Source organism: Rhizobium sp. NPDC090275 (assembly GCF_044772225.1).
GTDB lineage: Bacteria > Pseudomonadota > Alphaproteobacteria > Rhizobiales > Rhizobiaceae > Rhizobium.
On sequence record NZ_JBIVYL010000002.1, the window covers coordinates 54,674 to 110,781 of the forward strand.

Here is a 56,108-nt window from a genome sequence, read left to right on the forward strand (position 1 = left end):
TCGCGCCGAGGGCGGCGGCGGTAACGACGGCCGAGATCGCCGCCATGTTGCCCCAACCGAGGCCGACAAGAAGAATGGGAAGTGCGGAAGCCGCGTAGAGAACAGCACTGAACGACGACGGCTGCCGGCCAGCGCCCAGCACCAGAAGTGCGGCGACGAACCCGGCGAGGGCTCCAACGCCCAGCATTTTTGCATTCAGTGGTTTCACGGTCGCTGTCCTGCTTCATCAAGCAGTTAGAGGGCGTTTCCTGAATCGGTTTCAGAATGCCTCAACATGGGTTTTAAGGGTTCCGATCCGCGCCCATCGCGAAAGGGAGAAGGGAAGGCATTGCTGCCTTCCCTCGATTTGGTCTCGTCAGCTGATTAAGCGACGACGTACGGCAGCAGGCCGAGGAAACGAGCGCGCTTGATCGCCTGAGCGAGTTCGCGCTGCTTCTTCTGCGAAACAGCCGTGATACGGGAAGGAACGATCTTGCCGCGCTCGGAAATGTAGCGCTGCAGGAGACGAACGTCCTTGTAGTCGATCTTCGGAGCGTTTGCGCCGGAGAACGGGCAAGTCTTGCGACGACGGTGGAACGGACGACGTACCGGTGCGGAGGAAGATTCAGACATTCTCAGTTCTCCTTATGCACGGTCTTCGCGCGGGGCGCGATCAGGACGCGGGCCACGCTGGAAGTCGCCATCACGACGCGGCGGACGATCGCCGAATTCGCGACGCGGGCCACGGTCGGCGCCATCACGCGGGCCGCGGTCGTCGCGGTCGCGCTTCTGCATCATGGCAGACGGGCCTTCTTCGTGAGCTTCAACAGCGATGGTCATGTAGCGAAGGACGTCTTCGCTGATGCGCATCTGGCGTTCCATTTCCTGCACGGCAGCAGCCGGGGCGTCGATGTCGACGAGAACGTAGTGAGCCTTGCGGTTCTTCTTGATGCGGTAGGTCAGGGACTTGAGGCCCCAGTTTTCTACGCGCCCGACCTTGCCGCCGTTAGCTTCGAGTACGCCCTTGTACTGTTCTACGAGGGCTTCTACCTGCTGAGCGGAAATATCCTGTCGGGCAAGGAATACATGTTCATAAAGAGCCATGACAGCTTTGCCTTTCTTGCGTTTATTCAACCCGATATTCGGCGGCTAAGCCTCAACGACTGCTCCTGATTGGGTAGACCCAGGCAAGAAAAGCGTTCCGAGACGGTCGAGAGCGGAGACACGGGAGGCTGGAACGCTTCCGTTCCGAACGATTTCCCGTGGGAAACCGGCCCTCCGTTCAGCCACCAGCCAGAAGACCGGGTTTTGCGAACAGGGCGGCTTATACGGATTTTTCAGGAGAACGCAAGGGGCGGGGGCGAAGTGGTGGGGCAAGGCTCGATTTTGGTGTGTCTATGTTGTCGTTTCCATCCATGGGTGTATAACGTATTGCGTGTATATAATTTACAATACAACCAAATGCAACCGCGATACGTTAAACGGAGGAAGTTATGGCGACTGTTCAGACTATTCTTTCGAATGCGATAGCATGGCAGACTTGGATCGCTGACCCTGAGGTCATGGCGTTGCTGTCCGACTTACAGGCAAACATCTTGAAAGGTCACGGCCGCGATCACACCGCGAATGTGTTCGTGAGTTTCGACGGAATGAAGGCGTCGGACATCGCCGCTTTGTTGAAAGGCTTGTCTTTCGCGGTGACCTCGGCCCTCGACCAGCTGTGTGCGGCGGCTGCGTTCAAATCGGCAGGTGTCAGTGGAGGGCGTGTCGTCTGCGTTTTCCTTTCGGCGGCCGCATACGCCAAGCTGGGAGCGAAGGCCGCACCCGCGGACGTGGCTTTCAACGAGGGTATGCGGGCACGCGGCAACCTCGACCCGATCACCTTCCCAAGCCTTAAGGGTGCGACCTTTCCCGGGTTGAACGACGAACCGCCCTCGGCCTGGGAGGCTGGCGGAGCATGGACGCCGGGTCACCCGGTCCCCGACGCGATGATTCTGATCGCCGACGATGACGCCGAACTCGTTGCATCCGCGACGTCGTCTCTCAAGACGAAGCTGCGCGATGCCGGCGCTCACCTGTTGGGCGTCGATATCGGTCTGGCGCAGCGGCGCCGGCAGACCAGAGGCGGATCGATCAAGGGCGAGGGGATCGAACATTTCGGCTATGTCGACGGCCGCAGCCAGCCGCTCTTCCTGGCGGAGGACATCGATGAGAACAGGAAAACAGAAGAACCAAAGGCGAAGAAAGCTGGTGATCCATGGCCGCTCTGGGACGAATCCTTCCTGCCGTCGCAGTTCATCGTGCCGGATCCTGCCGCCCGCACGAAGTTCGCCTGCGGCAGCTACTTCGTCTACCGCAAGCTCGAGCAGAACGTCGAAGCTTTCAAGCGTCGTGAAAGGCAACTCGCGGGCTGGCTTGGCGAGGATGAAGAAGGAGAGGAGCGCGCCGGCGCGTTGGTCGTCGGTCGCTTCGAGGACGGAACGCCTGTTGTACTGCACGGTCAGCCTGTAAGCGGCGAGCCGACCAACAATTTCAACTATACGGGCGATACGACAGGAGAGCTTTCTCCATTTCGCGGCCATATCCGCAAAACCAATCCTCGGACAGCGGGCGATGATTTCGAGCGGCGAAGGATCATGGCGCGGCGCGGCATCACCTTCGGTGAGCGTGCCGAACGCCCAGAAGGAGCGGACTTCGAAGAGGATGACCGTCCGTCGGGCGGCGTGGGTCTGATCTTCATGGCCTACATGAATGACATCAACGAACAATTCGAGTTCACTCAGGCCGCGTGGGCGGGAAACGCGGATTTTCCTGGTCCTTTCACAGGGATCGACCCGGTGATCGGCCAGCAGGCAAACCGGCCCGGCACTGCCGACGTATCATGGATCGACGGGCATGTGGCGATAGGCACGAAAAATCCGGCGCTGAAGGCGGATTTCGATTTCAAAACGGCAGTCCGACTGATCGGCGGCGAATACTTCTTCGCGCCATCCATCAGCTTCCTGCAGCAGCCTTTGCCATAACGAAAAGAGCGCGGCACCATCAGGCGCCGCGCTCATGAAGAGTAAGGAGCGCTCTCGGCTCAAATCGGCATCGGGTACTCGCGATGCACCTTGTCGATCTCGGCGAGGACGTCGCTCGATAGCTTGATGCCGGCCGCGTCTATATCGGTCGTCAGCTGTGCCATCGTCGTCGCGCCGATGATCGCCGAGGTCATGAAGCGGCGTGTCAGGCAGAATGCGATGGCCATGGCGGATGGGTCGAGCCCGTGGCGCTTGGCGATCTCGACGTAAGCCTTTGTCGGCGCTTCCTGCAGCGGCTGCAGGCGTCCGCCGATGTCGCCGTTGATCGAGCCGCGCGAGCCCTCAGGCTTGGCGCCACCGATGTACTTGCCGCTGAGGATGCCGCCGGCGAGTGGCGAGTAGGCGAGCAGGCCCACATCTTCATGGTGCGACATTTCCGCCATGTCGAGATCGTAGTGGCGATAGAGCAGGTTATACTCATTCTGGATGCTGACGACGCGCGGCAGGCCAAGCTGCTCGGCGATCGTAAGATACTTCTGCGTACCCCAGGTCGTCTCGTTGGAGAGGCCGATCGTCCGGATCTTGCCTTCCTTCACCAGTTCGCCCGCCGTCTCCAGGATATCGGTGATGTTGGCGACGGCCTTGGCGCGGTCCTGCTTGAAGGGGTCGTAGTGCCAATTCTGGCGGAAGTGGAAATGGCCGCGAACCGGCCAGTGGATCTGGTAAAGATCGATGTAGTCAGTCTTCAGCCGCTTCAGGCTGGCCTCGATCGCCAGTCGCATATTCTTGGCGTCGGCGCCTTCGCCGCCACGGATATAGGAACGGCCGGGGCCGGCGACCTTGGTGGCGAGAACGATGTCCTGACGTTTGCCGGTCTTCTCAAGCCAGGTGCCGATATAGTCTTCGGTCAGGCCCTGTGTCTCGGGGCCGACGGGCGTGGTCGGATAAAGCTCGGCGGTGTCGAAGAAGTTGACGCCCCGCTCGAGGGCATAGTCCATCTGTGCGTGCGCTTCCGCCTCGGTATTCTGCGTGCCCCAGGTCATGGTGCCAAGGCAGATTTCGGACACCGAAATATCGGTGCGGCCAAGTTTCTTATGCTTCATTGGGGAGCCTTAATCGTGATCTTAAAAGAAAGAGGTCTTGGAAGGACGGCGCGAATTTAGGCCGGAATTGAGCAAGCGCAAGAGCAAAAGTGCGGCTTTGTTGCAGTCGCGAAAGCCTTGGAACGCAGGCCTCCGGCACTTGACTCTCAGGGAAAGAATGTCAATTGGAGGCGAAATGACCGCGGGTCCATATAAAAAGGACATAGGATGACCATCGCTTTCACGTTCCCTGGCCAGGGCAGTCAGGCCGTCGGCATGGGCAAGGATCTTGCCGAGAATTTCGCCGAAGCGCGCGCCGTTTTTGAAGAGGTCGATGACGCTCTCGGCGAGAAGCTGTCCGAGACCATGTTCAACGGTCCGGAAGAGACGCTGACGCTGACCGCCAATGCGCAGCCGGCGCTGATGGCCGTGTCGATGGCCGTCATCCGCGTGCTCGAAGCCAAGGGCGTCGATCTCAAGGCCAAGGTCTCCTACGTCGCCGGCCACTCGCTCGGTGAATACTCCGCTCTTTGTGCCGCCGGCACGTTCTCGATCGCTGATACCGCGCGCCTCCTGCGCATTCGCGGCAATGCGATGCAGGCGGCCGTTCCCGTTGGCGTCGGCGCCATGGCCGCCATCATCGGCCTCGAACATGCCGATGTGATCGCGGTCTGCGAGGAAGCCTCGGCACTCGGCGCCTGCCAGATCGCCAATGACAACGGCGGCGGACAGATCGTGATCTCGGGTGAGAAGGCGCCGGTCGAAAAGGCTGCTGCCATCGCCACCGAAAAGGGCGCCAAGCGCGCCATCCTGCTGCCGGTCTCCGCACCCTTCCATTCCGCGCTGATGGCGCCGGCCGCTGATGCAATGCGCGAAGCGCTGGCAGGTGTCGCGAAGTCGAACCCGGTCGTGCCCGTCATCGCCAACGTGCGCGCCGCGCCCGTTACCGACGCCGAAGAAATTGCCAAGCTGCTGGTCGAACAGGTCACCGGCCAGGTTCGCTGGCGCGAAACGGTCGAGTGGTTCGCGGCAAACGGCGTGACCACGCTTTACGAACTCGGCGCCGGCAAGGTCCTGACCGGCCTCGCGCGCCGCATCGACAAGAACGTGACCGGCGTCTCGGTCAACACACCGGCTGATATCGACGCGGCCGTTGCCGCTCTTCTGGCCTGATTGATTTAACGATTACAAGGAATTCTTCCATGCTCGATCTCTCTGGCCGCAAGGCTCTGGTAACCGGTGCCTCTGGCGGCATCGGCGAAGAAATCGCCCGCATCCTGCACAAGCAGGGTGCCATCGTCGGCCTGCACGGCACCCGCGTCGAAAAGCTCGAGGCGCTTGCCAATGAACTCGGCGACCGCGTCAAGATCTTCCCGGCGAACCTTGCCGATCGCGACGAAGTCAAGGCGCTCGGCGTCAAGGCCGAAGCCGAACTCGACGGCGTCGACATTCTCGTCAACAACGCCGGCATCACCAAGGACGGCCTTTTCGTGCGCATGTCGGACGAGGACTGGGACAACGTCATCGAAGTCAACCTGACCTCGATGTTCCGCCTGACCCGCGAACTCACGCATCCGATGATGCGCCGCCGCTACGGCCGCATCATCAACATCACCTCGATCGTCGGCGTCACCGGCAACCCCGGCCAGGCCAACTACTGCGCCTCGAAGGCCGGCATGATCGGCTTCACCAAGTCGCTGGCGCAGGAGATCGCGACCCGCAACGTGACGGTCAACTGCGTGGCTCCGGGCTTCATCGAAAGCGCGATGACCGGCAAGCTGAACGACAAGCAGAAGGACGCGATCATGGGCGCGATCCCGATGAAGCGCATGGGCACCGGCGCCGAAGTGGCGTCTGCTGTTGCTTACCTGGCTTCGTCGGAAGCGGCCTACATGACGGGCCAGACTTTGCATGTGAATGGCGGCATGGCCATGATCTGAAACGGAAAACTGGCTTTCGGGCCGTTTTTCCCCGCAATAGCCTGTTCACCAACGCTATGGGGTTGATTTTCTGGCTTTGCGGCAGACATAAACCGTGTTAATCGGGCCATGACTGTGAACAGTCTCCCGAGAAAGAAGACGGACCGGCGGGCTTTCCAAGCAAGCCTGGGACATCTCTGGTAGCCGGGTACAACGAGTTTGCCGAAGGTGGCTTTAGGGCGCCGCAGGCTGAAACAGGGTAGGGTGCCATAAAGGCTCTCTGATCAGGATTATAAGGTCGAGGAAACCGACATGAGCGATATCGCAGAACGCGTAAAGAAAATTGTTATTGATCATCTTGGCGTCGACGCCGACAAGGTTGTCGAAGGCGCAAGCTTCATCGACGATCTGGGCGCTGACTCGCTCGACACCGTCGAACTGGTCATGGCGTTCGAAGAAGAATTCGGCGTTGAAATTCCTGACGACGCTGCGGACTCGATCCTGACGGTCGGCGACGCCGTTAAGTTTATCGAAAAGGCCCAGGCTTAATCCTGAGCACTTTAGAAAGGGCGGACCCGGAGTCCGCCCTTTTTATTTCTGGCATACACAAAAGGCGGGGGAATGCAGTCGATGAGACGGGTGGTTATTACGGGCACTGGCATGGTGTCTCCCTTGGGATGCGGCACGGAAGTGACCTGGGCTCGCCTGCTGGCGGGTGAAAACGGCGCACGCCTCGTAACCGAGTTCGAAGTCGATGACCTTCCGGCCAAGATCGCATGCCGTATCCCTGTCGGCGATGGCACCGGCGGCACCTTCAATCAGGATGATTGGATGGAGCCCAAGGAGCAGCGCAAGGTCGATCCCTTCATCATCTATGGCATGGCCGCGGCCGACATGGCGCTCAACGATGCCAATTGGCATCCCGAGAGCGACGAAGACCAGATTGCCACCGGCGTCCTCATCGGCTCCGGCATTGGCGGCATCGAAGGCATCGTCGAGGCAGGCTACACGCTGCGCGACAAGGGCCCGCGCCGCATTTCTCCTTTCTTCATTCCAGGCCGTCTGATCAACCTCGTATCCGGCCAGGTCTCGATCCGTCACAAGCTGCGCGGACCGAACCACTCCGTCGTCACCGCCTGCTCGACCGGCGCGCACGCCATTGGCGATGCTGCCCGTCTGATCGCTTTCGGCGATGCCGATGTCATGGTCGCCGGCGGCACCGAATCGCCGGTCAGCCGCATCTCGCTCGCTGGCTTCGCGGCCTGCAAGGCGCTGTCCACGCAGCACAACGACGATCCCACCAAGGCCTCGCGCCCCTATGACAAGGACCGTGACGGCTTCGTCATGGGCGAGGGCGCCGGCATCGTCGTTCTCGAAGAGCTCGAACATGCCCTGGCACGCGGCGCACGCATCTACGCCGAAGTCGTCGGCTACGGCCTGTCGGGCGACGCCTACCACATCACCGCTCCGTCGGAAGACGGCGAGGGCGCTGGCCGCTGCATGGCGATGGCGCTGAAGCGCGCTGGCCTGACGCCTGCCGATATCGACTACATCAACGCGCACGGCACATCGACCATGGCCGACACGATCGAGCTCGGCGCTGTCGAGCGCTTGGTCGGCGATGCCGCGTCGAAGATCTCCATGTCCTCGACCAAGTCCGCCACCGGCCACCTCCTGGGCGCTGCCGGTGCCATCGAGGCGATCTTCGCGACGCTGTCGATCCGCGACAATGTCGTGCCGCCGACGCTCAATCTCGACAACCCTGAGCGCGAGACGAAGATCGATCTTGTCCCGCACAAGGCGCGTCAACGGGAAGTGAACGTGGCGCTGTCGAATTCCTTCGGATTCGGCGGTACAAACGCATCGCTGGTGCTGCGCCGCTACGTCGCCTGAGACTGACCCACGACGTCCGCAACGGGCAGGGCAGTCCAATCCGATGGCTGCCCACCCGCATTTCGCCGCATTGCTTCGCAAGAAGCAGCTTTTGGGGCCAAATTTAGAGGATTGCCGGTGAGCGATACGAACCAGAGCAACGACACGACCGGCCAGCAGGGCCAGCAGTCGCAGAGTGGCCCGATCATTCCGAAATCGCCAACCGAAGCGCTGCGCCCGGAGCGCGTGCCGGAGCCGCCGAAGCGCTCCAAGAAGGCCAGAAGCCAGGTCGTCATATTCCTGAACTTCCTGATGACGCTGGTCGTGCTCGGCTGCGCCGCAGCGGTCGTCGTCTTCTACTATGCGATTTCCACCTACCAGAGCCCCGGTCCGCTGGAGGCCAACACCAATTTCATCGTGCGCAACGGCGCAGGGATCACCGAGATCGCGTTCAATCTCGAGCGCAACAACATCATCTCCGATGGCCGCGTCTTCCGCTATCTCACCGCCACCCATCTGAACGATGGCGAAAGCCTCAAGGCCGGTGAATACGAGATCAAGGCGCACGCCTCGATGAACGAGATCATGGAACTGCTGAAATCCGGCAAGTCCATCCTCTATTCGATCTCCTTCCCCGAGGGCCTCAGCGTCCGCCAGATGTTGAACCGCATGAACGAGGATCAGGTGCTTGAGGGCGACCTCCCGACGGTCCTGCCGGCCGAGGGCAGCCTGCGCCCGGATACCTACAAGTTCTCGCGCGGCACCAAGCGCGCCGAGATCATCGAGCAGATGGCCGCTGCCCAGCAGAAGCTCGTGGATCAGATCTGGGACAAGCGCGATCCCTCGCTGCCCTTCAAGTCGAAGGACGAGATGATCGTTCTCGCCTCCATCGTGGAAAAGGAAACCGGCGTTCCAGACGAGCGGGCCCATGTGGCCTCGGTCTTCCTGAATCGCCTAGGCAAGGGCATGCGCCTGCAGTCGGACCCGACGATCATCTATGGATTGTTCGGCGGTGACGGCAAGCCGGCCGACCGGCCGATCTACCAGTCGGACCTCAAGAAAGAGACGCCCTTCAACACATATGTGATCAAGGGCCTACCGCCGACGCCGATCGCCAATCCCGGCCGTGATGCACTTGAGGCCGTTGCCAATCCGTGGAAGACGCAGGACCTCTACTTCGTGGCTGATGGCACGGGTGGCCACGTCTTCGCCGCCACGCTTGAGGACCACAACGCCAATGTCCGGCGCTGGCGCAAGCTGGAAGCCGACAAGGGCGCCGATCCGAATATCGCGGTCGATGGGCAGCCCGATGCGGCAACGCCCGCCGATACGCCGGCAGCGCCCGCTCCGGCTCCGAAGAAAAAGAGAAACTGACAGTATCGGAGGCTTCCATGGCTTTGCAGTCCATGACGGGTTTTGCGCGGCGCGAAGGCACGACCGATCGCTGGCGCTGGGCCTGGGAACTGCGCTCGGTAAACGGCAAGGGTCTGGATATCCGCCTGCGCCTGCCGCCGGGCCTCGAGCGGCTGGAAAACGACGTCAAGCGCCTTGCGGGCGAGCAGTTTAGCCGCGGCAACATGCAGGTGTCGCTATCCGTCTCGTCGCCCGAAAGCCGCGTCGAGACCGTCCTCAACCAGGAAGCGCTTGCCGCCGTTCTGTCGCTGCGCGATCAGCTGGCAGGGATCATCGATCCGGCGCCGCTGAAGCTCGATACGCTTCTCGGCATCCGTGGCATCGTCGATTTCCGCGAGACCGAGGATAGCCCGGAAGCGATCGCCGCGCGCGATGCCGAGATCATGAATGGCCTATCGCTGGCGCTGACCGATCTCAGGCATATGCGCGAACAGGAGGGGGCGGCGCTGTCCCGCGTGCTCCTCGATCAGGTGGCGATCATCGAGCGCCTGACTGGTGTCGTGGAAAGCGACCCGTCGCGTTCGCCACGCGAGATCGCGGCGCGGCTCGCGGCTCAGGTCGCGATGCTGATGGATGCATCCGGCAAGTTCGATCAGGACAGGCTCCATGCCGAGGCGGCGATCCTGGCGACCAAGGCGGATCTGCGCGAAGAGATCGACCGCCTGAAGGCGCATGTCGCCGCCGCGCGCGACCTGCTCGCCAAGGGCGGCCCTATCGGCCGCAAGCTCGATTTCCTTGCACAGGAATTTAACCGGGAATCGAATACAATATGCTCGAAGTCCAATGCGGCTGCCGTGACAGCGGCCGGTATTGAGTTGAAAGTGGTCATCGACCAGTTCCGCGAGCAAGTTCAGAATTTGGAGTGAACCATGAGCCCGACCCCGTCGAGCCCCCCAACATCAAGCAGCCCGACCGTGATCCCCCGTCGCGGGCTGATGCTTGTCCTGTCCTCGCCCTCGGGCGCCGGCAAGTCGACCATCGCGCGCAATCTCCTGGAGCGCGATCGCAGTCTTGAAATCTCGGTCAGCGTCACGACGCGCCAGCGTCGCCCGAGCGAGATTGCCGGTACGCACTATCATTTCATCTCCATCCCCCAGTTCGAGCGTATGCGCGACAGCGGCGAGCTGCTCGAATGGGCGGAAGTGCATGGCAATTTCTACGGCACGCCGCGCGAGCCGGTGGAGGCCGCTATGGCCGATGGCCGCGACATGCTGTTCGATATCGATTGGCAGGGCGCGTTGCAGCTGCAGGAAAAGATGAAGGCCGATATCGTTTCGATCTTCGTGCTGCCGCCGACCATGACCGAGCTCCAGTCGCGCCTGCACCGCCGTGCGGAGGACTCCGAAGAGGTCATCGCGACGCGCTTGGCCAATTCCCGCGCCGAGATCGCCCACTGGCGTGAATATGACTATGTCATCGTCAACGACGACCTGAACACCGCCTTTGAGGCCGTTCAGTCGATCGTGCGCGCCGAACGCCTGCGCCGCGACCGCCGCCACGGCATGTTCGACTTCGTGACCGGCCTGATCGAAGAGACGCCGGTGCTCTGATCCATCCGCCGGCGCCTTCGCGCCGGCGTCATTCCTTGAAATGATCAGCCGTAGCGACCGGTGATGTAGTCTTCGGTCCGCTTGTTCTTCGGCGCTTCGAATATCTGCGATGTCGGGCCATGCTCGACAAGTTCGCCCAGATACATGAAGGCGGTATTGTCCGAGATACGGCCCGCCTGCTGCATGTTGTGGGTCACGATCACGATCGTGAAGTTCGCCTTCAACTGCGCGATCAATTCCTCGACCTTGGCTGTCGAGATCGGATCGAGCGCCGATGTCGGCTCGTCGAGCAGCAGAACCTCTGGCCTGAGCGCCACGCCGCGCGCGATGCACAGTCGCTGCTGCTGACCGCCGGAGAGGCCGAGACCGCTCTGCTTCAGCTTGTCCTTGACCTCGTCCCAAAGGGCAGCCTGCCGGAGCGCTTCCTCGACACGCCCGTCCATCTCCGCCTTCGACAGCCGCTCATGATGGCGGATGCCATAGGCGACGTTGTCGTAGATCGACATGGGGAAGGGGACCGGCTTCTGGAACACCATGCCGACGCGGGCGCGCAGCTCGTTCATCGGATAGCGGGGGTCGAGAATGTTGTCGCCATCGAGCTTCACGGTACCTGTCGCCCGCATGCCGGGATAGAGCGCGTAGATGCGGTTGAGGATACGCAGCAGCGTGGACTTGCCGCAGCCGGACGGGCCGATCAGGGCCGAGACCTGTCGCTCCGGAAAGCTGATGCTGACATCCCGGATCGCCTGCGTCTTCCCGTAGAAGAAGTTGACGTTTTCGAGCGTGATCTTGTCGGTCTTCATGGTATTCGCGGTCCTGCCGGTATCGAGTGTGCTGGAAGATTGCAGCATTATTTCCCCCGTCTGCTCAGGATGATTCGTGATCCGACACTGAGCAGCAGCACGATGGCGGTCATGACGAAGGCGCCGGCCCAGGCGAGCGTATGCCACTCGTCATAGGGGCTCATCGCGTACTGGAAGATGACGACGGGAATGTTGGCCATCGGCCCGGACATGTCCGTGCTCCAGTACTGGTTGTTGAGGGCGGTGAAGAGAAGCGGCGCCGTCTCGCCGGAGATACGGGCGACAGCAAGCAGCACGCCGGTCAGGATACCCGCCGACGCTGCGCGATAGAGCACATGCACCGTCACCTTCCAGCGAGGGATGCCGAGCGAAAGTGCGGCCTCGCGCATGACGTCTGGCACCAGCCGCAGCATCTCGTCGGTGGTGCGTACCACGACGGGAAGGAAGATGAAGCCAAGCGCGATACCACCGGCATAGCCCGAAAAGCGCCCGGTCTGACGAACCACCAGCTCATAGATGAACAAGCCGATGATGATCGACGGTGCGCTGAGCAGGATGTCGTTCACGAAACGAACGAGATCGCCGATCTTCTTGCCGCGGCTGTATTCCGAAAGATAAGTGCCGGCAAGGATGCCGATCGGCGTGCCGAGAACAACAGCCATCAGGACGATCAGAAGGCTGCCCATGAAGGCATTCGCCAGACCACCGTCTTCGCCGGGTGGCGGCGTCATTTCAGTGAGCAGTCGAGGGCTGAGCGCCTCGATGCCGTTGATCAACGTCGTCCACAGAATCCAGACGAGGAAAATGAGGCCGATGACTGTCGCGACCGTTGCGAGCGAGAGCGCGATGGCGCTTTTGATCTGCCGGTAGCGGTAGAGGGAGTTGGATGTCGTCATCATTATTCTCCCTTCTGCCTGGCGATCCTGAGCAGCATCAGCTTGGCTGCTGCAAGGACGATGAAGGTGACCACGAAGAGGATGAAGCCCAGGCCGATCAGCGACGACAGATAGAGATCCGTATCGGCTTCGGTGAACTCGTTGGCGATGGCCGCGGCGATCGAGTTGCCGGGCTCCATCAGCGAGATCGCGATATTGTGCGTATTCCCGAGCACGAAGGTGACGGCCATGGTCTCGCCGAGCGCGCGGCCAAGGCCGAGGAAGATGCCGCCGACGACGGCGGTGCGCGTATGCGGGATGACGATATCGCGCACGACCTCCCATTTGGTCGAGCCGAGCGCGTAGGCCGATTCCTTCAGCTGTGCCGGGACGACGAGGAATACATCGCGCATGACCGAAGCAATGTAGGGGATGATCATGATGGCGAGCACGATGCCCGATGTCAGCATGCCGATCCCCATGGGTGCGCCCGAAAACAGCGCGCCAATAACCGGCAGCGGACCGAGCCAGTCGATCAGCGCTGGCTGGATATAATCGGACATGAAGGGGGCGAAGGTGAAGAGGCCCCACATGCCGTAGATGATGCTCGGAATGCCGGCAAGCAGCTCGATGGCGCCGCCGATCGGTCCGCGCGCCCAGCGTGGTGCCACTTCGGTGACGAACACCGCGATGCCAAGGCTGACGGGAACGCCGATGATCATCGCGAGCGCCGAGGTGACCAGCGTGCCGTAGATCGGCACGAGGCCGGCGAATTTCTGGGCGACGGGATCCCATTCGGTGCCGTAGAGGAATTCCAGGCCGAAGGTGCGGAAGGCAAGCAGGCCGCCCCAACCCATGGAAAAGGTCGCGGCCAGAAGCGCTATCAGGACGAACATGCCGCAGCAGAGCACGATCGCGGAAAATACCATGTCGCCGGTCGCGCCATGGCGACGCTTCACGCCGACACTCTCGGCGCGCTGCGATGCCAAAACTTGGCTCATTGTCTGTTCTCTAATCTTTGAGGGGCAATCAAAGTTAAGCCGGCCGGAAAGCAGAGCTCTCCGGCCGTTTCGACATTGTGGGGATCAACCCTTAAACTGGGCGGTCCAGTAGGCTTCGATCTGCTTCACGAGGCTATCGGGAAGCGGAACGTAGTCGAGCGAGGAAGCCTGCTTCTGGCCGTTCTCGAGCGCCCACTTGAAGAACTCGAAGGCAGCCTTGGAGCGAGCTTCGTCCTTGGCCTGCTTGTACATGATCGCCCAGGTCGTAGCCGTGACCGGCCAGGCCTTGTCGCCAGGAGCGTTGGTCATGATGAGGTTGAAGTCCTGAGCCTTGTCCCACTCGGCGCTGGCTGCGGCAGCAGCGAAGCTCTCGGCGTTCGGCTTCGGATACTTGCCGGCAGCGTTTTCGATGAGGACGTAGGGCAGCTTGTTCTGCAGCGCATAGGCGTACTCGACGTAACCGATCGAGTCCTTCACGCGCGTAACGTAGGCTGCAACGCCTTCGTTGCCCTTGCCACCGATGCCGACAGGCCAGTTGACGGCGGTGCCTTCACCAACCTTGGACTTCCAGTCGGCATTGACCTTCGAGAAGTAGTTGGTCCAGTTGAAGCTGGTGCCGGAACCGTCCGAGCGGTGAACGACGGCGATCTGCGAATCCGGCAGCTTGACGCCCGGGTTCAGGTCGGCGATGGCCTTGTCGTTCCACTTGTTGACGTTGCCGAGGTAGATGTCAGCCAGAACCTTGCCGGTGAGCTTCAGTTCACCCGACTTGATGCCCTTGACGTTGATGACCGGAACGATGCCGCCAACAACCAGCGGAAACTGGCCAAAGCCGCCATCCGTCAGTTCCTTGGATTCGAGCGGCTTGTCGGAGGCGCCGAAATCGACCGTTGCGGCCTTGATCTGAGCGATACCGCCGCCCGAACCGATCGACTGATAGTTCAGCTTGTCGCCGGTCTTCTTGTTGTAGTCAGCCGACCACTTGGAGAGAACCGGGTAAACGAAGGTGGAGCCGGCGCCGGTGATATCGGCGGCGGAGGCGGAGGCGGCCATGACAGCCGCAAGGCCGATGCCGAAACAGGTCGTCAAAAATCTGTTGGTACGCATAAGGGTTCGCTTTCCTGAAAGCTGAAAAGATGACGGCGAGATCAATAGGGGGCTACTTGTTTGCTTGCGCAACGAGTCTCGCCGGGAACGGGCTATTCCCCAGAGATAACAGTTTCATGACAGTCGGTGAGGCAAACCGCATTCACACGATGTTAAAGCGCATCGTCGAGAAAAAGTTGGTTTTCGGGCGCGGAAATACTTCGTTCTCCCAAGTCAAGACGACTGGAATTGTAGTGTTTTAACAGCATAGAAGGCTGCCGCCTCCGCGCAAGCTAGCGTTGATTTTGATGAGGCGTGGAGGGATTAGAGGCTGTTCGCCAGACGGCAAAATTCTTCAACCGAAAGCGTCTCGGCACGTCTCTGCGGATCGATCCCTGCTTTTTCGAGCAGCTTCTCGCCGCCGATCGGCTTCAGGCTTTGGCGCAGCATCTTGCGGCGCTGCCCGAATGCCGCCTGGGTCACTTTTTCGAGATTGGCGACGGAACACGGGATCGGGTTCTCGTTCGGCGTCAGATGCACCACCGTGGACGTTACCTTCGGCGGAGGGGTGAAGGCCTGCGGAGGGATGTCGAACGCCATGTGCGCGTTCGTACGCCAGCCACAGAGCACGCCGAGACGCCCATAGTGGTCATCTTCCTCGTCGGCGACGATACGCAAGCCCACTTCCTTCTGGAACATCAGCGTCAACGACTGCCAGAACGGCGGCCATTGCTTTGGCAACAGCCAGTTCACCAGGAGTTGGGTTCCAACATTATAGGGAAGGTTGGCGATGATCTTCACCGGCCCCTCGGGCGCCAGCGCCTCGAAATCGGTGGTTAGAGCATCGCCTTCGATAACCTCAAGCCGACCAGGATAATGCGCCGATACTTCGGCAAGCGCCGGCAGGCAACGTGGATCGCGCTCGACGGCGATGACCTTCTTGGCGCCGAGCGCGAGGATCGCTCGCGTCAAGCCGCCCGGGCCGGGCCCGACCTCGAACACTGTCGCATCTTCGAGAGGGCCTGCGTTGCGCGCCACCTTCTGCGTGAGGTTGAGGTCGAGGATAAAGTTCTGCCCAAGCGCCTTGCGCGCATCCAGGCCATGCCGCCTGATAACGTCGCTCAGCGGCGGCAATCCGTCGAGTGCGGCCATCAGGAATTGCTCTTGGAAACGCGACCGAGGTGTCCGGCGAGCTTCAGGGCGGCAACCAGGCTGCTCTCGCGCGCAAGACCCTTGCCGGCGATGCCGAAGGCCGTGCCGTGGTCGGGGGAGGTGCGGATGAAGGGCAGGCCAAGTGTCACGTTGACGGCGTCATCGAAGCCGAGCGCCTTGGTCGGGATCAAAGCCTGGTCGTGATACATGCAGACCGCCACGTCGTAGCGCGCACGCGCCTCGTCGTGGAACATGGTGTCGGCGGGCAGGGGGCCGATCGCGTCGATGCCCTCGGCGCGAAGGAACTGGATCGCTGGATGGATGACGTTGGCGTCCTCCTTGCCGATGGCGCCATCTTCGCCGGCATGCGGATTGAGACCCGCAACGGCAAGACGTGGATTGGCGATGCCGAAGCGCTGGACGAGATCGGCATGCGCGATCCGGCAGGTCTCGACGATCAGCTCCGCCGTCAGCGCCTGCGGCACATCCTTGATCGGGATGTGGATCGTGACAGGGATCGCCCGAAGCTTCGGCCCGGCAAGCATCATGACGGGTGTCACGGGCGTGCCGGTCGCGCGTTTCGCAAGCTCGGCCAGAAACTCGGTATGACCAGGAAAGCGGAAACCGCTCTCGTAGAGAACGGACTTGGCGATCGGGTTGGTGACGACGCCAAGCGCTTCGCCGCTGATCGTCAGCGATACAGCCTGCTCGATCGCGGCAATCGTCCCTCGGGCCGTCGCGACGTGGGCTTCGCCGGCGATGACTTCGATCCCCGCGGGGATCGGCAGAACGGGGATTGCGTCGGCGAAAACGTCGATTGCGCCGGCGCAATCGGTCTCGCGGATCGCGACGGTCAGATCCAGCATCCGTGCACGCGTGGCAAGGACATCAGGATCGCCGATGAAGATGAATGGCGGCAGGCCAAGCTCGCGGCGGCGCAGCCAGGCCATCAATGTGACGTCAGGGCCGATCCCGGCGGGATCGCCCTGGCTGAGAGCAAGCGGGCGCGAAAAGGCGAGCGTCATTGGCATCAGCGGCGAATGATCTGCGCCTTGTTGCGCAGCTCTTCGAGATACTTCGTGGAATTGGCGTTTTCCGGCGGCGCGTTCTTGTCCTTGGCCTTGTTGAGATCTTCTTCACGGAAGACCATCTCGGCTGCCTGGTCGTCGGAAACCTGACGCTGGCTGCAGATAGCCAGATACTCGACGCCCTTCTCGGTGACGCGCGTTGCCGTGGTGTTGCCTTTGGCCTGTTCGACAAGCGGCTTCCACTCCGGTGGCAGTTCCGGCGCCAGCATGCGGCCGAGATCACGAACGGAGACGTCGCGCATCGTGGCGGCGAAAACCTTGGCCTGTTCGCAGCCCGGATATTTCGAGCGCGAGGCTTCCGCTTCGCTCTTGCGCTTGCCGACGATGCCCTTCTTGCTGGCGGGCACGACGAAGATCATCTGCTGCAGAATGTACTCGGTGGTCTCCGGCTTCTGCTTGTTGTTTTCCATCATGCGGGCAACGAGGTCGGCATTCGACATCTTGTTGCTGTTGCCATAACGGGCGTTCACCAGGCGCGGCCAGCTCATCTGCACGGCGATGAAGGCTTTGAAGTGATCGACGCCGACGCCGGCCTGGCTCAGAATCTGCGTCATCTGCGCGGTGGTCAGCTTGTTGCCGGTGGCAAAGCGCGCGAAGGAGGCATCCACATCGTCCTTGGAGACCGACATGCGAACGCGGGCAATTTCCTGCTGCTTCAGAGTCTGCTCGATAAGCTGGTCCTCAGCGGCCTTCGCGTCCGCCTTCTGGTGCTGGAGGCGCAGGAAGGCTTGGCGCTTGGCTACGTCACCGCTGGTGAGGGCCGTACCGTTGACGACCACCCGGACTTCGCTCGCCGCATAAGCCATGTTGGCCTTTGGCAGCGCCAAGCCCGCGACAGTGGCGAATGCCAAGCCTGCGATCATCGTTCTTACGGTGTTCTTCGCGCCAATCATCTGTCGACCCTTCCCATTGACGCCGCGCTTTCGCGTCGCGGCGCGCCTACCTTACCGAGATAACGTCAGCGTTGCTGCCTTCGAGACGCAGCAGCATATGCCGCATATATCCAATGGCCACAATGTCCTGCATAGCGTTACGGCGAAAGAAAGGCTCCTTTCTTTCGCCGTGCTACAAAATCGATCAGTTGTTGTAGATGTTACCGTATCCGAGCTCGCTGGCGTCACCGACATTGATGTCGCCGAGAGTGCGGAATGTCAGCCTCGCGCCGATCGTCCAATCGCTTGCCGACTGGTCGCTGGTATCGCGCTTGTCGGAGTAGGCGATCGTGAAGATCGTGCACTCGTCTTCGTAGGTGAGGCCGATGGTCTGACGCGTGAACGTGTTGTTGTTCAGATCGTAGGCGATACCGCCGAAGATCGACCAGTAATCCTTGAACTTGACCCGAGCGCGCGTCTGGAGTTCGTCGTTATCCGTGTCGTAGCCATATTCAGGCTGCGCGGAGACGTGCGTGTAGAGAAGCTGGCTCTGGAACGCGTCAGTCTCGAAGCCGGCCGTAAGATCACCGCGCCGAAGCTCGAAGCTCTTCTCGTCGAGGCGATACGAAGCGGCGAAGGCAAAGCCCTGCGGCGTCTCGATGCCACCAAGGCCGACATAGTCGGAGCGCGTGGTTTCGAGACCGGAATCGGCGCCGACATTGACGAGATCGTCAGTGGCGAACGAATTCTGGCCGCCCAACTGGAAGGACTGACCGAAGATGCCGTGCAGCTTGTAGCCGTTGTCGAACGTGCCGGTGTACTGGAAACCGATGTTGGCACGCGTGCCGCCTTCGATACGGTCGTAACCGGAGAACTTATCGCGTTCGAACAGATTGGTCGCGTCGAAGACGAGGCTCTGCGCGTCTTCGTTCGGAAGTCTGCCAGCCAGCGATTCGTTCGGGCGTGCATAGATCTGCATGATCGGCTCGAACACATGCGTGCTGTTGTCCGTCGTGGCCAGGATCGGATAACGCATTTCCAGGCCGGCCGTCACCATGCCGCGCGTCGCGGCATCGCTGGTGTCATAGTTGCCGTCGTAACCGACCGGGTCGTCCATGTTGAGCGAGAGCGCGTCGCCACGGGCGGAAAGCAGTGGCGTGATCAGAACACCGGCAGGCGTCACGAAGGTGCGCTTCCAGGTCAGTTCGCCGGTCAGACGAGACGTCTGGCCTTCAAGGCCACGGTAACGATCGAAGCCGGCGACGTCGTAGAAGTCGTCATGCCCACGCGAGATATTGGTAAAGTTCACGTCGGCCGAGACTTCACCGCCGGCGAGCGGCTGCGGCGCCACGTAGTGATAGTCCATCACCGGATAGACGATCGCCTGCTGCTTCTCGGCCGTGTTCGAAGGATCGGCATCCTGCACGTCGAAGTAGAAGGAGCGCAGATCGAAATAGTTCCGCTTACCGAGACCAGTCAGGTAGATCTGGTTGGTCTGCGTCGAATTATCGTAGCCTTTGAGCTTGTAGGTGCGCGAGAAGTTGTTGTCGCTCTGCACCATCACATCCCAGCCGAAACTCCAGCGCGGATTGATTTTGAAGGCACCGGTCGAGGCGATCATGCCGCGCGCATCGTTCTGCGCGTCGCTGGTCCCTTCAGTGAACGTGCTGGAATTCATCTGGCTGATACCAGCCACGCGCAAAGTGTGCGTGCCGTTCTCGAAGCGCTGACGGAATTCAGCATCGGCCAGGAAGCCCTGCGTCGTGTAGCCCGTACCCGTCACCGTCGCGTCCATGCTGGGCGAGATAACGTAGTAGTAGGGAACAGACAGGCCGAAGCCGAGATTCTGCGCGCTGACGAAGCTCGGGAACAGGAAGCCCGACTTACGCTTGACGGTATTGTCGGGAACGACGAGCCATGGAACATAGGCGATCGGGTGGCCGAGCAGCTCCATGCGGGCGTGCTCTAGGCGAATCGTGTGCTTCTCGCCGTTCTGGATGACGCGTTCGGCCTTCACCTGCCAGAATGGCGGTTTCTCGGGCTTCTCGGCGCAAGGCAGACAGGCCGTGTAGACGCCCTTGTTCAGAATCATCTCGGTGCCGCCGACCCGCTCGCCGGTTTCAGCGACGATACGCGTATTATCGGGTGTCTCGATTCGAAGCGAATTGATGAAACCGTTGGCGAAGTCATCGGTGACGTCGAGCTTGTCGGAGTACATGCGCGTGCCGTCGGGGCTGACGAGCTCGACATTGCCGAGCGCCATCATCCGGCCGGTCTTCTGATTGTACTCGACTCGCTGCGAGACCATCTTGTAGCCGGCGTAATTGATCTGCACGCCGCCCACGGCCGAAACGACCTCGGCGTCTTTATTATAGACGAGCTCATTGGCCGAAAGAAGCATCTTGGCTTCCTTCGAAACATTGGGCTTCATAGTTTGCAAAGCGTCTTGAGCGATGGCAACGGGAATGTTGCCGTTATAGCTGCACAGGGCTACGCCTGCGAACAGGGCAACCAACTGCTTACGAACACTTTTGCGGTTGCCTGCCGCCACTAGCCATCCTCCTGATGAAGCAGAATTGTTGCACCCAAAGCCAAGGCGACGATGACCGGAATCCACGTCGCCACGAAAGGCGGGACAACCCCACTGCTTCCGAATGCTTTCACAAGCACGGTGACCACATAAAGCACGAAGCCTGCCAGGATGCCACCCAGAATCACGGACCTCGATTGGTTGAACCGGCTAAATTTTAGGGACACTGTTGCAGCAATGAGAGTCATCGCGATGAGCAACAGTGGTTGAGACAACAAAGAGTGGAATTGAGTCTCGAGAGCCTTGGTCGGAATCCCGAAGGATTTCGCGATATCGATTCGATGCGAAAGATCGAAAAATGCAATGGTTTCAGGGGCGGTAAGCCTCTGTTCGACGAAGTCCCGTTTCAAATTGGTACGGACTTGTACCTCATCCTTACGCTGAGCGATTTCCCCCGGGCGACGCTCGATAACGTTCTTAAGAAGCCAGTAACCATCTTCCAATTTTGCGGACGCCGCGTCCTGTCTGAGGATGATGTGATTGCTCGAATCGAAGTGCACAAGCACCGCGTCGACGAGCAGCGTTCCGCCCTCCAGAACGCTCCGCGCGCCGATGATTGCGTCGTCCTGGTTGCTGATCTGGCGGATCCACGGAACCTGAGGTCCACCCTTCGAGGCGCCATTGTCGCCGCGCCAGTTGCTCTCGACCGTCGCGGCCTGCCGCTGCCCCCAGGCAGCCAGAGGGTTGAGGATCGTCATAACCCCGATACCGAGCAGAAACGCGCCGGCGATGAAGGGCGACATGAACTGCCAGACCGAAATACCGGCGGCGCGCGTCACGACCAGTTCGTATTTGCGATTGAGGCCGATCAGCACGGTCATGCCGACGAACAGCGCGATGAAGGGAACCGTCTGCTGCAGGATGAGCGGCAAGCGCACGGCCGTCATCAGCAATCCGCCGGTCACCGTATAGCCCGGCAAGCCGGACATGCGGCTCGCGGTTTCGCTGAAGTCGACGAGATAGACGATGCCGATGACACCGAGGAAGAACCACATCGCCGTCGTTGCATAACGGCGGAAGAAATAGCGGCCGAGCGTACCGAAAATCATGCGTCACCTCCGGCCGAGCGGGGGAAGCGCTGCTGCAGCTTGCGCCAGCCGACGGCAATCCAGTTGCCGATGAAGCCAAGCAGCGAGATTCGTTTGTGCGAAACCAGCGAAACAATCGCCAACGCGCTGATTCCGAGCGGCAGCGCATAGAGGATGCCGATGAAGATTGGTTTCGATTCGATCTGGTTGGCAGCGTAGAACGTCGCCCATCGAACCGCGAAGGCGAGCACCAGCGCCGACACCATTGGGTGCAGCCGCGCCTCGCGATGCGAGCGTGCATCACCGGCAATCGCAAGCGAAACTAATGAGAGGACAAGCGGCAGCAGCCAATCGGTCAGGCGCCTGTGAAGCTCTGCAGTGTAGCTGCCGGGTTTGGCAATGTAGTCCTTGTCCGTCGGATCGGGGTTGAGTAGGAACGGCAGTTCGCGGTCGGACGCGCGCAGCGTCGACTGGCCGCGGTTCTGCGTAAGATCGGAGAGATCGAACGAATAGGAATCGAAGCGGATGATGGAGACGTCGCCGGTCGTGGTTTTCCGGTGCACCTCGCCATCATGCATGATCAGCGACGTGCCCTTTTCGTCCACAGCGCCTTCGCGAGCATAGTAGATCAGCTGAAAGGCCGGGTCGCGCTCGTCGACGACGAACAGGCCCTTGAGCACGCGTCCGGCCAAGCGCTCGGAGATTTGCACATAGAGGCCGGTATCGATCTGGCGGAAGTTTTTCTCTTCAATCACGGTTGAGAGCAGATCGGCGTAAGCCGCTGCAATCATTTGCCTTGCGCCGGTCTTCGCCTTCGGCTCGACGACGTTGTCGACAAGAAAGGAGAAGGCGCTGATGACGGCCGCGAGAATGATGATCGGGCGCCAGATGATGCTGCGGCGCGCGCCGGCGGCATCGATAACGGCAAGCTCCGAATCGTTGTTCATCGTTGTCAGCGTCTGGGTTACGCCGATGACGAGCGCGAAGGGCAGAACGACGGGGATGATCGAGGGCAGGATAAGCGTTGCGAGCTTGGCGAAGGAGCCGACCGACTGGCCGCTATCCGTCACGAGATTGATGCGCTGCAGCACCTGCGTCGTCCAGATGATCGCGAGCACGGGCAATAGGGCGACGAGAAACATCTGGCCCACGCGCCGCAATATGTATGTTTCAAGCAGTTTCATGCACGCCCTTGAACGCTCTTCGCGAATTCTTGCCGCCACGCAGCGAAAACCATCTACGCTTTTTGGTTTGCTTTTGCGACAAGCTACCGTCGAAAATTCATTCAATTTTCAGTTTTTTTTCCCGCTGTGGCGAATCGGTCAGCGCCAGGATGCCGGCAAAAACAACGAAGGATGACAGCCATCCAAGAATGACGTCGGACAGATAGTGTGCTCCGAAGGCCAGGCGCAATGCTGGCGCCAGTAACGAAATCGTGGCCAGCGGCAGCAAGAGTGCGCGTCGCGACGCGCGCGGCATGATGAAGAGAAGACAGAGCAGCCAGCCGGCACCGGCTGCTTCGCCTGAAACGAACGAACAGTTAGACAGACACTTGCCCGCCGTCGATCCGGCCGGAACGAAGTCGAGCGCGCCGCCGAAATCGGTTGTGGAAAAGGGGCGAGGGCGCCCCCAATGGTCCTTCAGGATGAAGTTGACGAGAACGATCGGGCCGAGGATCAGCGAACCGAGGGCGATCTTCAGCCTGCGTGCGCGCTCGGCGTCGAAGGTGGCGCCGAACTGGCTGTAGCAATCGATGAACTTCCAAAGCAGTATAAAGGCGGCGATGTAGGGAAGGCGCAGGAAAAGCGTGCGAAGCATCTGCAGTGTGAATTCCTGGCGATAAGCAAAGTGTCCGCAAACCTCGCGAAGCGACTTGCCTGCGGTGCAGGCCTCTTTGGTGAAGAAATGCGCGGACACCTCCTGATCGATCTGTGGAAACAGATAGAAAATGGCGAGCAACACTAACCAGGTGATGAGAAGAAGCTTGAAGATATCGGCGGCGCTCAAGCCCGCCTCGCGTATGGCAATCGGCCTGAAAGCCTTCAGTATGGAGTTCAAGACCGATCCTCACGCTGGCAATTTGCCCGGACCAATAGTCGTCGCGCATGACATTTTGTTGACGCAACTCCCGCGCTCGTTGCCGCGATGGGCGCGACAAAGACTTGTCTTCAGTGGTGAAAACCTGAATGATCGGGCAAGAGGATTTAAAACGATCCCACTGGAGAAGACATGTCAGCCAAATTCGATATCTCGTTTGAAAAATCTGCCGAAATTGCCGGTGGATACGCCATTCTGTTGCAGGCCAAGGGGCAGGATCTCGCCGCCGGTGCAAGTGTCGCCGACCCATCGGGCGTGGTGGCCAAGGCCGCCAAGATCGCCGGCTTCTCGGCCAAGCTCGCCGGCGCGCTCGATATCGTGGCACCCGAGGGATCGAAGGCCGAGCGCATCTTCGTCATCGGTCTCGGCAAGTCGGATGCCCTGGTTTCGTTCGATTGGCTGAAGGCGGGCGGTGCTGCCGCCTCGAAGATCAAGAACACGACGGATGTGACGATCTTTGTGGACGCGCCTGGCGTGGAGGTCACCGCAACCCAGGCCGCCGATTTCGCGCTCGGCATGATGTTGCGCGCCTATGGCTTCGATACCTACAAGACGAAGAAGTCGGACGACGACAGCAACGGCAAGGACGGCAGCGCGTCGGTCAAGGTGCGCATAGTCACGGCAAACGCCGCTGATGCTGCGAAGGCCTTCGAGGTCTCGCAGGCGGTTGCCGATGGCGTCAATCTGGCGCGCGATCTCGTCAACGAGCCGGCCAACGTGCTGGGCCCGGTCGAATTCGCCGCCAAGGCCAAGGAACTCGAAAAGCTTGGCGTCGAGGTCGAGATTCTGACGGAAAAGGAAATGAGCAAGCTCGGCATGGGCGCGCTTCTCGGCGTCGCTCAGGGGTCCGTACGCCCGCCGCGCCTGGCTGTCATGCAGTGGAAGGGCGGCAAGAACGGCGATGCGCCGCTCGCCTTCATCGGCAAGGGCGTCGTCTTCGATACGGGTGGTATCTCCATCAAGCCGGCCGGCGGCATGGAAGACATGAAGGGCGACATGGGCGGTGCCGCTGCCGTCACCGGCCTCATGCATGTGCTGGCCGCCCGCAAGGCCAAGGCGAACGTCGTCGGCATCATCGGCCTGGTCGAGAACATGCCCGATGGCAACGCGCAGCGTCCCGGCGATATCGTCACCTCCATGTCCGGCCAGACGATCGAGGTCATCAACACCGATGCCGAAGGCCGCCTCGTTCTCTGTGACGCCGTCTGGTATTGCAACGACCGCTTCAAGCCCAAGTTCATGATCGATCTCGCGACGCTCACCGGCGCGATTCTCGTGGCCCTGGGCAACATCCAGGCCGGCCTGTTTTCCAACGACGACAAGCTGTCGGAGCAGTTGATCGCGGCCGGAACCGAGACCCACGAGCGCCTTTGGCGCATGCCGCTGGGCAAGGAATACGACAAGATGATCGATAGCAAGTTCGCCGACATGAAGAACACCGGCGGTCGCCACGCCGGTTCGATCACGGCTGCCCACTTCATCGGCCGCTTCGTTGGCGACACGCCCTGGGCACATCTCGATATCGCCGGCACGGCCATGGGTTCGCCGCTCGACGAGATCAACCAGTCCTGGGGTTCCGGCTACGGCGTGCGGCTGCTCGATCAGCTGGTACGCGCCAACTACGAATCATGACCGAGGTCCTGTTCTACCATCTGACCGAATCCAAGCTGGAAGACGCGCTTCCGCCGTTGCTCGACAAAAGCGTCGAGCGCGGCTGGCGCGTCGCGGTTCAGATGAAGGAAGCGACTCACAGAGATGCGCTCGATGCGCATCTCTGGACCTTTCGCGAAGACAGCTTCCTGCCGCACGGCACGGATGAGGGCGAACTCGCCGGCAATCAGCCGGTTCTCCTGACTGTCGCCGACGACAACATCAACGGCGCGACAGTCCGCTTCATCGTCGCCGGCGCCGAGCCGCCGCCGCTCGATCCCTATGAGCGGGTCGTCTTCATGTTCGATGGCTATGACCAGGAGCAGCTTGAAGGCGCACGCGCGCAGTGGAAGAAGCTGAAAGGTGAGGGACACAGCCTCACATATTGGCAGCAGACGCCCGAGGGCCGCTGGGAAAAGAAGGCCTAGCCCCGACAGATCTAGCCGGGGCAGACGCTGGCGGGATCAGGCGATCCCTGCATCCTTGACCACCTGCTCGACGAAATCGTGCTTCGCGCGGGTATACTCCGCCCGGCTTGACGCATGCGTGCCGGCGAGGTCGATTTTCAGCTGCTCATAGGCGCGGGCGAGGTCGGGATTGGCGCGCAGCGCATCGCGAAACGCCAGCATGCGGTTCCAGTTCTCGCCGCGATATTCCACGACATGCACCAGATGCGTCCGCGTCTCGCCCTTGATGCCGCGTCCGAAGATGTGATCGTCGGGCACGAGATCGGTGCCGGCGTAGTCGTAGCCGATGCTTTCCATCGCGCCGACGCAGGCTGGGCCGTCGGCGAAGTAGCGAATGCCGACCATGATATCGATGATCGGCTTGGCTTTGATTGATGGGATTGAGGTGCTGCCGACATGCTGGATGTCGATGACGGTGTCGCCGAGCGCCTGGCGGATCGCCTCCGCCTCTTCTTCATAGGCCTCATGCCATAAGGCATTTGCGTCGGAGAGCGATACCGTCAGGTTTTTCAAGCCTAGACCGAAAGCTTCATCGTCGCGCATGCCGAACCTCTGAGATACCCAAGTTGACCTTACTGTATCACGAGGTTCGGCAATTTCGAATCAATCGTGGAAGGCTTCGACGAACTTGCGGCGGCCGAGCATGAAGGCGTCGGCGACGTGGCGCAGCGGCGCGAGGTCGACGTCGGACTTGCCAGCCTTGACGATTTCCGCGAAGCGGCGATAGAGCGAAGGATATTCCTCTTCCGGAGCCTCGAACTTGAGCTCGCCGTTGATCGACAGCTTCGAGCCGCCTTCCGCCAGAACCATCTTGCCTGCTGCCGTCTCGGCGAAGATATCCCAGCTCTGCTTGCCTGTCTGGCGCCAGTCGAATTCGACATGCGCGGGGACGTTGTCGGCGTTCTTGAAGTGCAGATCGGCTGCGATCGGCGCGTCGCGGTTCTCGGGGAATTCCAGCGTCGCGCTCGTCAGGAAGATCGCCTTCGGCAGGATGTGCGTGACGATCGACAGAGCGTTGATGCCGGGATCGAATACGCCAAGGCCGCCGGCCTGCCAGATCCAGTCCTGATTCGGATGCCACTGGCGCACATCTTCCTTCCAGACGACGTGAACGCTTTCGATGGTCGTGGACGCGAGGAAGGACTTGGTAGCCTCTACCGCCGCCGCATAGCGCGAATGCCAGCTGGCAAACAGCGATACGCCCTTGGAAGCTGCGAGCGCCTCCAGATCGGCCACTTCGCTCAGCGTCGCGCCGGGAGGCTTTTCAAGGAACACGTGCTTGCCGGCAGAGAGAGCCTTGTGCGCGGCCTCGTAGCGATACTGCGGCGGCATGCACAGCGACACCGCGTCGATCTCGGGCACGGCGTCGAGCATCGCGTCGATCGTCGTAAAGCTCTGGATACCATCGACTGTGCCGTGACGGCTCGCCGTGGCGATCAGGTTGAAATCCGGGTTCTTGGCGATGGAGGGAAGGTGCTGGTCGCGGACGATCTTGCCGACGCCGACGATGGCGAGGTTGATGGGTGACATGCTGTTGGCTCGCTTCGGTGTTTCGCTCAAAAGTATGATTATTGGGCGCCTGTTTTAACAGAAAGACGCCGGCGGGCAAGCGCCGGCGTCTGCTGCGAACCTCGAATTCCGCAGTCGGATTAAAGCGACGCCATAACGGTCGGGGCAACCGGCTTCTTGAACTTCAGCGTCACCACCTTGTAGCCTTCGGCCTCCAGCTTGGAGAGCAGGGTGGGAAGCATGGTTGCCGTGCGATTGTGGATGTCGTGCATCAGGATGATGCCGCGTCCGCGCTTGTGGAGAAGGTCGAGCGTCCGCTTGGTGACGGCAGCGGGCGTCGTGTTGAAATAGTCCTTGCTGTCGACATCCACGTCCATGACGACCATATCCCGCATGGCGATCGCGGCGCGTAGCTTGTGGCTGTCGGCGAGATAGGGGAAGCGGAAGAAGTTGACGTCGACGCCCGTGGCCTTGGTCACGGCCGCTTCGCCGCGCATGACTTCCGCCATAGCCATGTCGAAGGTGAGGGCCGCCAGATTGTCGTGCTTGTAGGTGTGGCTGCCGATCGCATTACCGTCCATCGCGACCTTGCGGGCGAGTTCGGGATGCAGCGCCGCCATTTCGCCGACCATCATGAAGGCGCCCTTGACGCCGAACTCGTCGAGCGTCGCCAGCACGCGGTCGGTGCGGCCCGGGATCGGACCGTCGTCGAAGCTGAGAATGACTTCCTTGTCCTGCAGCCGGATATCGTGGATCGATGAGACGGTCATGACGCGGCCGGCGAGGTGGTGCTGCTTGCCGAAACCACGTGCGCGCGGCTGATCGGTCGAATCGCCGCCGCTGGTGTCCTGCTTGCCTTCAGGCGCCACGATCGACGAGGTCTTGATCGTCTTGTCGGGCGCGGGCTGCTTTGTTGTCTGGCAACCGGCGAGGGCGGCGGCGCACAGAAGAAGACCGGAGTAAAAAGCGAAGCGATGCATGAAGAGTGTCTCAACAAATCAGTAATGAATGTTGAGACAACCTTGATGATTATGGTTAACGATCGGTTTCTTTCGACCGTTCGCGCGCTAACAAATGTTAATTTCGAAGCGCTAGAGCAATGACTGTGGCTATCCCGCCATAGCCTCTTCGTATTCGGACGAAAGCTCCAGCCATTGCTCTTCGGCCGCAGCCAGCTTGGCGGCCGCTTCGCCGCGCTGCTTGGCCTTCTCGGCGGCCTTGGCTGGCGCCTTCTCGTAGAGCACGGGATCCGCAAGTTCCGCATCAAGGCCCTGAATCAGTTTCTCCAGCTTCCCCGTCAAGGATTCGATTTCGTTGATCTTTTTCTTGAGAGGGGCGAGCGAGGCGCGCCGGTCGGCGTTCAGCTTGCGCTGGTCCGCCTTGGTCGCCGTCTCCTCAGTCACTTGCGGCTTTTCGTCTTTTTTTTTGCCGGAGGCGACGATCAGGTCGCGATACTCGTCCATGTCGCCTTCGAAGGTGGTGACCGTGCCATTGTTGACCAGCCACAGCCGGTCGACGGTCGCCTCGATCAGATAGCGATCGTGCGAAATCAGGATCACCGCGCCGTCATAGTCGTTCAGCGCCTCAATCAGCGCCCGGCGGCTGTCGATGTCGAGATGGTTGGTCGGTTCGTCGAGAATGAGCAGGTTCGGCGCATGGAAGGCGGCAAGACCCATCAGCAGACGCGCCTTTTCTCCACCGGACAGATCCTTGGCGGCCGTCGACATCTTTTCCGTCGCAAGACCCATCTGCGCGACGCGGGCCCGCACCTTGGCCTCCGGCGCTTCCGGCATCAGCCGGCGCACATGCTCGACCGGCGATTGGTCGGGGATGAGGTCGTCAAGCTGGTGCTGGGCGAAGAAGCCGATCTTCAGGCTCGGCGCCAGCTTCACTTCGCCACTTTCGGCCGCAAGTCTTCCGGAGATGAACTTCGCGAAGGTGGACTTGCCGTTGCCGTTCGAGCCGAGAAGCGCGATGCGGTCGTCATTGTCGATGCGAAGGTTGAGCCCCTTGAGGATTGGCTTGCCCGGCTCGTAGCCGACAGCGCCGCCCGAGATGGCGACGATCGGGGAGGCGGGCTGCTTCTCCGGTTCGGGGAAGGTGATCGGCTGCACGTGATCCTCGATGACCGAGGCCACCGTGCCCATGCGCTCCAGCGCTTTGACGCGGCTCTGCGCCTGCCGGGCCTTGGAGGCCTTCGCCTTGAAGCGATCGATGAAGCTCTGCAGATGCTTGCGCGCCGCGTCGTTCTTCGCCTTCGCCTTGGTCTGCAACTCGTCGGCTTCGGCCTTCTGTCGCTCGAACTGATCGTAGCCGCCGCGATAGAAGGTCAGCTTCTTCTGGTCGAGATGCACGATCGAGTTGACGGCATTGTTCAGGAGGTCGCGATCGTGGCTGATGATCAGCACCGTGTGCGGATAGCGGCGAACGTAATCCTCAAGCCAGAGCGTGCCTTCGAGGTCGAGATAGTTGGTTGGCTCGTCGAGCAGCAGCAGATCAGGCTCGGTAAAGAGCACCGAAGCCAGCGCCACGCGCATGCGCCAACCGCCGGAGAAGGACGATGCCGGCCGCGCCTGCGCTTCCTGGCTGAAGCCGAGGCCGGACAGGATGCTGGCGGCGCGCGCCTCGGCCGAATGCGCGTCGATATCGACAAGGCGCATCTGGATCTCGGCGATGCGGTGCGGATCGCTGGCCGTCTCCGCCTCCGCCATTAACGCGGCACGTTCCTTGTCGGCGGAGAGCACGATTTCGATCAGCGAGTCTTCCGTGCCCGGCGCCTCCTGGGCGACCTGGCCGATACGGGCATTCTTGGGGATGGTGATCGAGCCCGTCTCAGCCCCGAGATCGCCGGTGATGATGCGAAAGAGGGTGGACTTGCCGGCGCCGTTGCGGCCAACGAGACCAGCCTTCGTGCCCGCGGGCAGCGAGACGCTGGCATGGTCGAGGAGCAGGCGGCCGGCAATGCGGGCGGAGATATCGCTAATCGTGATCATGCCCGGCGTTTTGGCCGAAAGCCGCGATCAGCGCAAGAGCTTGAAGTGGCCTCTCAGCGCCCGAAGGCCTGCACAGGAAGGCGTCTGTTCGATTGCGCGGCATGCAGCGCGATGCGGGCATTGGCCTGCAGCTGCGAGGCCGTCGCGGCGTCCGCGCTCAGGGCAACGCCGAGCGACACCGTCAACTTGGCGTTCTGTCCGGCGTCCGAGGTCGCGAAGACCACGTTTTCTTCCACGGAATTGCGCAGACGCTCGGCGATAGCCATCGCCTCCTGCATGCCGACATTGGCGAACAGGAAGGTAAACTCGTCGCCATCCGTGCGGGCCACGAAGTCGTGCTTCTTGATCGACTTGCGGAACAGGTCGGCGAGCTTCTTCAGAAGACGGCTGCCGGTCTGCGTGCCGTAGCGGCTGTTCAGCGCCTTGAAGTCGTCGATATCCATCATGATCAGCGCGCTGCCGGCCGAGCCTTCCTCGCGCTCGTAGAGGTCGAGCACGGTCTTGTTGAGCGCGGTGCGGTTGGGAAGGCCGGTGAGGCGGTCGGTCGATGATGCGGTTTGAGCAGCGGCGACGCCGCGCTCGAGCGCTTCCATGCGATCGACATCGTGGCGCAGCTTGGTCTCGAGATCGGTCTCGGCAGTCAGGAGACCGGCGAGCGAGGTCGACAGGAACTCCATCTCGCTCATGAAGGAAGAGAGGCTCTGGTCCGGGCTGCCGGTGATCGATTTCAGCGCAGTTTCCGCCGCGCGCATAAAACTCTGCTTCTGCCTAACGCCTGAGGTCAGGCGCTCTACGGCATCGCGCATCATCTTGCTCATCTCGGCCTGCGAGGTCTCTCCGACCAGTCCGCAATGGCTGACAAGGCGATATTTGAGGCCGAGTTCATCGAGCGATGGCTGGCGCGGTGCAGCGCCGAGCGAGGCGATGTCCTGGGCAAGGGCGGCGTTCTGGCCGACGATAGCCTCATGAAACAGCTCGTAATTGCGCGGCAGGCCGGAAACGCCAAGCCGCGTCATATGCTGGCTGATGCGTTGAATATCCGTGACCGGTGCCGGACGGGATGTCTCGCGTTGCGCCTGCGGGCTCGATGCTGCACTTGCCATGTTGCACTCCTCGCTCGTCGGCCCTGTCCGGCCTTGTTCTTTCCCCTATGCACCGGACTATTTAAAATGGGCTGAATTTGCACCTTTGCCGAGTAAAACCATTTCCGGGATTTCGCCAACGCGGTTAATGCCGTGTTGAGATCATGCGCTCAACCAGCGTTTGCCGTCGCTGTGCAGGAAGTAGCTGAGATCGAGCGACAGGCTGGGCTTGCCGAGCGAGGTCAGCGTCATGTGGCACTGGCCGCGATGATGCGTCTGGTGGTTGAACAGATGCGACAGCGCCGGCCACAGCGGCTGGGTGATCGCGCCCGGGCGAGTAACCGGCGTGTAGGTGAACGTACCCGCGAGCGCCTCGGCATCAAGCGTATCGACCCAATCGGCGATCCTTTTATCCTCCCGCTCACGCGCGGCACGCAGGCCAGCGAGGTCGTCATAGAGGATACTGTCGAGTGTCGTCGGCGCGTCGCCCGATCCGGTGAAGCGCTTCATCCAGATCCGATCGGCCGACAGGATGTGGTTCAGCGTTGCGTTGAGCGAGCCAAAGAAGGCGCCGCGGTTTTCCCGGTATTCGGCATCCGTCAGCTCCGAGGCCGCCGCATAGACCAGTTCGTTGGCCCAGCGATTGTAATCCGCAAACATCGCGTATTGTTTCTGCATTCTGCCCTCCATCTCTTGATCCGTTCTATCCTATGGGGCTTTGCCAGCAATGGTGCTGATGGCTTCATGAAATTCCGTCATCGCCTCGCACCAAACTGTCCCGCTCTGTGACGGACGCGTGAAATTCGCGCAGCCCCCTTGTTTTCAGCCTATCGGACGGGTAAACACCGCCCACTTTTCCCCGATGAATGAGGATTATTACAATGGCGATTGAACGCACCTTCTCGATGATCAAGCCGGACGCAACGAAGCGCAACCTGACCGGCGCCATCACCAAGGTATTCGAAGACAACGGCCTGCGCATCATCGCCTCTAAGCGCGTATGGATGTCCAAGCGCGAAGCTGAAGGCTTCTACGCCGTTCACAAGGAACGCCCCTTCTTCGGCGAGCTGGTTGAAGGCATGACCTCCGGTCCGACCATCGTTCAGGTCCTGGAAGGCGAGAACGCCATCCTGAAGAACCGCGAAATCATGGGCGCCACCAACCCTGCCAACGCTGACGAAGGCACGATCCGCAAGCAGTTCGCGCTGTCGATCGGCGAAAACTCGGTTCACGGTTCGGACGCTCCTGAGACCGCTGTTCAGGAAATCGCCTACTGGTTCGCAGAAACCGAAATCGTCGGCTGAATCAAGAGCTCAGCCCCAGGGCTGAACCTTTTGAAATGACTCCGAAAGCCCGGCCACCGCGCCGGGCTTTTTCACGTCTTGGGGCAGGTGTCGGCGCTATCGTAATCGACGGTCCCATCCGCTTTGAAGACTTCAGGGTTCCTGGTGTAGAGCGGCCCCACCACGAGCGGCTTGCCGGGCATGATCGACTGATCGACATCCGATGTGACCGTCGTCTTCAGGCTCTGCAGTTCTTTTCCGCCGGCATCGACCAACCGGATGCTGACGGTGTAGGGCTGGTCCTTCTTCACGCAATGGATAGGCGGGCTTTGCAGGCTGATCTTCTCCCACGCCGGGAAGATCTTCTCGTTGATCACGAGCGGCGCACCGCCTGCGGGGTTCTCGAACTCGGCGATCGCCACAGCCCCCTCAGGCAGCGGCGCCTTCTTGTTGAGCGTCACCAGATAGGTCGCAATCGCGACGCGGTAGTTGAACACGAAGATATGCCCGCTGACCTGCACCAGCGTATCGCTCTCGCGCTGGCAGCCGGCAAGCACCAGCATCGCCGACATCACGGCCGCTCCGAACACTCTCATGACCCGTTCTCCTCTTTCCGGCGCCGATAGTGCTTGATCGCCTTGGCGCGATTGCCGCAGACCGCCATGTCGCACCATGTCCGGCTCCTGTTCTTGCTGCGATCGAGAAAGAGCCAGCCGCAATTGCCGCAGATCTTCATCCGCTCCGGCTCAGGCGAGGCGATCAGCTTCAGCACCGAATGTGCCGTGGCGCGATCGATGCCGGCGGCACCCGAGCTACCACGCAGCACGACCGCTGCCGCATCCAACAGCTCCGCCAACAATTGGTCACTTCCGCCGAACAGCACGCGGTCACGGAAATAGCAATCGGTCGCCTCGCGCAAGGCGATGAACGCAGGCCTGCCATCCGGTGGAACCGGCGCAACGTCCCCGAAGATCGCCCGTTCGGCGCAGAAATTGGCAGCCGCCTGCGGGAAGGCATGCAGTTGCGCATCGATGGCAAAGCGATCGATGCGGCGCGCCTCGTCGTGCCGCAGCACGACGCTGTTGGCGACGTCGAATGCGAGTGCGCCGCCAGAGAAGCGGTGAGGGGTCCACGAGAAAGTCATCGGGAAAATATAACTGGTAAAAGCAATTTTGCCAGTTATGATTTCGGCGAAATAGGATGTGTCGATGGCCTATCTCTTGCAGCAACTGGCGAATGCGGTGCCGCTGGCGGCTCTCTATGCTGCGCTTGCCTTCGGCTATGCGGTCGCTTTCGGCGTCACCAAGCGCCCCGACATCACCTATGGCGCGCTCTTCGCCTTCTCCGGCCAGATCCTGCTGCTCTTCACCGATTTCGGCTACAACAAGCTATGGCTGGTCTTGCCCGCGGCACTCGCGCTCGGCGCGGCGGCCTCGCTGGTTTATGCGATGGGGGCAGGTGTGTGGATCGGCCGCTCGGTCATGCTGCCGCTGGTGCGCCAGTCCTCGAACACGGTGATCGTCGCCGCGCTCGGCGTCACCATCGTCCTGATGGAGACGGCGCGCCTGGCATCCGACACCCGCAGCCTGTGGCTATCGCCGTTTCTCAATGGCCATGTCGTCTTCTGGCAGAGCGACGGCTTCGAGGTGGTGTTGACCGAGATGCAGCTGATCAACACGGCGCTGATGTGCAGCTTCGTGGCGATCGGCGCCGTGATCCTGAAGCGAACATCCTGGGGCCGCGCCTGGCGCGCGGTCACGGATGATCCGAAAGCCGCTGAACTCTGCGGCGTCAGCGCCGTAAGCGTCTTCCTCACGGCCTACGCCGCCGCCGTCCTGATGGCGACGCTATGCGGCATCCTCTCCACCGCCTACTACGGCACGATGGATTTTGGCGCCGGGCTGATGTTCGGGCTGAAGGTCCTGATGGTGGCCGCTGTCGGCGGCTATTCGGATCCGCTGAAATCGGCGGGCGGCGCAGCCGGTCTAGGTCTGGTCGAGACGCTGTGGACCGCCTACGGTCCGTTCCTCTGGCGCGACTTCGTGGTCTTTTCGCTGCTTGTGCTTTTGCTGGTGCTCAGCCGGCGTGAACGGGTAATCCCGTGATCACTTCCATTTGTCGCGCGCGGCATCGTCGTGGCCCTTGGCCTCGACCCATTCCCGCGCAACGCCGTCCTTGCCGTGCTCCTTCTTCCAGAAGGGCGCCGACGTCTTCAGGAAATCCATCACGAAGTTCGCGCCATCGAAGGCGGCCTGGCGGTGCGGCGCGGCCGCGATGACGAGCACGATGTTCTCGCCCGCAGCGATCTTTCCGTAGCGATGAATGGTGGTCAGGCCGTTGAGCTTGAAGCGCTCGATCGCCATCTCGGCGATCCGCGCCATCTCCGCCTCGGCCATGCCAGGATAGTGCTCGAGTTCAAGCGCATCAAGCGTCCCGCCTTCGTCGCGGCACAAGCCGGAAAAGGTGACCACGGCGCCGATACCCGGCTTTCCCTTGCTCAACAGATCGACTTCGGCCTGCAGGTCGAAATCCTCGCGCTGGACGCGGATGGTGGGAGTAGGGGTCATAAGAAGGTGCCTTGCTTCGCGGACAGGGTGTGCCGCGTAGGCCCCCCTCTGCCCTGCCGGGCATCTCCCCCACAGGTGGGGAGATCACAAGCTGCTTGCTCCTCCCGTCGCTCGATCCGTCCGTTTCGCAGCAACGTTCGTTGTGTGCGCGAGCGGGCGTGCCCAGCCGATCTCCCCACTTGTGGGGGAGATGCCCGGCAGGGCAGAGGGGGGCTGACTGGCACGGCAGTCATGAATTTACCCGCCCGTCATCGGGGGGAAGATGCCGATCTCCCGCGCATCGCCGATCGGCTCGTCGTGCTCGACATGTTCCTGATCGAGCGCGACGCGGATCACGTCGGGAAACTGCAAGGCGGTCTCGTATTCCTCGCCAAGCGTCTTCAGGTGATCGAGAAGATCGGTGACGGTGACGACGGAAGCGGGGAGCGCGATGTCTTCCTCGGCCTTGCCGATCCGCTCGCGCACCCAGGCGAAATAGATGAGCTTTGTCATTCGTCGTTTTCCACGATGTGCTTGATTCCGGCGCGGAAGTAATCGTAGCCGGTATAGATCGTCAGGATGGCGGCGAGCCAGAGCAGCCCGATGCCGGTCATCGTGGTGTAGGGGAAGATCTCGTCGCCGGCGGGACCCGCGAGCAGGAAGGCGATCGCCACCAGCTGCACCGTGGTCTTCCACTTGGCAATCCGCGTTACCGGAACGCTGACCTTCAGCGCCGCGAGATATTCGCGCAGGCCCGAGACCAAGATCTCGCGGCAAAGGATGGTGATGGCAGCCCAGATCGACCAGCCGGCGATTGTCTGGTCCGCGGCCACAAGCAGAAGGATCGAGGCGACCAGCAGCTTGTCGGCGATCGGGTCGAGCATGCGGCCGATGTTCGACGTCTGGTTCCAGATACGGGCAAGGTAGCCGTCAAGAAAATCGGTGATCGACGCGATGACGAAGATCCAAAGCGCAACCCAGCGGGCCGTATTGCTGATCGACAGTTTTCCTTCGACGAAGAAGCACAGGACGATGAGCGGAACCGCGAGAATGCGGCCGTAGGTCAGCAGGTTGGGGATATTGTATGCGCGCGATGCCATGAAATCTGTCTCTGGTTTGATACGTCCGTAGATGACGGCTTTGACCGCAAAGCGTCAACATTCTTTCTGTTTTTTCGCTGCCTTTGCGTGGAATTTGCGACCGGCGCCACCTATTTCGCGGCGTCGTCGTGAAAATGATTGTAAACCTGCTTGGCGACCGTCTCCGAAATGCCCTCGACGGCCATCAGATCCGACAGTGCCGCCCGCGAAACCGCCTTCGCCGTTCCGAAATGCTGGAGCAACGCACGTTTGCGTGATGGGCCGATGCCGCCGATCTCGTCGAGCGGGTTCTTGACCATCTCCTTCTTGCGCCGTGCCCTGTGCGAGCCGATGGCGAAGCGGTGTGCCTCGTCGCGCATGCGCTGTGTGAAGTAGAGCACCGGATCGCGCGGCGGCAGCGTGAAGCTCTCGCCGCCGGGCAGGAAGAAGCGCTCGCGTCCGGCGTCACGGTCGACACCCTTGGCGACGCCGATGGCGGTGACGCTGTCGGTGATCCCGAGCTCCTCGAGAATCGCCCGCACCGCCGTCATCTGCCCCTGACCGCCGTCGATCAGGATCACGTCCGGCCAGGCGGGGAAGGGCATGTCAGCCGCATCCGCTGATGCGACCGGCTGGCTCCTGTCGGGGATGCCTTCTTCCTTGAGCAGTCGCGTAAAGCGCCGCGTCATCACCTCGCGCATCATGCCGAAGTCGTCGCCGGGTGTGATGTCGGTCGATTTGATGTTGAACTTACGGTACTGGTTTTTCACAAAGCCTTCCGGCCCGGCGACGACCATGCCGCCGACAGCATTCGTGCCCATGATATGCGAGTTGTCGTAGATCTCGACGCGCTGCGGCACGTAGGAGAGCTTGAACGTATCCTTGAAGCCTTCGAGCAGCCGCGATTGCGACGCGGTCTCCGCAAGCTTGCGCCCATGCGCTTCGCGTGCATTGCCGAGCACATGATCGACCAGGTCGCGCTTCTCGCCGCGCTGCGGCACCAGCACCGAAATCCTGTGGCCTGCCTTTTCAGCGAACGCTGCGGCGAGCAGCTCCATCTCGTCCACCGTTTCCGAAAGCAGGATCTGCTTCGGCACCGGCTTGTCGTCGTAGAACTGCGCCAGGAAGGCGCTCAGCACTTCGGCGCCGGTCAGCTGCGGGTCGGCCTTCGGGAAATAGGCGCGGTTACCCCAGTTCTGCCCGGTGCGGAAGAAGAACACCTGGATGCAGGAAATCCCGCCCTCGTGATAGATCGCGAAGACATCGGCCTCCTCGACACCGGCGGGGTTGATCCCCTGGTGGCTGGACACATGGGAAAGCGAGGCAAGGCGATCGCGATAAACGGCGGCCTGCTCGAAATCGAGATCCTCGGCCGCCTGGTTCATCGCCTCGGCCATATGCGCCTTCACTTTCTGGCTCTTGCCGGAAAGGAAGTCCTTGGCCTCCTGCACCAGTTCGCCATATCCCGCATCGCTGATCTCATGCGTGCAGGGCGCCGAACAGCGCTTGATTTGGTAGAGCAGACAGGGCCGGGTGCGCGTCTCGAACACGCTGTCCGTACAGGTGCGGATCAGAAAGGCGCGCTGCAGCGAGTTGATCGTGCGGCCGACGGCGCCTGCGGATGCAAATGGGCCGAAGTAATCACCCTTGCGCGCGCGTGCGCCGCGGTGCTTCAGTATGGCGGGAGCGCGGTGGTCGCCCGATATCAGGATATAGGGAAACGACTTGTCGTCGCGCAAAAGCACGTTAAAGCGCGGCCGCAACCGCTTGATCAGATTCGCTTCGAGCAGAAGCGCTTCGATCTCGGTCCGCGTCGTCACGAACTCCATGTGCGCGGTCTGCCGCACCATCTGCGCGATGCGGTTGGAGTGCACGCGGCCGAGCGCGTAATTGCTCACGCGCTTCTTCAGGCTGCGCGCCTTGCCGACATAGAGCACGTCGCCGGCCTCGTTGAACATGCGATAGACGCCGGGGCTGTTCGGCAGCCGCTTGACGAATTCCGCGATCAGGTCGGCGCCGACAAGCCCGGTCTCGTTGCTGCCGCCTTCGTTCCAGTCGATGGCGGAGGCAACCGGCGCGCCAACGGGCGAGGCAGAGCTTTCGCTTTCCACCTCGATATCGTCGTCGGTCTCGTCATTTTCGTCGTAAAGAACGCCGCCATCCGGCAGCTTCCTTGAATTCATTCCGTAATCTCCGCCACATCGGGCGTCTGCCAGGCAAGATGCTGGCCGCCGTCGAGGGCAATCATTTGGCCGGTGATGGAGGGCGTATCATAGAGGAAGCGGATCGTCCGTCCGAATTCGCCGAATCCCGGCCCCGCCTTCATGATAAGGCCGTCGACCTGCTGCTGGAAGTCCTCTTCGCTCTGTCGCGCACTACGAACCGTCGGCCCGGGCCCGAGCGCGTTGACGCGAATGCGTGGCGCGAAGCTCTGCGCCATGGTCTGCGTCGCAGTCCAGAGCGCCGCCTTTGAGAGCGTATAGGAATAGAAGCCCGGATTGAGCGCCCAAACCCGCTGGTCGATGATGTTTACGATCAGCCCCGCGGCACCCTTCGGCAGCTGTTCGGCAAAGGCCGCAGACAATATGGACGGCGCACGCACGTGAAGCGCGAAATGATCGTCCCAGGCTGCAGCGTCAAAGTGGTGCGCCGAATCATTGTGGAAGGCCGAAGCGTTGTTGACGAGCAAATCGAGCGGTCCGAGCGCCTCAAACGCCTTTTTTATCAGTCCGTTGGTGGTCTCGACATTCTTCAAATCGGCGTGAAGCGCGATGGCGGTTTTGCCGTTTCGCCGCAATTCCGCCGCAAAATTTTCCGCCTCGGCGATGGAACCATTCGCGTGGATCGCCACGGAGAAGCCGCTCGCTGCAAGATCTTCGACTATCGCACGGCCTATTCTCTTGGCCGAGCCCGTCACCAACGCTGTTCGAAGTCTTGTCTCGCTCAAAATCCTGCCTCTTCATCCCGCAAATCTCTGCGGTGCTTATATAGGCGGCCGATCAGATCTTATAAATAGGCGTCTTGATTGCGCACAGAACTTGGATATTGTACGTATTATTTAAGAATATAATTCGATAAAATAAGTATTCATGATTTAACGCTTGGTTAGGGTTAATGAAGTGTTTGTTGCGATAAAGCAACATCGAATTTCAGCCACCCCTAAGCCACAATCAAATCACATTTTGGCTCTTCCAAATCCTCATTTGCGCATCAATTTCCCTCTCGATCCGAAAGGGACATGCGTAATTGCTCGCGAATGCTTCACGTTAACACAGTTGATGAAGGGCGCGGGTTCGATAAGGAGATGAGTATGCGTACGTTTATTGCTAGCCTGTTGGTTTCGACCGTTGCCCTTGGTGGCTTTTCCGCTGCTTACGCGGCCGATGCCGTCGATCAGATCCCGGAAGCTCCGGTTGCCCAGAACGATGTTGCCCCGACCGGCAACTGGCAGGGCTTCTACCTCGGTGGCGCCGGCACCTACAACATGGGCGGCTTCGCTCACGACTATAACGCTCGCGCTTTCGGCGGCCAGATCTACAGCGGTTACAACTGGCAGCAGGGCCAGATCGTATACGGTGTCGAAGGTGACATCGGCTACTCCGGAGCTGACGGCGCTGTCGACGGCGGCACTGCCAAGAACGAAGTCAACGGCTCGATCCGCGGCCGTATCGGTTACGACCTGAACCCCTTCCTGCTCTATGGTACGGCTGGTCTGGCCGCCACCAAGAACAAGTTCAGCAACGCCGCTGGTTCTGACAGCGACAGCGCTCTGGGCTACACGGTCGGCGCCGGTGCCGAAGCCATGGTGACCAACAACATCACGGCTCGTATCGAATACCGCTACACCGACTACCAGAAGAACGACTTCAACGTCGGCGGCGCGAACATCTCGCGCGGCTATGACGAGCACAGCGTCAAGGTTGGTATCGGCATGAAGTTCTGATCAGCCGATCAGGTAAATGAAAAAAAGCCGGGGCATCGCTCCGGCTTTTTTGTTGCCTATGTTCGGTCGGGCCGTCATTCGCCCTTGGGGAAGTCCGTCGAAACCGCGAGTTCCCGCCATGCGGCCAGTTCCTCGGCAACGCTTGCGTTCTTCTTCTCGATCGCAGCCACTGTGTCGCTGCCGAAGGGCATGCGCAGCGGCGGATTGTCGGAATGCGCCAGCGTAATCATCGCCTTGGCGAAGCGGGCAGGGTCCCCGGGCTGCTGGTGGTTATGGCTAGCCGCGAAATCGCGCATCGCCCGGACAGGCGTCTCGGCGTAGTCGGCGATCGAGCTTGGGCTGACCGACAGCGAGCTCTCGTCGAGGAAGTCGGTGCGGAAGAAACCGGGTTCGACGACGGTCGCCTTGATGCCCAGCGGCGCGACCTCGGCGGCAAGCGCCTCCGTCAGTCCTTCGACGGCGAATTTGGTCGAGCAATAGACGCCCCAGCCGGCATGCGAGACATAGCCGCCGATCGACGAGATATTGAGGATATGGCCGGAACGCTGGCGGCGCATATGCGGCAGCACTGCGCGCGTGACCTTCAGCAGACCGAAGACATTGGCCGCGTAGAGTTTTTCGATCTCGTCGTTGGTCGCCTCTTCGACGGCACCCAGCAGGCCGAAGCCGGCATTGTTGAGCAGGATATCGATCCGGCCGAAGCGCTTGACGGCCTGCTCGGCAGCGGCATGCGCCGAGGCTTCATCCGTCACATCAAGCGCGACCGTCAACAGATTCGAATGATTCTGGAATTTCTCCTGCAGGCCTTTCGGATTGCGCGCCGTGGCGACGACGGCATCGCCGGCATTGAGAGCTTCCTGAGTGATAAGGGCGCCGAAACCGCGCGACGCACCTGTGATGAACCAAACACGCATGACGTTTTCCTTTCGGGTTGTGATTTGCTGACACCCGGAAACTAGCCTATGCACATAGGTGAGAGAATTTACCTTCTTCTTCATGAGCTAGTGAGAAATACTCATCAATGAAACGTGTGCGCTCGACCGACCTCGCGATTTTCCTCGCCATCGCCAGTCACCGAAGCTTTCGCAAGGCCGCCGTCGAGCTCGCCGTCACGCCCTCCGCTCTGAGCCACGCGCTGAGAGCGATCGAGGAGCGGCTGGAAGTCCGCCTCGTCAACCGGACCACTCGTGGCGTGGCGCTGACGGAGGCGGGCGAGCGCCTTTTCGATCGCATCCGCCCGGCCTTCCTCGATATCGACGCCGCGCTGGATGATCTCGACACTTTCCGCGGCCAACCCTACGGCAAGCTGCGCATTAACGCGCCGCGCGCTGCGGCGAAGCTGGTGCTGCTGCCGATCGTCTCGCGTTTCCTGAAAGTTCATCCGTCCGTCGAGGTCGATATCGTCATCGACGATGCGCTTATCGATATGGTCTCGTCAGGCTTCGATGCCGGTATACGCTTCGGCGAGAGCATTGCGGCGGATATGATCGCGATCGCGATCGGGCCGCGCCACAGCTTCGCCGTCGTCGGCACGCCGGGTTACTTCGAGGGCAGGGGCAGGCCGCAGACGCCGCATGATCTGAAAAACCACGTCTGCATCCGGTTCCGCTTTGCCGGCGGCGCCTTCTATCATTGGGAATTCGAGCGCGGCGGTATCGAAGTGGAGATCGAGGTGCGGGGGCCGCTAACTCTGGGCGACCAAGACATCATGCGCGATGCCGTGTTGCAGGGCGACGGGCTGGGCTACCTGTTCGAGGATCAGGTGCGTGACGAGATCGAGACTGGCAAATTGGTGCGGGTGCTTGAGGATTGGTGCCCCTACTATCCGGGCTTCTTTCTCTACTATCCGAGCCGCCGGCAGCTGCCGACGGCGTTGCGCGCCTTCATCGATTTCGTGAAAGCGGAGCGCGATCGCGCTCAGCCCTGAGGCTTGAGCTCCGCATAGGCAGGGAACTTCCTCTCGAAGGTCCTGAGCCAGCCGATCAACTCGGAGTGCTCGGCTTCCCATTGGCCGTGGAAACGCAGGTCGAGGTAACCGAGCGTTGCCGCCAGCGCGAAGTGGCCGCCATGCAGCTTCTTGCCGATCTTCGGCAGGTGGACGCTCAGGTGATTGAGGCCGCTCACCACCTTCTTCCACTGCCGGTCGATCCAGGGCTGGTGGATCTTCTCCTCGTCGCGGAAGCGGCGCTCGTAGACGATGGCGAGCAGGCAGTCGCAGATGCCGTCGCAAAGCGCTTCCAGCACTTCGGCTTCCGTGCGCTTGCCGTTTTTCGACGGATAGAGCTGCTTGCCCTTGAGGCGGCCGAAATAGTGCATGATCGCGACGCTGTCGAAGACCGAAACCCCGTCATCCGTCAGCACGGTCGGGATCTTTCCGAGAGGATTGTTGTCGACGAGGATCGCCGGCCCGGCATTGGTGTCTACGCGAATCTCGGTCGCATCCAGTTCGAGATAGCGCGCGGCCATCCTGACCTTGCTGGAATAGGGGGAGGCGGGCGCGCAAAGGATCTTCATCGTCGGTCTCTTTCAAAATGCCTGGCAACGGACTTGGAATGTGGCCGGACTATTTCGCGCCGGAAAGAGTCGGTCAATCCTCTTTCAGGGCCTTGTTTTCACCGCGCAGCCAGAACGCCCGGTGCGAGGCATAGCGGTCCTGCGCCATGTGATCCCTGAGCGCTGGCAGCAGCTGGTGCAGCTCGTCCTTCAGCGTATAGGGCGGATTGACGATGATCAGCCCGGAGCCTGTCAGCCCGGTCACCATCCCGCGGTCGCTGCGCACGGTGAGCTCGGCGCAGAGTGTCTTCGGAATATCGAGCGCCTGCAGCGCCTCGTGAAATTCCTTGATCGGCGCACCCTTTTTGATCGGATACCAGAGGCAGTAGGTGCCGCCGGGAAAGCGGCGATAGGCCTTGGCGAGACCATCGACCAGCCGCTCATACTCGCCGCCTTCCTCGAAGGGCGGATCGACGAGCACAATGCCGCGCTTTTCCTTCGGCGGCAGATGCGCACCGAGCGACAGCCAGCCGTCGAGCTCGGTGATGCGGGCATGATGATCGCCCTCGAACAGGCGATGCAGCCGCTGGTAGTCCTCGGGATGCAGCTCCATCGCCGAGAGCCGGTCCTGCGGCCGGAAGAGCATGCGCGAGAGCTTCGGCGAGCCGGGATAGTAGCGCATGCCGCCATCTGGGTTGAGTTCGCGGATCGCGCTCAGATAGGGCTCGAGCAGTTCCGCCACCTGCGGCGAAAGCTCGGCCTCCATGATCTTGCCGATCCCTTCGCGCCATTCGCCGGTTTTCTGCGCCTCTTCCGAGGAGAGGTCGTAGAGCCCGATGCCGGCATGCGTGTCGAGTACGCGGAAGCCCGCATCCTTCTTCTGCATGTAGCGGACGAGACGCGCGAGAACCGCGTGCTTCAGGACATCGGCAAAGTTGCCCGCATGGTAGATGTGGCGGTAGTTCATTTTCGCTGATGCCTACATGAATTCGCGTGGGGGACGTCGTTTCCGGCTTTTGGCCGGTTTCCGGTTGGAATATAGAAACTCCATGAACATTGCGACCCCCATCGAAGCCAAATCCCCGAAGTCCTCAGTCCGGATCGGCCACACTGCCTGTCCGCACGACTGTCCCTCCACCTGCGCGCTGGAAGTGGAGGTCACGGATGATGGCAGGATCGGCCGCGTGCGCGGGGCAAACGATCACAGCTACACCTCGGGCGTCATCTGCGCCAAGGTCGCCCGATACGCCGAACGTCTTTACCATCCCGACCGCCTGATGCACCCGCTGCGCCGCAGGGGCGCCAAGGGGGCGGGAGAGTGGCAGCAGATATCCTGGGAGGACGCGTTGGATGAGATCGCCGAAGCCTTCGTGAAGGCTGAGGCGAAGGACGGCAGCGAGGCGATCTGGCCTTATTACTATGCCGGCACCATGGGCTGGGTGCAGCGCGACAGCATCGACCGCCTGCGCCATGCCAAGCGCTATTCCGGCTTCTTTTCGTCGATCTGCACCAACCCTGCCTGGACCGGCTTCACCATGGCAACAGGGGTCTTGAGAGGCCCGGATCCGCGCGAAATGGCGCGCACCGATTGCGTCGTCATCTGGGGCACCAACGCCGTCGCCACGCAGGTCAATGTCATGACCCATGCGATCAAGGCGCGCAAGGAACGCGGCGCCAAGATCGTCGTCATCGATATCTATGACAGCCCGACGATGAAGCAGGCCGATCTGGCGCTGATCCTCAAGCCGGGCACCGATGCGGCGCTCGCCTGCGCCGCCATGCACATCGCCTTCCGTGACGGCTATGCCGACCGCACCTACATGGCGAAATACGCCGACGATCCCGCTGGCCTCGAAGCGCATCTGAAAACGAAGACGCCGGAATGGGCCGCCGCCATCACCGGGCTTTCGACCGATGAGATCGAGGCCTTCGGCAAGCTCGTCGGCAGCACCAAGAAGACCTTCTTCCGTCTCGGCTACGGTTTTACCCGCCAGCGCAACGGCGCGGTCGCCATGCATGCGGCGGCCTCGGTCGCCACCGTTCTCGGCTCCTGGCAGTATGAAGGCGGCGGCGCCTTCCATTCGAACAGCGACATCTTCCGCATGAACAACGCGGAACTGACCGGCAAGTCGATGAGGGATGCCGACATCCGCATGATCGACCAGTCGCAGATCGGCCGCGCCTTGACGGGCGATGCCGTGGCGCTCCGCCATCGCGGCCCCGTTACCGCCATGCTGATCCAGAACACTAACCCTGTTAACATCGCGCCCGAGCAGCGACTGGTGAAGCGCGGCTTCGCCCGCGACGATCTCTTCGTCGCCGTCCACGAGCAGTTCATGACCGATACCGCCGAGATGGCCGATATCGTCATCCCCGCCACCATGTTCATCGAGCATGACGACATCTATCGCGCCGGCGGCCAGAACCACATTCTGCTTGGCCCGAAGCTGGTCGAGCCGCCGGAAACGGTGCGCACCAATCTCTTCGTCATCGAGGAGCTCGCCAAGCGCCTCGGCGTCGCCGATCGCCCAGGCTTTGGCTTCACGGCGCGCGAGATGATCGACCGCGTTCTCCAATCGAGCGAGCTCCCCGGCTACGACCATTTCCTTGAGCATAAGTGGTTCGACCGTCAGCCCGATTTCGACGACGCGCATTTCATCAACGGCTTCGCCCATCCCGACGGCCGCTTTCATTTTCGCCCCGACTGGCGCAACCAGCCGGCGCCGAACCGCCCGCCTGAGGCTGTCGGCCTGCTCGGCCCTTATCCGGAGCTGCCGCAGTTCCCGGATCAGGTCGACGTGATCGAAGTGGCCGATGCCGAGCACCCGTTCCGCCTCGCCACATCGCCCGCCCGCAACTTCCTGAACTCCAGCTTCGCCGAGACCAAGACCTCGCGGCAGAAGGAGGGGCGGCCGGAGCTGATGATCAACCCCGTTGATGCGGAAGCCCAAGACATTGCCCACGGCGATCTCGTCCAAGTCGGCAACGCCAGAGGCGAGGTGCGCCTGCACGCCAAGCTGACGACGGAGGTCAAACCGGGCGTGCTGATCGCCGAAGGGCTGTGGCCGAACAAGGCGCATGTGGATGGCGAGGGCATCAACGTTTTGACCGGTGCCGACCCCGTCGCGCCCTATGGCGGCGCTGCCGTCCACGACAACAAGGTCTGGCTTCGCAAGGATGCGGCATGACGAAATTTGAAAAGGCGAAGGCCGAGATCATCCAGGAAAGGACGCTCTCGGATGGCTGGACGCGGCTCAGCACCTACGAGGTCGATTACACCAACTCCGACGGCGAAACGCACCGCATCCACCGCGAGATCTACCACCGCACCCCCGCCGCAACGATCCTGCTGCACGATCCCAAGCGCGACACCGTCGTCCTCGTCCGCCAGTTCCGTCTGCCCGTCTATCTCCACGGCGAGCCGGCCTGGATGCTGGAAACGCCGGCCGGCCTGCTTGATGGCGATGAGCCCGAGGCAGCCATCCGCCGCGAAGCCATCGAGGAGACCGGCTTCCGCGTCCGCGATGTTCGTTTCTTGTTCAAGGCCTACAGCGCCCCCGGCGCCAACGCCGAACTCGTCCACTTCTTCGCCGCCTCGATCGACACGGATGACCGTGTCTCGGAAGGCGGCGGGTTGACCGAGGAGCACGAGGACATCGAAGTCGTCGAAATCCCGCTCGATGAGGCAGTGGCGATGATTGCCAGCGGCGAGATTATCGACTTCAAGACGATCATTCTGCTGCAATGGGCGGCGCTGAATAGGGCTGCCTTGAATAAGCCCTAAGACATTCATTCGCATGTCATGAATCGGGGCTATCGGCTCCAGCCTGTCATAATTGCCCGATATGAGGAGAAAGCCGATGTGGCTCAGCAATTTCACGATCGTTCTACCGGATGAGGTCGTGAACAACGGCTCGATTCGCATCGAGGATGGCGTTATCGCCGAAATCCGCCCGGAGACGGTCGCCAATGCCGCAATCGATGGCGAAGGTCGACTGCTGATGCCAGGGTTCGTCGATCTCCACGGCGACATGATCGAGCGCGAAATCGCGCCGCGCCCCAACGCGATGATGCCGATCGGCTTTTCCATCCACGAACTCGACAAGAAGCTCGCCGCCCACGGCGTGACGACCGCCTATGCCGCCGTCTCCTTCGCCACCGAAAGCGTCTACGGCCATGTCCGCTCGCTGGAAACCACCTGCGCCGTCATTGAGGGCGTCAGCCGCTTCAAGGATGATCTCCTGATCGATCACCGCGTCCACGCGCGCTACGAGATCACCAATGTCGGCGCCGCACCGGCGCTCGAAAAGCTGCTCGATGCCGGCCATGTCGACATGGTTTCGCTGACCGATCACACGCCGGGGCAGGGCCAGTACAACGACATCCAGAGCTACATTCTGAGCATGGCCGAACGCCGGGCCATCTCCGAGGAAATGGCGGCCGAGATGGTCGCCAAGCGCATCGCCATGCGCGACAATCCCGAGATCGAGACTAGGCTCCGCCACATCGTCGATCTGTCGCTGCGCCACAAGCTGTCGCTCGCCTCGCATGACGACGACAGCGCCGAGAAGGTGGCTGAGATGCATGCGATGGGCGTCACGATCAGCGAATTCCCGGTCACGCTGCCGGCCGCCGAAGAAGCGCGCCGCCGTGGCCTCTGGACGCTGATGGGCGCACCGAATGCGCTGCGCGGCCAGTCGATGTCGGGTAATCTCAGCGCACTCGATGCCGCCCGCGCCGGTGTCCTCTCCGTCATCGCCGCCGACTATCACCCGGCCGCCTTCGTGCCCGGCATCTTCAAGATCGCCGAGGCCACGAACCTGCCGACCGCGGTCGCCATGGCAACAAAAAACGCGGCCCGCTCCGCCGGCCTCACCGACCGCGGCGAAATCGCCATCGGCCAGCGTGCGGACCTGGTGGTCGTCGAAGCCGGCGACATCCACCGCATCCGCGCCACCTTCCGCGGCGGCCGCTTCGTCTACAGCGACGGCACGCTGCACCAGCCGCGGGCGATCGCGGCTTAGGCGTTGGCTGAAAAGATTTGGGCCCGATAACAGGCCCAATTTCATATGCGAATTTGCTTCTCTAGTTAGGCTTTGGTGCCGATGAGCGAGATAACCTTGCCGTCTGCGGCCAACGCTGCACTGTCACCAATGCTGACAGCCTTGCCACCTTCCATCCGCACCTTGCCCTCGGCAAACAGCTTCAGCGCCTGCGGATAGATCTGGTGCTCGACGGTCAGCACGCGCGCCGCCAGGGTGTCGGCGGTGTCGTTGGAGAGTACAGGCACAGCCGCCTGGCCGATGACGGGGCCTTCATCCATGCCCTCGGTGACGAAATGCACCGTGCAGCCGGCGATCCGCATGCCGGCGTCGATGGCGCGTTGATGCGTGTGCAAGCCGGGGAATAGCGGCAGCAGGGAAGGGTGGATGTTGATCATCTTCCCCTCGTAGCGCTGGATGAATGTCCCGCTCAGGAGCCGCATATAACCTGCGAGGCAGAGAATGTCGGGCGACAGCGCGTCGAGACCGGCGAAGATCGCTTCCTCGTGCGCTTCCTTGCTGGCGTAGTCCTTGCGCGGAAAGGCGAATGTCGAGATGCCCTCGGCGGCTGCCTTGGCAAGGCCGCCTGCGTCCGGCTTGTCGGAGATCACGCCGACGATCTCGGCCGGGAAGTCCTTAGCCTTCGCTGCGGCGACCAGCGCCATCATGTTGGAGCCGCCGCCGGAGATGAAGACGACGACGCGTTTGCGCGGAGACGTCATATGGCGAGCGTGCCCTTGTAGAGCGTGCCGTGGGCGCCTTCGGCGCGCGCGATCATCTGGCCGAGACGCACGACGCTTTCACCCTGCGCTTCCAGCGCCGAGATGACGGTGTCGGCATTCTCGGCGGAGACGACGGCGATCATGCCGATGCCGCAGTTGAAGGTGCGCAACATCTCGTTTGCTTCCACGCCACCGGTCTTCGAGAGCCAGGAGAACACGGCCGGAACCTTGACAGCGGCAAGATCGATCTCGGCGGCGAGGTGCTTGGGCAGAACGCGCGGAATGTTCTCGGGGAAGCCGCCGCCGGTGATGTGCGCCAGCGCCTTGATTGCGCCGGTTTCGCGGATGACGCTCAAGAGCTGCTTCACATAGATACGGGTCGGCGTGAGCAGGGCTTCGCCAAGCGTCTTGCCGTCTGCGAAGGGTGCCGGCGCATCCCAGGCGAGGCCGGAAAGGCCGACGATCTTGCGCACCAGCGAGAAGCCGTTCGAATGAACGCCCGAGGAGGCGAGGCCGAGGATGACGTCGCCTTCACCGATATCGCCGGACGGCAGCAGCTTGCCGCGTTCGGCCGCACCCACGGCAAAGCCGGCCAGATCGTAATCGCCGGAGGAGTACATGCCCGGCATCTCGGCGGTCTCGCCGCCGATCAGCGCACAGCCCGCGTCGCGGCAGCCGGCGGCAATGCCTTCGACGATCGCCGCACCCTGGTCCGGATCGAGCTTGCCGGTCGCGAAGTAGTCGAGGAAGAACAGCGGTTCGGCGCCCTGGACGACGAGATCGTTGACGCACATGGCGACGAGGTCGATGCCGACGGTGTCGTGATAATCAGCATCGATCGCGATCTTGAGCTTGGTGCCGACGCCGTCGTTGGCGGCAACCAGAACCGGATCGGTGAAGCCTGCGGCCTTGAGGTCGAACAGGCCGCCGAAGCCGCCGATTTCGCCGTCCGCGCCGGGGCGGCGGGTCGAGCGTACGGCGGGCTTGATCTTTTCGACGAGAAGGTTGCCAGCGTCGATATCCACGCCTGCATCGCTATAGGTGAGACCGTTTTTTCCGGACTGGCTCATACTGCTCTCCGATGGCTGTCGTCGGGCGGGAAATATCCCCGCGTCACATGCGGGTCGCAATTGCATGACAGGGGGCTTTATGCAAGGCGTTGCGTGGCAAAAGCCCCAATTTCCCGCTCTTTTGAACGGAGCTTATGGGAAATTGGACGCTGGGGTTGACCATTCTCGCGGGTGCATCCTATGTGGCTCGCAGGCCGTATCGCTGCGATGCGGCATATACCGACGTTCGATCAGCGGAGAACATGATGCCACACCAGGTTAGCGGCGCCGGTCTGAAGCGCCAGGTTATCTTTTGGCTGTTCGTGCTCGCCGCCTTCATCGCCTTCCTCCTGGTGTTCAGCTCCATCCTGCTGCCGTTCCTGGCCGGCATGGCGATCGCCTATTTCCTCGATCCGGTCGCCGACCGGCTGGAGAAGCTCGGTCTCAGCCGCCTCATGGCCACCATCGTCATCCTGATCGCCTTCGTCGTCCTGATCGTGCTGGCGCTGATGATCCTGATCCCGATCCTTGCGAGCCAGTTCGCCGATTTCGCCGGCCGTCTGCCTGGTTATATCGATCAGCTGCAAACCTTTATCGCCAAGCAGCAGAACTCGATGCTGCCGGATTGGATCAAGAACCAGCTCGGCACCATCAAGAACAATTTCTCCGAAATACTCTCGCAGGGCTTCGGCCTGCTCACCGGGCTGTTCAGCCAGGTCTGGAGCTCCGGCCTTGCTGTCGTCAACGTGATCTCGCTGATGGTCGTGACACCCGTTGTCGCCTTCTACATGCTGCTCGATTGGGACCGAATGGTCGCCAATATCGACAAGTATATCCCCCGCGATTATGTCGCCAACGTACACCAGATCATGAGCGAGATCGATGATGCGATCGCCGGCTTTATTCGCGGGCAGGGGTCTCTCTGCCTGATCCTCGGTATCTGGTATGCGGTCGGCCTGTCGCTGGTCGGGCTGAATTTCGGCCTGCTGATCGGCCTCTTCGCCGGCATGATCAGCTTCATCCCCTATGTCGGCTCTATGGTGGGTCTGATCCTGGCGGTGGGTGTCGCGATCGTGCAGTTCTGGCCGGATTACATCTGGGTCGGCGCTGTACTCGTGGTCTTCTTCAGCGGCCAGTTCATGGAAGGCAACATCCTGCAGCCGAAGCTCGTCGGTCACAGCGTTGGCCTGCATCCGGTCTGGCTGATGTTTGCGCTGTTTGCTTTCGGCGCGCTGTTCGGCTTCGTCGGCCTTTTGGTCGCGGTGCCGGCTGCCGCTGCCGTCGGTGTCCTTGTTCGCTTTGCGCTTTCACGGTATCTTGAGAGCGACCTGTATGCGGGCGAGGCGAAGGCCACCCCGGTGCGGAAGACAAAAGCTGGCCCGAAATGACTGACGTGAAAAACGCTGACTCAAGGCGCAAGCCCGTGGAGCAGCTCCCCTTGGCCTTTTCTCATGATGCCGCGACCGGTCGTGACGATCTCCTGATCTCCGAGCGGCTGGCGGCGGCTGTCGAGATCGTCGATGCTTGGCCGAACTGGCCGTCGCCCGTCGTCATCCTCGCCGGCCCGGTCGGATCGGGCAAGTCGCACCTCGCCAATATCTGGAGGGATCACAGCGGCGCCAAGCTCATCCATCCGAAGGCGGGTGCCAATGCGGCGGTGGATGCGGCGAACGGCCCCGTCTTGTTTGAGGATGTCGATCGCCTCGGCTTCGACGACACCGAACTGTTTCATGTCATCAACAGCGTGCGCGAAAACGGCCACAGCCTGCTGATGACCAGCCGTCTCTGGCCGATGTCCTGGCCGGTCGAGCTGGCCGATCTGCGCTCGCGCCTGAAGGCCGCGACCGTCGTCGAGATCGGCGAGCCGGACGAGGAACTGCTGTCGCAGGTCATCGTCAAGCTGTTTGCCGACCGCCAGCTTTATATAGATGACAAACTGGTGCTCTATATTGTCGTCAGGATGGAGCGATCGCTGAACGCCGCCCAGACGATCGTCGAGCGGCTGGATCGGCTGGCCCTGTCGAGAGGCACCAAGATCACACGCGCGCTTGCCGCTGAAGTGTTGAATGAATTGGGCAATTCCGATCCGGCTGATTGACTGTCACAGTTCCGTCGTGAAACTGATATATTCGGCTTGGCGCAATAATGAGGGGACGATCGAACGATGGACAGTGCAGTCGCGGGAAACCAGGAAACGGCTCCCGAAACCAAGGCGAACGTTCCTCCGCTTGAAGAACTGCTCTCCAGCCCCGAGCGCTTCATCAACCGCGAATTTTCCTGGCTGCAGTTCAATCGCCGCGTTCTCGAGGAGACGCTGAACACCGAGCATCCGCTGCTTGAGCGCGTTCGCTTCCTGTCGATTTCGGCTGCCAACCTCGATGAATTCTTCATGGTGCGCGTTGCCGGTCTCGAAGGTCAGGTGCGCCAGAACATCGTTGTTCGCACGCCCGACGGCAAGACGCCGGCCGAACAGCTCGAATCCATCCTGCAGGAGATCGACAATCTGCAGATGGAGCAGCAGGCCTCGCTGGCCGTGCTACAGCAATATCTCGCCAAGGAAGACATCCTGATCGTCCGCCCAGGCGCGCTCAGCGAGAGCGATCGCAACTGGCTTGCGACCGAGTTCGAGCAGGCGATCTTCCCGGTCCTGACGCCGCTCTCGATCGACCCGGCGCACCCGTTCCCCTTCATCCCCAATCTTGGCTTCTCGATCGGCCTGCAGCTGGTCAGCAAGAATGGCCGCGAGCCGATGACGGCGCTTCTGCGCCTGCCGCCGGCGCTCGATCGTTTCGTGCGCCTGCCCGATGATGGCAACACGATCCGCTACATCACGCTCGAGGACGTCGCCAACATCTTCATCTACCGGCTCTACCCGGGCTATGAGGTGCAGGGTTCCGGTACGTTCCGCATTATCCGCGACAGCGATATCGAAGTCGAGGAAGAAGCAGAAGATCTCGTCCGCTTCTTCGAAACAGCGCTGAAGCGCCGCCGCCGCGGTTCGGTCATCCGCCTCGAAACCGATTCCGAAATGCCGGCCTCGCTGCGCCAGTTCGTAGTGCAGGCGACCAACGTGCCCGATAACCGCGTCGCCGTTCTGCCCGGCTTGCTGGCACTGAATACGCTGTCCGAGATCACCAAGGCGCCGCGCGACGATCTGCGTTTCCCCTCCTACAATGCGCGATTTCCCGAACGCGTCCGCGAGCACGCCGGCGATTGCTTCGCCGCCATCCGCGAAAAGGACATGGTGGTTCACCACCCCTACGAGTCCTTCGACGTGGTGGTCCAGTTTCTGCTCCAGGCTGCGCGCGATCCTGACGTCCTGGCGATAAAGCAGACGCTCTACCGCACCTCCAACGACAGCCCGATCGTCCGCGCGCTGATCGACGCCGCCGAATCCGGCAAGTCGGTCACGGCGCTGGTCGAGCTCAAGGCGCGTTTCGACGAGGAAGCCAACATCCGCTGGGCGCGCGACCTCGAACGCGCCGGCGTGCAGGTCGTCTTCGGCTTCATCGAATTGAAGACCCACTCGAAGATGTCGCTGGTCGTTCGCCGCGAAGAGGGCAAGCTGCGCAGCTACTGTCACCTCGGCACCGGCAACTATCACCCGATCACCGCGAAGATTTATACCGACCTGTCGTTCTTCACCTGCAATCCGGTGATTGCCCACGACATGGCCAACATCTTCAACTTCATCACCGGCTATGGCGAGCCGGAGGAGAGCATGAAGCTCGCCGTATCGCCCTATACGCTGCGTTCGCGCATCCTTCGTCACATCAACGAAGAGATCAAGCACGCCAAGAACGGCGCGCCGGCGGCCATCTGGATGAAGATGAACTCGCTCGTCGATCCCGAAATCATCGACGCGCTCTATACGGCGAGCCACGCCGGCGTCGAGATCGATCTCGTCATCCGCGGTATCTGCTGCCTGCGCCCGCAGGTGCCCGGCCTGTCGGAAAACATCCGCGTCAAGTCGATCGTCGGCCGCTTCCTCGAGCACAGCCGCATCTTCTGCTTCGGCAACGGTCACGGCCTGCCGTCGGACAAGGCGCTGGTCTATATCGGCTCCGCCGACATGATGCCGAGAAATCTGGATCGCCGCGTCGAAACGCTGGTTCCGCTGATCAATCCGACCGTGCACGAGCAGGTTTTGTCACAGATCATGCTGGGCAACCTCATTGACAATCAACAAAGCTACGAGATATTGGCCGACGGGACGTCTAGGCGCATGGAGGTGCGCAAGGGCGAGGAGCCGTTCAACGCGCAACAGTATTTCATGACCAATCCCAGCCTTTCGGGCCGTGGTGAAGCGTTGAAATCCAGTGCGCCAAAGCTGATCGCCGGCCTTCTTTCCGGCCGCACGAAACGATAAAACTGGACCTGCATGGTTGAATCAGAAGCCCAGGGGCGCCTTCCAGGGATTGCCCCGGTCTCCGTTGTCGATATCGGGTCGAACTCGATCCGTGTGGTCATCTATGAAGGCTTGTCGAGATCGCCCACGATCCTTTTCAACGAAAAGGTTCTCTGCGGTCTCGGTAAGGGCATAGCGCTCACAGGCAAGATGGACGAGGCCAGCGTCGAACGTGCGCTTTCCGCTCTGCATCGCTTCAAGGCGCTGTCCGATCAGGCACGCGCTGCCACCATGTATGTGCTGGCGACGGCTGCTGCCCGCGAGGCCTCGAACGGTCCCGATTTCATTCATCGCGCCGAAACCATCCTGCAGCGCAAGGTGCGCGTTCTCTCTGGTGAAGAAGAAGCCAAGTTCTCCGCGCTCGGCATCGTCAGCGGCTTCTACACGCCGGATGGTATCGCCGGTGACCTGGGCGGCGGCTCTCTGGAGCTGATCGACATCAAGGGCAAGGAACTCGGCCAGGGCGTGACGCTTCCGCTCGGCGGCCTGCGCCTGTCGGAATATGCCGGCGGCTCGATGGAGAAGGCCCGCACCTTCGCCCGCAAGCATGTGAAGACCATCTCCAAGCTACTGGCCAAGGGCGAAGGGCGCACGTTCTACGCTGTCGGCGGCACCTGGCGAAACATCGCCAAGCTGCACATGGAGATGACCAACTATCCGCTGCACATGATGCAGGGCTACGAGATCTCGCTCGAGCAGATGATGCTGTTTCTCGACCAGGTCGATGCCGCGAGGGACTCCAAGGACCCCGCCTGGGCGGCCGTTTCGAAATACCGCCGTGCGCTCCTTCCTTATGGCGCGATCGCCATGAAGGAAGTGCTGAGCGTCATGAAGCCCTCGGTCATCTCCTTCTCTGGCCAGGGTGTGCGCGAGGGCTATCTCTACTCGCTTCTCTCCGAAAGCGAACGCCGCGCCGACCCGCTTCTGGAAGCGGCCCGCGAACTGGCGATCCTGCGTGCCCGTTCGCCTGAACATGCCCGCGAGCTCTCGGAATGGACCGGCCGGATGATGCCGTTCTTCGATATCTTGGAGACGCCCGAGGAGGCCCGTTATCGCCAGGCCGCCTGCCTGCTCGCCGATATCAGCTGGCGCGCCCATCCCGATTATCGCGGCCTGCAGGCGCTTAATATCATCGCCCACACGTCTTTCGTTGGCATCAGCCATCCCGGCCGCGCCTTCATTGCGCTTGCCAATTACTACCGCTTCGAAGGCCTGCACGACGACGGCGCGACCAGCCCGCTGGCGACGATCGCGACGCCGCAATATGTCGAGCGCGCCAAGCTGCTCGGCGGCATGCTGCGCGTGGTCTACCTGTTCTCGGCCTCGATGCCCGGCATCGTCCGCAATCTGACCTTCCGCAAGTCTGATGATCCCGATCTCGACCTCGAATTTGTCGTGCCCTCGGAGTATCGCGATTTTGCCGGCGAGCGTCTCGATGGTCGCCTGCAGCAGCTTGCGAAGCTCACCAACAAGCGCCTGGCCTTCCGCTTCGAGTAGCGCCGCCGCCGCTCAATCCTTACCCAATAAAACGGCCCCCGCTCTTTCGAACGGGGGCCGTTTTGATTCCGGGTGATGCTTACTTGGCGTTCAGCAGTTCGCCGACTTCGAGCAGGCTGAACTCGTTGTCGTCAGCCTTGTCGACGGCGCGGCCGGCCGAGAAGGGCAGGTTGTTGTCGTTGCCGACCACGATATGGGTGGCATCGACGCGGTCGACGTTTTCGATCGTCACGAACGGCATGTCGTAGACGCCATCCTTGGTTCCGGCCTTCTTCTTGTTCTCAGGATCCTTGATGTCGAGAAGGTCGATATAGCCGATCTTGCGAACGGCGCCGTTTGCGTTGGCGTCGTTGAACTCGATCTTGTAGATGCGCTTCAGCTCGGCGGGAGCCTCGAAGCAATCCGCCTTCGGCTGCTTGGGATCGGCGCAAGCCTTGTCCTTGCTGCCGGCGCCGTTGTCGCGTTCGATCACCAGCGCGGTGGTGTCGTCGAGCATGTTGAAGTCGCCGATCGCAATGCCCTTTTCTTCCAGTGGATAGAGCCAGCTGCGGCCGGTCCAGTTCTTGGCCGCCGTGTCGAACTCGACGATGCGGATGGCGGTCCGGCCATCGACCGTCTCGACCTTGCCGTCGTCCTGGAAGAGCGGGCCTTCGAGCAGACCGTAAAGCTTGGATCCGTCCTTGGACATGGCAAGGCCTTCGAAACCGCCCGAGCGCTTCAGGTTGAAGGCCGGCATCTTGGCGACCGGGTTTGCCGGAACCGAGAGCGTCGGGTTGTCAGGCGACAGCACCGGCTTGCCGTTGACGACGGTGGAAACGACGTCGGTCAGCTTGCCCTCGGTGTCGAACTTCAGGATGTAGGGCCCGAACTCTTCGCCGATCCAGAAGCCGTCGGCGACTGGCTGGATGGATTCGA

The 56,108-nt window shown here is 61.4% G+C and carries 55 protein-coding genes (2 of these 55 running past the window's edge); 21 read left to right on the forward strand and 34 right to left on the reverse strand.

The features are described from left to right. The 3 genes from ACIQUB_RS04420 to rpsF form a co-directional block, all read right to left on the reverse strand. Positions 1–208, reverse strand: the beginning of a protein-coding gene (locus tag ACIQUB_RS04420; RefSeq protein WP_402928763.1) for a DUF2232 domain-containing protein. 779 nt of this gene lie to the left of the window's left edge; 208 of the gene's 987 nt are visible here — the first part of the coding sequence; its start codon is at positions 206–208; the stop codon falls past the left edge of the window. A gap of 155 nt (positions 209–363) precedes the next feature. Continuing rightward, positions 364–612, reverse strand: a complete 249-nt coding sequence (rpsR, locus tag ACIQUB_RS04425) for a 30S ribosomal protein S18 (protein WP_113236586.1) — start codon at positions 610–612, stop codon at positions 364–366. A gap of 12 nt (positions 613–624) precedes the next feature. Then, positions 625–1,083, reverse strand: a complete 459-nt coding sequence (gene rpsF, locus ACIQUB_RS04430; RefSeq protein WP_018898759.1) for a 30S ribosomal protein S6 — start codon at positions 1,081–1,083, stop codon at positions 625–627. Positions 1,084–1,472: 389 nt separating this feature from the next. Here rpsF and ACIQUB_RS04435 point away from each other — a divergent pair, with 389 nt between their 5' ends. Continuing rightward, on the forward strand, positions 1,473–3,002 hold the full coding sequence (locus ACIQUB_RS04435) for a Dyp-type peroxidase (RefSeq protein ID WP_402928765.1): 1,530 nt from the start codon (positions 1,473–1,475) through the stop codon (positions 3,000–3,002). A 59-nt stretch (positions 3,003–3,061) separates the two neighbouring features. Here ACIQUB_RS04435 and ACIQUB_RS04440 read toward each other — a convergent pair whose 3' ends face one another. Then, positions 3,062–4,105, reverse strand: a complete 1,044-nt coding sequence (locus ACIQUB_RS04440) for an aldo/keto reductase (protein WP_113236585.1) — start codon at positions 4,103–4,105, stop codon at positions 3,062–3,064. 207 nt (positions 4,106–4,312) lie between these two features. On the opposite strand from ACIQUB_RS04440, the gene fabD reads away from it, so the two are divergent. The 7 genes from fabD (at position 4,313) to gmk (ending at position 10,838) form a co-directional block, all read left to right on the forward strand. Further along, positions 4,313–5,257 carry an ACP S-malonyltransferase gene (gene fabD / locus ACIQUB_RS04445; protein WP_402928766.1) on the forward strand — a complete coding sequence of 315 codons (945 nt, stop codon included), beginning with the start codon at positions 4,313–4,315 and terminating at the stop codon, positions 5,255–5,257. Between the two features lie 29 nt (positions 5,258–5,286). Then, positions 5,287–6,024, forward strand: a complete 738-nt coding sequence (gene fabG / locus ACIQUB_RS04450) for a 3-oxoacyl-[acyl-carrier-protein] reductase (RefSeq protein ID WP_113236583.1) — start codon at positions 5,287–5,289, stop codon at positions 6,022–6,024. 291 nt (positions 6,025–6,315) lie between these two features. Next, positions 6,316–6,552 carry an acyl carrier protein gene (locus ACIQUB_RS04455; RefSeq protein ID WP_003502080.1) on the forward strand — a complete coding sequence of 79 codons (237 nt, stop codon included), beginning with the start codon at positions 6,316–6,318 and terminating at the stop codon, positions 6,550–6,552. A gap of 81 nt (positions 6,553–6,633) precedes the next feature. After that, positions 6,634–7,896 (forward strand): beta-ketoacyl-ACP synthase II, encoded by a 1,263-nt coding sequence (gene fabF / locus ACIQUB_RS04460; RefSeq protein ID WP_112941326.1) that lies wholly within the window; start codon positions 6,634–6,636, stop codon positions 7,894–7,896. Between the two features lie 117 nt (positions 7,897–8,013). Then, complete coding sequence (gene mltG, locus ACIQUB_RS04465) at positions 8,014–9,249, forward strand: endolytic transglycosylase MltG (RefSeq protein ID WP_113236582.1); 1,236 nt, start codon at positions 8,014–8,016, stop codon at positions 9,247–9,249. Between the two features lie 17 nt (positions 9,250–9,266). Then, positions 9,267–10,154, forward strand: a complete 888-nt coding sequence (locus ACIQUB_RS04470) for a YicC/YloC family endoribonuclease (RefSeq protein WP_113236581.1) — start codon at positions 9,267–9,269, stop codon at positions 10,152–10,154. A gap of 3 nt (positions 10,155–10,157) precedes the next feature. Next, positions 10,158–10,838, forward strand: coding sequence for a guanylate kinase (gmk, locus tag ACIQUB_RS04475; protein WP_113236580.1), 681 nt, complete (start codon positions 10,158–10,160; stop codon positions 10,836–10,838). Between the two features lie 44 nt (positions 10,839–10,882). On the opposite strand, the gene pstB is transcribed toward gmk, so the two are convergent. The 11 genes from pstB to ACIQUB_RS04530 form a co-directional block, all read right to left on the reverse strand. Further along, positions 10,883–11,689: a phosphate ABC transporter ATP-binding protein PstB gene (gene pstB, locus ACIQUB_RS04480; RefSeq protein WP_113236579.1), complete on the reverse strand. Its 807-nt coding sequence runs from the start codon at positions 11,687–11,689 to the stop codon at positions 10,883–10,885. After that, positions 11,689–12,540: a phosphate ABC transporter permease PstA gene (gene pstA / locus ACIQUB_RS04485; protein ID WP_113236578.1), complete on the reverse strand. Its 852-nt coding sequence runs from the start codon at positions 12,538–12,540 to the stop codon at positions 11,689–11,691. The genes pstB and pstA overlap by 1 nt, the downstream gene beginning before the upstream one ends. Beyond that, positions 12,540–13,517 (reverse strand): phosphate ABC transporter permease subunit PstC, encoded by a 978-nt coding sequence (gene pstC, locus ACIQUB_RS04490; RefSeq protein WP_113236577.1) that lies wholly within the window; start codon positions 13,515–13,517, stop codon positions 12,540–12,542. The genes pstA and pstC overlap by 1 nt, the downstream gene beginning before the upstream one ends. Before the next feature lie 84 nt (positions 13,518–13,601). Beyond that, positions 13,602–14,624 (reverse strand): phosphate ABC transporter substrate-binding protein PstS, encoded by a 1,023-nt coding sequence (pstS, locus tag ACIQUB_RS04495; protein WP_113236576.1) that lies wholly within the window; start codon positions 14,622–14,624, stop codon positions 13,602–13,604. Positions 14,625–14,927: 303 nt separating this feature from the next. Next, the gene (gene rsmA, locus ACIQUB_RS04500) at positions 14,928–15,755 is read right to left on the reverse strand and encodes a 16S rRNA (adenine(1518)-N(6)/adenine(1519)-N(6))-dimethyltransferase RsmA (protein ID WP_112980265.1); all 828 of its coding nucleotides are present in this window, start codon (positions 15,753–15,755) and stop codon (positions 14,928–14,930) included. After that, entirely contained in the window at positions 15,755–16,780 is a 1,026-nt protein-coding gene (gene pdxA, locus ACIQUB_RS04505) for a 4-hydroxythreonine-4-phosphate dehydrogenase PdxA (RefSeq protein ID WP_113236574.1), read from the reverse strand. The genes rsmA and pdxA overlap by 1 nt, the downstream gene beginning before the upstream one ends. Positions 16,781–16,785: 5 nt before the next feature. After that, the gene (locus tag ACIQUB_RS04510; RefSeq protein ID WP_113236573.1) at positions 16,786–17,736 is read right to left on the reverse strand and encodes a peptidylprolyl isomerase; all 951 of its coding nucleotides are present in this window, start codon (positions 17,734–17,736) and stop codon (positions 16,786–16,788) included. Positions 17,737–17,920: 184 nt separating this feature from the next. Beyond that, the gene (locus tag ACIQUB_RS04515) at positions 17,921–20,266 is read right to left on the reverse strand and encodes an LPS-assembly protein LptD (protein ID WP_113236572.1); all 2,346 of its coding nucleotides are present in this window, start codon (positions 20,264–20,266) and stop codon (positions 17,921–17,923) included. Further along, entirely contained in the window at positions 20,266–21,354 is a 1,089-nt protein-coding gene (gene lptG, locus ACIQUB_RS04520) for an LPS export ABC transporter permease LptG (protein ID WP_113236571.1), read from the reverse strand. Before lptG ends, ACIQUB_RS04515 begins: the two co-directional genes overlap by 1 nt. Continuing rightward, positions 21,351–22,517, reverse strand: a complete 1,167-nt coding sequence (locus ACIQUB_RS04525) for an LptF/LptG family permease (RefSeq protein ID WP_113236570.1) — start codon at positions 22,515–22,517, stop codon at positions 21,351–21,353. The genes lptG and ACIQUB_RS04525 overlap by 4 nt, the downstream gene beginning before the upstream one ends. 97 nt (positions 22,518–22,614) lie before the next feature. Beyond that, a complete protein-coding gene (locus tag ACIQUB_RS04530) occupies positions 22,615–23,340 on the reverse strand; it encodes a phosphatase PAP2 family protein (protein WP_402928768.1) in 726 nt (241 codons plus the stop codon). Positions 23,341–23,562: 222 nt separating this feature from the next. On the opposite strand from ACIQUB_RS04530, the gene ACIQUB_RS04535 reads away from it, so the two are divergent. Together ACIQUB_RS04535 and ACIQUB_RS04540 are read left to right on the forward strand one after the other, a co-directional pair. Then, positions 23,563–25,062 (forward strand): leucyl aminopeptidase, encoded by a 1,500-nt coding sequence (locus ACIQUB_RS04535; protein ID WP_113236569.1) that lies wholly within the window; start codon positions 23,563–23,565, stop codon positions 25,060–25,062. Next, positions 25,059–25,508, forward strand: coding sequence for a DNA polymerase III subunit chi (locus ACIQUB_RS04540; protein ID WP_047513301.1), 450 nt, complete (start codon positions 25,059–25,061; stop codon positions 25,506–25,508). Before ACIQUB_RS04535 ends, ACIQUB_RS04540 begins: the two co-directional genes overlap by 4 nt. Before the next feature lie 36 nt (positions 25,509–25,544). Here the strand turns inward: ACIQUB_RS04540 and ACIQUB_RS04545 are convergent, their stop codons facing one another. The 6 genes from ACIQUB_RS04545 to ACIQUB_RS04570 form a co-directional block, all read right to left on the reverse strand. Beyond that, positions 25,545–26,090, reverse strand: a complete 546-nt coding sequence (locus ACIQUB_RS04545; protein ID WP_113236568.1) for a GrpB family protein — start codon at positions 26,088–26,090, stop codon at positions 25,545–25,547. Between the two features lie 60 nt (positions 26,091–26,150). Beyond that, positions 26,151–27,077: a Gfo/Idh/MocA family protein gene (locus tag ACIQUB_RS04550; protein WP_113236567.1), complete on the reverse strand. Its 927-nt coding sequence runs from the start codon at positions 27,075–27,077 to the stop codon at positions 26,151–26,153. Between the two features lie 119 nt (positions 27,078–27,196). Beyond that, positions 27,197–28,036, reverse strand: a complete 840-nt coding sequence (locus tag ACIQUB_RS04555) for a polysaccharide deacetylase family protein (RefSeq protein WP_113236566.1) — start codon at positions 28,034–28,036, stop codon at positions 27,197–27,199. A 129-nt stretch (positions 28,037–28,165) separates the two neighbouring features. Beyond that, positions 28,166–30,049, reverse strand: coding sequence for a ribosomal protection-like ABC-F family protein (abc-f, locus tag ACIQUB_RS04560; RefSeq protein ID WP_113236565.1), 1,884 nt, complete (start codon positions 30,047–30,049; stop codon positions 28,166–28,168). Between the two features lie 53 nt (positions 30,050–30,102). Beyond that, positions 30,103–31,152, reverse strand: coding sequence for a GGDEF domain-containing protein (locus ACIQUB_RS04565; protein WP_402928770.1), 1,050 nt, complete (start codon positions 31,150–31,152; stop codon positions 30,103–30,105). Between the two features lie 141 nt (positions 31,153–31,293). Next, positions 31,294–31,809, reverse strand: coding sequence for a DinB family protein (locus ACIQUB_RS04570; RefSeq protein ID WP_113236564.1), 516 nt, complete (start codon positions 31,807–31,809; stop codon positions 31,294–31,296). Between the two features lie 203 nt (positions 31,810–32,012). Between ACIQUB_RS04570 and ndk the strand changes: the two genes are divergently transcribed. Then, on the forward strand, positions 32,013–32,435 hold the full coding sequence (ndk, locus tag ACIQUB_RS04575) for a nucleoside-diphosphate kinase (protein ID WP_018898730.1): 423 nt from the start codon (positions 32,013–32,015) through the stop codon (positions 32,433–32,435). A 71-nt stretch (positions 32,436–32,506) separates the two neighbouring features. Here ndk and ACIQUB_RS04580 read toward each other — a convergent pair whose 3' ends face one another. Together ACIQUB_RS04580 and ACIQUB_RS04585 are read right to left on the reverse strand one after the other, a co-directional pair. Beyond that, positions 32,507–33,010, reverse strand: coding sequence for a hypothetical protein (locus ACIQUB_RS04580; RefSeq protein WP_113236563.1), 504 nt, complete (start codon positions 33,008–33,010; stop codon positions 32,507–32,509). Beyond that, the gene (locus ACIQUB_RS04585; protein ID WP_113236562.1) at positions 33,007–33,558 is read right to left on the reverse strand and encodes a CGNR zinc finger domain-containing protein; all 552 of its coding nucleotides are present in this window, start codon (positions 33,556–33,558) and stop codon (positions 33,007–33,009) included. Before ACIQUB_RS04585 ends, ACIQUB_RS04580 begins: the two co-directional genes overlap by 4 nt. Before the next feature lie 64 nt (positions 33,559–33,622). On the opposite strand from ACIQUB_RS04585, the gene ACIQUB_RS04590 reads away from it, so the two are divergent. Beyond that, positions 33,623–34,519, forward strand: a complete 897-nt coding sequence (locus ACIQUB_RS04590) for a branched-chain amino acid ABC transporter permease (protein WP_113236561.1) — start codon at positions 33,623–33,625, stop codon at positions 34,517–34,519. On the opposite strand, the gene ACIQUB_RS04595 is transcribed toward ACIQUB_RS04590, so the two are convergent. From ACIQUB_RS04595 to ACIQUB_RS04615, 5 genes are all read right to left on the reverse strand, one after another. Next, the gene (locus ACIQUB_RS04595) at positions 34,520–34,981 is read right to left on the reverse strand and encodes a molybdenum cofactor biosynthesis protein MoaE (RefSeq protein ID WP_113236560.1); all 462 of its coding nucleotides are present in this window, start codon (positions 34,979–34,981) and stop codon (positions 34,520–34,522) included. It abuts the gene before it with no gap. Positions 34,982–35,218: 237 nt separating this feature from the next. Then, complete coding sequence (moaD, locus tag ACIQUB_RS04600; protein WP_047513275.1) at positions 35,219–35,473, reverse strand: molybdopterin converting factor subunit 1; 255 nt, start codon at positions 35,471–35,473, stop codon at positions 35,219–35,221. Beyond that, the gene (gene pgsA, locus ACIQUB_RS04605) at positions 35,470–36,060 is read right to left on the reverse strand and encodes a CDP-diacylglycerol--glycerol-3-phosphate 3-phosphatidyltransferase (protein WP_018898724.1); all 591 of its coding nucleotides are present in this window, start codon (positions 36,058–36,060) and stop codon (positions 35,470–35,472) included. Before pgsA ends, moaD begins: the two co-directional genes overlap by 4 nt. 110 nt (positions 36,061–36,170) lie before the next feature. Beyond that, on the reverse strand, positions 36,171–38,222 hold the full coding sequence (gene uvrC, locus ACIQUB_RS04610) for an excinuclease ABC subunit UvrC (protein ID WP_113238887.1): 2,052 nt from the start codon (positions 38,220–38,222) through the stop codon (positions 36,171–36,173). Next, complete coding sequence (locus ACIQUB_RS04615; protein ID WP_113238888.1) at positions 38,219–38,986, reverse strand: SDR family oxidoreductase; 768 nt, start codon at positions 38,984–38,986, stop codon at positions 38,219–38,221. Before ACIQUB_RS04615 ends, uvrC begins: the two co-directional genes overlap by 4 nt. 363 nt (positions 38,987–39,349) lie before the next feature. Here ACIQUB_RS04615 and ACIQUB_RS04620 point away from each other — a divergent pair, with 363 nt between their 5' ends. After that, positions 39,350–39,982, forward strand: coding sequence for an outer membrane protein (locus ACIQUB_RS04620; RefSeq protein WP_026283045.1), 633 nt, complete (start codon positions 39,350–39,352; stop codon positions 39,980–39,982). A 74-nt stretch (positions 39,983–40,056) separates the two neighbouring features. Here the strand turns inward: ACIQUB_RS04620 and ACIQUB_RS04625 are convergent, their stop codons facing one another. Beyond that, positions 40,057–40,896, reverse strand: coding sequence for an oxidoreductase (locus ACIQUB_RS04625; protein ID WP_113238889.1), 840 nt, complete (start codon positions 40,894–40,896; stop codon positions 40,057–40,059). A gap of 107 nt (positions 40,897–41,003) precedes the next feature. On the opposite strand from ACIQUB_RS04625, the gene ACIQUB_RS04630 reads away from it, so the two are divergent. Beyond that, positions 41,004–41,909 carry a LysR family transcriptional regulator gene (locus ACIQUB_RS04630; RefSeq protein WP_113238890.1) on the forward strand — a complete coding sequence of 302 codons (906 nt, stop codon included), beginning with the start codon at positions 41,004–41,006 and terminating at the stop codon, positions 41,907–41,909. Here ACIQUB_RS04630 and ACIQUB_RS04635 read toward each other — a convergent pair. Together ACIQUB_RS04635 and ACIQUB_RS04640 are read right to left on the reverse strand one after the other, a co-directional pair. Then, positions 41,900–42,496, reverse strand: a complete 597-nt coding sequence (locus tag ACIQUB_RS04635; RefSeq protein ID WP_113238891.1) for a glutathione S-transferase family protein — start codon at positions 42,494–42,496, stop codon at positions 41,900–41,902. The genes ACIQUB_RS04630 and ACIQUB_RS04635 overlap by 10 nt on opposite strands. Before the next feature lie 73 nt (positions 42,497–42,569). Then, a complete protein-coding gene (locus ACIQUB_RS04640) occupies positions 42,570–43,442 on the reverse strand; it encodes a 23S rRNA (adenine(2030)-N(6))-methyltransferase RlmJ (protein WP_113238892.1) in 873 nt (290 codons plus the stop codon). A gap of 16 nt (positions 43,443–43,458) precedes the next feature. Here ACIQUB_RS04640 and ACIQUB_RS04645 point away from each other — a divergent pair, with 16 nt between their 5' ends. From ACIQUB_RS04645 to ACIQUB_RS04655, 3 genes are all read left to right on the forward strand, one after another. Continuing rightward, a complete protein-coding gene (locus tag ACIQUB_RS04645; RefSeq protein ID WP_402928776.1) occupies positions 43,459–45,663 on the forward strand; it encodes a molybdopterin-dependent oxidoreductase in 2,205 nt (734 codons plus the stop codon). Continuing rightward, complete coding sequence (locus ACIQUB_RS04650; RefSeq protein ID WP_113238894.1) at positions 45,660–46,259, forward strand: NUDIX domain-containing protein; 600 nt, start codon at positions 45,660–45,662, stop codon at positions 46,257–46,259. The genes ACIQUB_RS04645 and ACIQUB_RS04650 overlap by 4 nt, the downstream gene beginning before the upstream one ends. 76 nt (positions 46,260–46,335) lie before the next feature. Beyond that, the gene (locus ACIQUB_RS04655; protein ID WP_113238895.1) at positions 46,336–47,499 is read left to right on the forward strand and encodes an alpha-D-ribose 1-methylphosphonate 5-triphosphate diphosphatase; all 1,164 of its coding nucleotides are present in this window, start codon (positions 46,336–46,338) and stop codon (positions 47,497–47,499) included. A gap of 65 nt (positions 47,500–47,564) precedes the next feature. Here the strand turns inward: ACIQUB_RS04655 and purN are convergent, their stop codons facing one another. Further along, positions 47,565–48,239 carry a phosphoribosylglycinamide formyltransferase gene (gene purN, locus ACIQUB_RS04660; protein WP_113238896.1) on the reverse strand — a complete coding sequence of 225 codons (675 nt, stop codon included), beginning with the start codon at positions 48,237–48,239 and terminating at the stop codon, positions 47,565–47,567. After that, on the reverse strand, positions 48,236–49,309 hold the full coding sequence (purM, locus tag ACIQUB_RS04665) for a phosphoribosylformylglycinamidine cyclo-ligase (RefSeq protein ID WP_113238897.1): 1,074 nt from the start codon (positions 49,307–49,309) through the stop codon (positions 48,236–48,238). Before purM ends, purN begins: the two co-directional genes overlap by 4 nt. Positions 49,310–49,554: 245 nt before the next feature. Here purM and ACIQUB_RS04670 point away from each other — a divergent pair, with 245 nt between their 5' ends. From ACIQUB_RS04670 to ppx, 4 genes are all read left to right on the forward strand, one after another. Continuing rightward, entirely contained in the window at positions 49,555–50,676 is a 1,122-nt protein-coding gene (locus ACIQUB_RS04670; protein WP_113238898.1) for an AI-2E family transporter, read from the forward strand. Beyond that, on the forward strand, positions 50,673–51,386 hold the full coding sequence (hdaA, locus tag ACIQUB_RS04675) for a DnaA regulatory inactivator HdaA (RefSeq protein WP_113238899.1): 714 nt from the start codon (positions 50,673–50,675) through the stop codon (positions 51,384–51,386). Before ACIQUB_RS04670 ends, hdaA begins: the two co-directional genes overlap by 4 nt. Positions 51,387–51,452: 66 nt before the next feature. Continuing rightward, positions 51,453–53,657, forward strand: coding sequence for an RNA degradosome polyphosphate kinase (locus tag ACIQUB_RS04680; RefSeq protein WP_047513236.1), 2,205 nt, complete (start codon positions 51,453–51,455; stop codon positions 53,655–53,657). Between the two features lie 12 nt (positions 53,658–53,669). After that, a complete protein-coding gene (ppx, locus tag ACIQUB_RS04685) occupies positions 53,670–55,193 on the forward strand; it encodes an exopolyphosphatase (protein ID WP_113238900.1) in 1,524 nt (507 codons plus the stop codon). Positions 55,194–55,272: 79 nt separating this feature from the next. On the opposite strand, the gene ACIQUB_RS04690 is transcribed toward ppx, so the two are convergent. Further along, a protein-coding gene (locus ACIQUB_RS04690; protein ID WP_113238929.1) for an esterase-like activity of phytase family protein crosses the window boundary here: on the reverse strand, positions 55,273–56,108 show its 3' portion. The gene runs 523 nt beyond the window's last position; 836 of the gene's 1,359 nt are visible here — the last part of the coding sequence; its start codon lies beyond the right edge, outside the window; its stop codon occupies positions 55,273–55,275.

Bases quoted from the DNA above. Each gene is read 5' to 3' on its own strand.
- ppx (WP_113238900.1), top strand. From the start codon at position 53,670: ATGGTTGAATCAGAAGCCCAGGGGCGCCTTCCAGGGATTGCCCCGGTC.
- ACIQUB_RS04545 (WP_113236568.1), bottom strand. From the start codon at position 26,090: ATGCGCGACGATGAAGCTTTCGGTCTAGGCTTGAAAAACCTGACGGTA.
- rsmA (WP_112980265.1), bottom strand. From the start codon at position 15,755: ATGGCCGCACTCGACGGATTGCCGCCGCTGAGCGACGTTATCAGGCGG.
- ACIQUB_RS04590 (WP_113236561.1), top strand. From the start codon at position 33,623: ATGGCCTATCTCTTGCAGCAACTGGCGAATGCGGTGCCGCTGGCGGCT.
- moaD (WP_047513275.1), bottom strand. From the start codon at position 35,473: ATGACAAAGCTCATCTATTTCGCCTGGGTGCGCGAGCGGATCGGCAAG.
- pstS (WP_113236576.1), bottom strand. From the start codon at position 14,624: ATGCGTACCAACAGATTTTTGACGACCTGTTTCGGCATCGGCCTTGCG.
- ACIQUB_RS04650 (WP_113238894.1), top strand. From the start codon at position 45,660: ATGACGAAATTTGAAAAGGCGAAGGCCGAGATCATCCAGGAAAGGACG.
- ACIQUB_RS04510 (WP_113236573.1), bottom strand. From the start codon at position 17,736: ATGATTGGCGCGAAGAACACCGTAAGAACGATGATCGCAGGCTTGGCA.
- ACIQUB_RS04570 (WP_113236564.1), bottom strand. From the start codon at position 31,809: ATGCAGAAACAATACGCGATGTTTGCGGATTACAATCGCTGGGCCAAC.
- hdaA (WP_113238899.1), top strand. From the start codon at position 50,673: ATGACTGACGTGAAAAACGCTGACTCAAGGCGCAAGCCCGTGGAGCAG.
- ACIQUB_RS04580 (WP_113236563.1), bottom strand. From the start codon at position 33,010: ATGAGAGTGTTCGGAGCGGCCGTGATGTCGGCGATGCTGGTGCTTGCC.
- ACIQUB_RS04540 (WP_047513301.1), top strand. From the start codon at position 25,059: ATGACCGAGGTCCTGTTCTACCATCTGACCGAATCCAAGCTGGAAGAC.
- ACIQUB_RS04525 (WP_113236570.1), bottom strand. From the start codon at position 22,517: ATGAAACTGCTTGAAACATACATATTGCGGCGCGTGGGCCAGATGTTT.
- ACIQUB_RS04470 (WP_113236581.1), top strand. From the start codon at position 9,267: ATGGCTTTGCAGTCCATGACGGGTTTTGCGCGGCGCGAAGGCACGACC.
- abc-f (WP_113236565.1), bottom strand. From the start codon at position 30,049: ATGATCACGATTAGCGATATCTCCGCCCGCATTGCCGGCCGCCTGCTC.
- ACIQUB_RS04595 (WP_113236560.1), bottom strand. From the start codon at position 34,981: ATGACCCCTACTCCCACCATCCGCGTCCAGCGCGAGGATTTCGACCTG.
- pstC (WP_113236577.1), bottom strand. From the start codon at position 13,517: ATGAGCCAAGTTTTGGCATCGCAGCGCGCCGAGAGTGTCGGCGTGAAG.
- purN (WP_113238896.1), bottom strand. From the start codon at position 48,239: ATGACGTCTCCGCGCAAACGCGTCGTCGTCTTCATCTCCGGCGGCGGC.
- ACIQUB_RS04625 (WP_113238889.1), bottom strand. From the start codon at position 40,896: ATGCGTGTTTGGTTCATCACAGGTGCGTCGCGCGGTTTCGGCGCCCTT.
- ndk (WP_018898730.1), top strand. From the start codon at position 32,013: ATGGCGATTGAACGCACCTTCTCGATGATCAAGCCGGACGCAACGAAG.
- ACIQUB_RS04655 (WP_113238895.1), top strand. From the start codon at position 46,336: ATGTGGCTCAGCAATTTCACGATCGTTCTACCGGATGAGGTCGTGAAC.
- fabD (WP_402928766.1), top strand. From the start codon at position 4,313: ATGACCATCGCTTTCACGTTCCCTGGCCAGGGCAGTCAGGCCGTCGGC.
- ACIQUB_RS04535 (WP_113236569.1), top strand. From the start codon at position 23,563: ATGTCAGCCAAATTCGATATCTCGTTTGAAAAATCTGCCGAAATTGCC.
- ACIQUB_RS04555 (WP_113236566.1), bottom strand. From the start codon at position 28,036: ATGCATCGCTTCGCTTTTTACTCCGGTCTTCTTCTGTGCGCCGCCGCC.
- ACIQUB_RS04565 (WP_402928770.1), bottom strand. From the start codon at position 31,152: ATGGCAAGTGCAGCATCGAGCCCGCAGGCGCAACGCGAGACATCCCGT.
- rpsR (WP_113236586.1), bottom strand. From the start codon at position 612: ATGTCTGAATCTTCCTCCGCACCGGTACGTCGTCCGTTCCACCGTCGT.
- ACIQUB_RS04435 (WP_402928765.1), top strand. From the start codon at position 1,473: ATGGCGACTGTTCAGACTATTCTTTCGAATGCGATAGCATGGCAGACT.
- ACIQUB_RS04670 (WP_113238898.1), top strand. From the start codon at position 49,555: ATGCCACACCAGGTTAGCGGCGCCGGTCTGAAGCGCCAGGTTATCTTT.
- gmk (WP_113236580.1), top strand. From the start codon at position 10,158: ATGAGCCCGACCCCGTCGAGCCCCCCAACATCAAGCAGCCCGACCGTG.
- ACIQUB_RS04630 (WP_113238890.1), top strand. From the start codon at position 41,004: ATGAAACGTGTGCGCTCGACCGACCTCGCGATTTTCCTCGCCATCGCC.
- pgsA (WP_018898724.1), bottom strand. From the start codon at position 36,060: ATGGCATCGCGCGCATACAATATCCCCAACCTGCTGACCTACGGCCGC.
- purM (WP_113238897.1), bottom strand. From the start codon at position 49,309: ATGAGCCAGTCCGGAAAAAACGGTCTCACCTATAGCGATGCAGGCGTG.
- ACIQUB_RS04640 (WP_113238892.1), bottom strand. From the start codon at position 43,442: ATGAACTACCGCCACATCTACCATGCGGGCAACTTTGCCGATGTCCTG.
- pstB (WP_113236579.1), bottom strand. From the start codon at position 11,689: ATGCTGCAATCTTCCAGCACACTCGATACCGGCAGGACCGCGAATACC.
- ACIQUB_RS04585 (WP_113236562.1), bottom strand. From the start codon at position 33,558: ATGACTTTCTCGTGGACCCCTCACCGCTTCTCTGGCGGCGCACTCGCA.
- uvrC (WP_113238887.1), bottom strand. From the start codon at position 38,222: ATGAATTCAAGGAAGCTGCCGGATGGCGGCGTTCTTTACGACGAAAAT.
- ACIQUB_RS04680 (WP_047513236.1), top strand. From the start codon at position 51,453: ATGGACAGTGCAGTCGCGGGAAACCAGGAAACGGCTCCCGAAACCAAG.
- pstA (WP_113236578.1), bottom strand. From the start codon at position 12,540: ATGATGACGACATCCAACTCCCTCTACCGCTACCGGCAGATCAAAAGC.
- ACIQUB_RS04620 (WP_026283045.1), top strand. From the start codon at position 39,350: ATGCGTACGTTTATTGCTAGCCTGTTGGTTTCGACCGTTGCCCTTGGT.
- fabF (WP_112941326.1), top strand. From the start codon at position 6,634: ATGAGACGGGTGGTTATTACGGGCACTGGCATGGTGTCTCCCTTGGGA.
- rpsF (WP_018898759.1), bottom strand. From the start codon at position 1,083: ATGGCTCTTTATGAACATGTATTCCTTGCCCGACAGGATATTTCCGCT.
- ACIQUB_RS04455 (WP_003502080.1), top strand. From the start codon at position 6,316: ATGAGCGATATCGCAGAACGCGTAAAGAAAATTGTTATTGATCATCTT.
- ACIQUB_RS04645 (WP_402928776.1), top strand. From the start codon at position 43,459: ATGAATTCGCGTGGGGGACGTCGTTTCCGGCTTTTGGCCGGTTTCCGG.
- ACIQUB_RS04635 (WP_113238891.1), bottom strand. From the start codon at position 42,496: ATGAAGATCCTTTGCGCGCCCGCCTCCCCCTATTCCAGCAAGGTCAGG.
- fabG (WP_113236583.1), top strand. From the start codon at position 5,287: ATGCTCGATCTCTCTGGCCGCAAGGCTCTGGTAACCGGTGCCTCTGGC.
- pdxA (WP_113236574.1), bottom strand. From the start codon at position 16,780: ATGACGCTCGCCTTTTCGCGCCCGCTTGCTCTCAGCCAGGGCGATCCC.
- lptG (WP_113236571.1), bottom strand. From the start codon at position 21,354: ATGATTTTCGGTACGCTCGGCCGCTATTTCTTCCGCCGTTATGCAACG.
- ACIQUB_RS04440 (WP_113236585.1), bottom strand. From the start codon at position 4,105: ATGAAGCATAAGAAACTTGGCCGCACCGATATTTCGGTGTCCGAAATC.
- ACIQUB_RS04550 (WP_113236567.1), bottom strand. From the start codon at position 27,077: ATGTCACCCATCAACCTCGCCATCGTCGGCGTCGGCAAGATCGTCCGC.